The following is a 56048-nucleotide window of genomic DNA, read 5'->3' on the forward strand; positions in this document are numbered from 1 at the left end:
TTGTTTTTCTTGGTTGAGTTCGTCTGAGCTATCTACGTCATAGTAAAGCAAGAATTTAACTGCATCTGCACCTTCTTCTTTAATACGTTTTGCAGACCAAACATCCAAGCAGTCTGGCAAACGTTTTGTACTTGTTGTATCATAACCTGTTTTTTCATAAGCAAGAAGAAGACCAGCTTTTTCGTCAAGAGCTTTAGTCGCTGGAAGTCCATACTCAGGGTCAAGAAGCATTGATGAAGCGTATTTAGTCAATTCATCTGCTACTAAAACTTTAAGTTCTTCCATTTGAGCTACAGTTGGTTCTTCTGTTTGGTGTTGAGCCATGAGGCGCTTCAAAGCACCACGTTGGTCAAATGCAAGAGCTGAGATGATTCCATTTTCATCAGAAAGTTTTTCTAAGCGTGCACGTTTTTGTTCTGTTAAAGCCATTTTATACCTCTTTTACTATTAATTGTTCATATAGAGCTTGATAGTTAGCCATGTTGACATGACCAGTCATTTTTTCTTGAGCATTGAGCATACCAAGGACATTTGCCTTGATGAGTAATTCTGCATCCGATTCTTTATGAAGAAGACCTGAAGAAATCCCTGCTACAGTAGAATCTCCAGATCCGACAGGATTTACCACCTGAATTCTAGGAATATCTACCTTGTAGAAAGTGTCACCATGTTTGGCAAAAGCACCGTTGGCACCAAGTGAAACGATAATCCATTCAATCCCTGCAAACAAAGGTTCTTGAAGGACTTCTTTTAATTCATCCAAATCCTCGGAAACTTCTCTACCTAGAAGCTGGGACAATTCCTCATTATTTGGTTTGATGACTGTTGGTTTATGTGGTGATTCAAGAACCGCTTGAAGTGCTGCACCAGAGCAGTCCAAGACTACAGGCTTGCCAGCTTGATTAGCAAGTTCTACCAAGCTCGCATAGTAATCAACTGGAAGACCTGCTGGTAAACTACCTGAGATAGCTACTACTTCAACTGAGCCCAAGAGTTTTTTGAAATGTTCCAAAAAGTCTTGACCTTCTTGTTCAAGAACTTCAGGTCCTTTTTCAAGAACTTCTGTTTGATTGTCTCCATGGAGAATAGCGATACAGTTACGAGTTTCTCCCTGAATTGAGAAGAAATCTTTTTTTACTTGATCATCGATATGTTCAACCAAAAACTCACCAAGTTTGCCACCCACTAAACCAGTAGCAAGAACAGGATCTCCAAATTCTGAAAGTACTCGGGTAACATTGAGTCCCTTACCACCAGCCGTTTTGGTTACATCCACCACACGATTGACAGTATCAATCTTCAACTCATCCAAGGGATAGGAAATATCAATGGATGGGTTCATTGTGACTGTTAAAATCATAGGTCACCTCTTAGTCGTGGTATTCTCCGCGATCCCATTTTTCAAGGAATTCAGTGAAGAAGTTTGCGTCTGTTTGTTGAGCATTGTGACTTTCAACATGTTCAATTTTCGCAATCAATTTTTTATTTTCTTCAGATGGTTTGTATTCAGCATGGATGAAAGCCTCGATGATGTCACACATGAGCAATTCACCAGTAATCTTACCACCAAAACCGATAACGTTAGCGTTCAATTGTTCTTTAGCATAAAGGGCTGTTGTCATATCACGAACCAAGGCAGAACGAACACCTGGGACTTTATTTACAGCGTTGTTTATACCAACACCAGTACCACAGATACATACTCCAAGATCAGCTTGACCGCTAGTTACAGCTTCCCCTACTTTTTTACCAAAGATTGGGTAGTGAGTACGTGTATGGTCATATGTACCAAAGTCAATAACTTCATATCCTTTTGATTTCAAAAATTCTGAAACCGCCATTTTTTCATCTGTTACGATGTGGTCACATCCAATTGCAATTCTCATTTTTAACTTACCTTTCTTACTGTAATCTAATTAGCACATTTTGTTCAACATATCGACACGAATTTGGTGACGTCCACCATCGTATTTACCGTTAACAAATCCTTTAGCGATGTTTTTAGCCAATTCATCACCAACAAGTTGTGCACCCATAGTGATCATACGTGAGTTGTTGTGGCCACGAGTCATATAAGCTGAACGTTCGTCAGATACTTCTGCAGCAACCATTCCTTTGATCTTAGTTGCGACCATAAATGGACCAGCTCCATAAGCATCAATCACGATACCAAGGTTTTGTTCTTCTTTGTTTACTTCTGCAGCAACAGCAAGAGTCACATCAACAAAGTCTTGACCTTCAGCCGTAACATCCACAACGTGGAAGTTTTCTTTTTCCAAGAAGTCTTTCACAACTTCTTTCAATCTCAAACCTGCAGCATCTGCACCGATAACAATAGCCATATTGTTTCTCCTTTTTATTTTTCTAGGCTAGTAAAACCTTTTATAGTTAGCAGTTTACCTACAAAAGCTTTCTAGCAGTTTGTTGACAAATTAGATTGAATGAGATGAATGACACCTTATTCAAGTTTAGGAAAGCAGTTTCCTAGAAATAATCCTTCTCTACGAAAGAGAATATAACAATTGATTATTTGTTTGTTGCAAACATCATTTGTTGCTTACGAACATAATATACTCCTATTTTCTGAAAAAGTCAACAGTTAATGTTTGTTTTTGTGTTTTATTTTTGAATCTAAAAAATTTCGATGTCAAAACCAATTTGATCCACTTGACCAGGTTCTAGGAGACGAACATTCTTCTTATCTTCTAGACGATCTCCTTCTTCAAGGGATGTTGACAAGCCAGACCATGGTTCAAAAGCAATGAAAGGACCTTTATTCAAAGTTGACCAGATAATGAGATTTGAGAACTCTGCAAAGTGCACTTTCAATCCCTTATCATGTTTACGAGAACGAAGGGCAATTGTTCTAGATTGCAATTCATCTAAGGTGACTGCATCTGTGCTGAAAAGATCATAACTAAGATCTATTTCTTTTTGTCCCTCTAGCCATGGACTTCTATCTTGAAAATCAAGCATCCCCGTTTCTGGGAAAGGACGTGGAACAGAGCAAGTCTCTTCTTTCTCAAACTCTAAATAGTAATCTTCATAGACTTCATCATCCAGTAGAGGACAATTAAATCCTGGATGTCCACCAATAAAGTAAGGCATGACCTTGCTAGTTTCTTTATTAAAGATTTTGTATTGAGTTCGTACTGTCTTGCCAGTAAGGATATAAGTAATCTCTAGGCGAAAATGATAAGGATAGTTTTGATAGCTATTCTCATCGTCCTCAATTGCAAAAGTTACACTCTTGTCTGTCTGTTCAACTAATTCAAATTCTTTCTTACGAACCAAACCATGACGAGGAATATTTCCTTTGATTTCTTGTCCCTTCTCATCTATATAGAGAGCTGTATCCTCTCTTAAAGAACCACAAATGGGGAAGAGAACAGGAGCTTGTCCACTCCAATAAGTGGCATCCCCTTGCCACAAATACTCCAGTCCCTCAGCATCTTTTATAGAAGAAAGGGCCCCACCAAAACTGTTAAATTGAACTCTTAATTGTTCTGATTTTAATTCAATTACCATTATTTTCTCCGATTTCTTGATAGTTTATAAAAAACTAGGCTGTCACTCCTAGAAGGTATGACAACCTAGTTTCAACAATTTACACTCTGCGAAAATCAAATTCAAACTTCGTCAGCGTCGCTTTGCCGTACTTTAGTACAGCCTACAGCTAACTTCCTAGTTTGCTCTTTGATTTTCATTGAGCTTACATTTTATAGGAGCGCATTATTTTGCTTTTGCTGCGTACTCTTCGTTACGTTTGATCATTTGTTTTCTGTACCAAGCAAAGATACCGATATAGAATACAAGGAAGACTGCAGCACCAAGGATTGCTTTGATATCACCTGTTGTAGTGTTACCAATTGTCCAACCAAGAAGTTTTTCAATTGGTCCTTCAAGAGTTGAGTGAGTAATCAATTGAGTTTGACTCACACCTGCTGGGAAGGCACCTACACCTTTAGCAAGTTCTGTCGCAAATGGTGCAATAAGTGTACCTGAAAGAAGGAAGAGTGGCAACAAGAGTGTTCCGAAGATAATCATACGGAGCAATTTACCACGTGTTACAACCAAGAGAGCTGGAGTAACACCCATAGCGATGATACCTGCAAGTGGCAAGATACCATTTCCGACTTTTGAAAGAAGTACTGCTTCAATCAACATGATTGGTGCAAGTACGTTTGCACAAGCCCAGATTTCAGCACGACCAGCGATGAATGGCCAGTCAAGACCGATGTTGAATTTACGTCCTTGAAGACGTTTAGTAGCAACGTTTGTAATACCTTGTGATAGTGGTTCTACGGCTGCGATGAACCATGAACCGATAAGTGAGAAGAGTTCCAAAGATACACCAGCAGTCAAACCAAGAGACAACCATCCTTTGATAACAAGACGCCATTTATCTGCATCTTCAACACCTGCAATTGGATGTGGAGTTCCCATAATACCGATAACGATACCAAGGATGAAACCGATAAAGAATTTAGATCCCCAGAAACCGATTTTCTTGTTCAATTTAGCAGCGTCAAAGTCATATTTATCAAGTCCTGGGAAGAATTTTTCAAAAATTTTATCCAAAACCATGATAACTGGGTTCATCATGTAGTTCATGTGAGTTGATGTCATTGGTGATGAACTTGGAGCGTTAAGAAGGTCATCAAATGTAGGTTTCATCAAGTCAGAGTTGATAATTTTCAACACACCAACAAGGACGATAGCTGCTGTAGCAATCAAGAGTGAGACCCCTTGGCTCACACCATTGTTGTCAGCATACCATTTAATCAAAAGACCTGTGATAGACAAGTGCCAGATATCAAAGATATCAACGTCAAGTGTATCAGTTTTCTTCATAGCAAGCATCACTACGTTGACAATCAACATGATGAGCAAGAAGTAAAGTGTCCAAGCAGATCCCCAAGTGATTGTGGCAAGTGGCGCCCAACCAACGTCAGTGATACTCAATTGGATACCTGTGTTTTCAACGAATTTTGCAAGTGATGCTGAGAAAGCACCATTTAGCATACCGATGATGGCACCGATACCTGTAAGAGCGATGGCAAGTTTGATACCACCTTCAAGCGCTTTGGAGAATTTCACTCCAAAAAGTAAAGCCAATACTGTCAAAATGATTAACATGATGACAGGTCCACCCATATCTAAGATGGGCTTGAAAAACTTGCCGATTAGGTCAAAGATTGCATCCATAACAGTTCCTCCCTTTTTATGTTATATGAATGTTAACTAAATAAAGTATTTATTAGCTTAATCCGTGTTCTTTAATAGCTGCTTCAATATTGTCAAATACTGGAGCACTCATCGCTGGGATACGGAATAAGATTGGTCCAGCTTCAATAACTGGGATACCTGGGTCAAAACCAAGATCTGTAGCAGCAATTGGTGTGAAGATGTCATAACCTTTGATAAGGTCTTCATTAACGTCTTTGACCATTACCGCATCACAGTGAACATCAAAACCACGGTTTGAAAGTTCTTCTTCAAGAGCACTTTTAATTTGGTGGCTTGAGTTAACACCTGCACCGCAGGCAGCAAGAATTTTAATCATATGGATTTCCTCCGATTTAATATTTTTAATAGACAAGATTATGCAGTTGCTTCAGCTATATAAGCATAGATAGCTTCTGGTTCAGAAATTTTAGCCAAATCTTCCAAATGGCCATTTCCTGTAAAGAAATCCATCAACTGAGCAAGAATGTTGGTTTGACTTGAACTTGAGTTATTAATGATAAAGAAGAGCAAGGATACTTCTACTTCCTTATCTGGCGCAATCATATTATGGAAAGTCACTGGTTTCTCTAATCGAACGACCACAACTTTTTCGGCAAGATTATGAACAATATCTGTATGAGGAATAGCCACATTCGGCAAATCCTTACCCAAAAATTCCATATCTAAGCCAGTTGGAAATGACTTTTCACGCGTGATCAAGGCTTCACGATAGGTTGGAGTTACGATTTCTCGTTCTTCCAATAAAGTTGCAACCTGATCAAAAAGATGTTCTTGATTATCCGCTTCTAAGCAAAACACAAGGTTTTTGTCAAAGAAATGATCTAATCCCATAAGGTTTTCCCTTCTTTCCATTAACTTTATGCTATAAGTATAACACTATATGAAATCGTTGTCAATAATTTTCTGTTCTTTTTTGTCTCTTTTTTTATATTTTTGTTGTTTTTATAGTTCGACTTATTGAAACAAACATATAAACAAACACAGCAACATTTTTTGTTTTGGAATCAAAAAAAGCAGACCATTTAAGCCTGCTTTACTATTGATTCTTACATGATTTTGCTATTAACAAGAAAAGCAATTATGATAACTTATTCTTCATCCATACTCAAGACGCTGAGGAAGGCTTCTTGTGGTACTTCTACTGATCCGATGGCTTTCATGCGCTTCTTACCAGCTTTTTGTTTTTCAAGGAGTTTGCGTTTACGAGAAACGTCACCACCATAACATTTAGCAAGTACGTTCTTACGAAGGGCCTTGATATCAGTACGAGCCACAATCTTGTGTCCAATAGCTGCTTGAATTGGCACCTCAAATTGTTGACGAGGGATAATTTTCTTGAGCTTATCAACGATGAGTTTTCCACGTTCATACGCAAAATCCTTATGAACGATGAAGCTAAGGGCATCAACCTTGTCTCCATTGAGAAGGATGTCCATTTTGACCAGCTTAGATGGACGGTACTCTGACAATTCGTAGTCAAAGCTTGCATAACCACGTGTCGAAGACTTAAGCTTGTCAAAGAAGTCAAAGACGATTTCAGCAAGCGGAATTTGATAGATAACATTGACACGGTTATCATCGATATAATCCATAGTCACAAAGTCCCCACGCTTGCGCTGAGCCAATTCCATCACTGCTCCAACAAACTCTTGCGGTACCATGATTTGCGCCTTAACATAAGGCTCTTCAATGGTCGCAATCTTAGTTGGGTCTGGAAACTCAGATGGGTTAGAGACATCCATAGACTCACCGTCGGTCAAATTAACCTTATAGATAACGGATGGCGCTGTCATGATGAGGTCGATGTTGAACTCGCGTTCCAAACGCTCTTGGATAACATCCATATGGAGAAGTCCAAGGAAACCACAACGGAAACCAAATCCAAGTGCCTGAGATGTTTCTGGTTCAAACTGCAAGCTGGCATCGTTGAGCTGCAATTTTTCAAGGGCTTCACGGAGGTCATTGTACTTGTTTGACTCTATTGGATATAGACCCGCAAATACCATAGGATTCATCTGCTTGTAACCATGTAATGGCTCTGTCGCAGGATTGGTTGCCAAGGTAACGGTATCACCCACACGAGTGTCCTGAACCGTCTTGATAGAAGCCGCAATATAACCAACGTCACCAGTCGCAAGGAAATCACGACCAACTGCTTTGGGTGTAAAAATACCAACTTCTGTCACATCAAAGGTCTTGCCATTGCTCATAAGCTGAATCTTATCGCCAGGTTTGACCACCCCATCCATGACACGCACTTGGAGAATAACCCCGCGGTAAGCATCATAAACTGAGTCGAAAATCAAGGCCTTAAGTGGCGCCGTCACATCACCCGTTGGTGCTGGCACTTTTTCTACGATTTGCTCGAGAATTTCTTCAATACCGATACCAGCCTTGGCAGAAGCCAATACTGCTTCACTGGCATCCAAACCAATGACATCCTCAATCTCTGTACGCACGCGCTCTGGATCTGCAGCTGGCAGGTCAATTTTGTTAATGACTGGCATGATTTCCAAATCATTGTCCAAGGCCAAATAAACGTTGGCAAGGGTTTGAGCCTCAATTCCTTGGGCAGCATCAACCACCAAAATAGCTCCTTCACAGGCGGCTAGTGAACGCGAAACTTCATAGGTAAAGTCAACGTGTCCTGGCGTGTCAATCAAGTGAAAAATATAAGTTTCCCCATCTTTTGCAGTATAATTCAGTTCGATGGCATTGAGTTTAATGGTAATCCCACGTTCCCGCTCCAGATCCATGCTGTCCAAAAGTTGAGCTTGCATTTCACGGCTTGAAACGGTCTCAGTTTTTTCCAAAATGCGGTCTGCTAGAGTCGATTTTCCATGGTCAATATGGGCGATAATAGAGAAGTTACGGATCTTCTCCTGTCGTTTTTTCAATTCTTCTAAGTTCATGATTCTCTTCCTTTCAGGGTATCTATTTATTATAAATTGTTTTTGGCATTTTGACAAGACCATACCCTGCTAGGAGTACTAATCTTCAGCGACAAAGCCGTCATTTTCGATAAAGTGATGTTCTGTCATCCCTTGTTCTGTAAAGACAATCCCGTGAAGGACACCACCATAAACAGCTCCTCCATCCATTCCAATCTTGCCATCTTCTGTAGTCCAAAGCTCTGCTGTACCACGCTCTTGCTTTAACAAACCATAAACAGGTGTGTGACCAAAGACAATGATTTTTCCAGTATGATTTTCGGCTTCGTGGAATGGTTTTCTGAGCCAGACCTTTTTATAATCTGTGGTTTCATGCCAGTCGTCCAAGGTCAAATCAATACCTGCGTGAACAAAGATATACTTGTCTGTCTCTACCACAAACGGCATTTGACGAATGAATTCAACCAAATCTGCCGCTTCAGTGACAACACGATTAGCATCCTCAATCCCGTCAACTGGTGCATCCAAGGGACGACCTAGGATAGAGTTAATAGTTGTATCTCCTCCATTACGACGATAGTGATCATAGCTTTCTTCAGGGTCATCGAGCCAAGTCAGAAACATATACTCATGATTTCCTGATAGACAAATAGCCCCTTGATTGTCCACCAAGTCCTTAACCATTTCAAGAACACGGCGACTATCCTCACCGCGGTCAATCAAATCTCCTAGAAAGAGCAACTGGGTCTGACCATCCCATGTTTTGAGAAGGTCTTCTAGCATCCCAGCTTTTCCGTGAACATCTCCAATTACATAATAGTCTGTCATCTTATTTCTCCCTGTTTCTCAACAATTCTCTGGCTTGCGTCAGAGCTGCTTCTGTCACATCATCACCTGCCAACATCTTGGCAACTTCCTCCACTCGCTCTTCAACCGTCAAGAGACGAACAGTCGAAACTGTTGAATGGTCATTGCTAATCTTCTCAATAAAGAATTGATAATCCGCAATCGCAATCACTTGTGGCAAATGGGAAATAGCAAGAACCTGACCATGCTGGCCTATCTTGTGAATCTTCTGTGCAATGGCCTGAGCTACACGGCCTGAAACTCCCGTATCCACTTCATCAAAGACAATACTTGTCTTGCCCTCTTTACGAGAAAAGGCAGACTTAATGGCTAGCATGAGGCGAGACAATTCCCCACCAGACGCAACCTTAACCAAGGGTTTAAAGTCCTCGCCAGGGTTGGTTGAAATGTAAAACTCAACCATTTCATTTCCCTCACGACTGAATTTGCTCTTACTAAAACGAACCTGAAACTGAGCTTTTTCCATATATAGGTCTTGCAGTTCTTGTTTAATCTCAGCTTCGAGCTGCTGAGCCAAATCATGACGAGCCGATGCAAGCTGACCAGCCAAATCAACAAGGTTAACTTCCAATTTCTTGAGCTCTGCTTCCATGTCCTCAGACGAAAGGTTATTACCTGTCAAAAGATTGTATTCATCTGTAATTTTGGCAAAATAAAGCAAGACATCATCTACAGTCCCACCATACTTACGAGTAATGGTATGAAGGAGGTTCAAACGATTCTCGACTTGCATGAGGCGATTACCATCAAAATCTAAATCCTCAATGATTGCTTCCAAACGTTTGCTAATATCTTCTAAGACATAGTAGGTCTCAGACAGAGAGCTCGAAATTTCACGGTATTCAGGGTCATATTCTTCGACACTTTCCATGTTATTCATGGCTGAACGAACATTGGCCAGACTTGAAAACTCTTCATTGTCCAACATACTGTAAGCATTGGTCAGGGTATCCGCAATATTTTTATGGTTGAGGAGTTTATCTCGCTCTTGGTTGAGAGCCAAGTCTTCACCTGCTTGCAAGTTTGCTGCCTCAATCTCTGCCATTTGAAATTCCAACATTTCAATACGAGCCTTGTGTTCCTGTTGGTTTTTCTTGACTTCCAGAACCTGCTTGCGCATTTTTCGATAGGCATCAAAACTCGTCTGATAGGTTTCTTTCAAGTCCCAAAAAGCTACATCGCCAAATTCATCCAACATCTGGATGTGCAGTTGAGGACGCATTAACTCCTCTTGGTCATGCTGACCATGAATATCTACAAGATGTTGGCCAATAGCACGCAAAACAGACAGATTGACCATCTGACCATTTACACGGCTGATACTACGTCCATTTTGCAAAATTTCCCGACGGATGATAATTTCATCCCCAAATTCCAAACCTTGCTCATCAAAAATTTCCTGTAAAAGGCGACTATTTTCAACGGAGAATAGCCCCTCAATCTCTGCCTTAGGCGCACCATGACGAATAACATCTGTCGTCGCACGAGCTCCCAACATCATATTCATGGCATCAATGATAATCGACTTCCCTGCACCCGTTTCACCAGTCAGGACAGTCATTCCCTTTTCAAAATTGAGGGAAATAGCCTCAATAATGGCAAAGTTTTTTATCGAAATTTCAAGTAACATACAGACCTACCAATTTTTTACTTGTTCAAAGATTTCCACAGCTAGACTTTCACTTCTGGCAATGACTAAAATCGAGCTATCATCAGCCAAACAGCTAAAAATCTTGTCCGCAAAAGTCTCGGTTAACTGAGCTTTTACAAAAGCCGTATTTCCTGGAATCACTTGGAGATTGATCATCTTGTCCATCAATTCTGCCGATTCGATATTGTCTTCAGCCAGTTGCAAACTTTTTACGATTGATTTTGGTAATTCATAGACATAGGTGTTATCTCTCAAAGGAATTTTGACAATACCTAATTCTTTTATATCTCGGGATACCGTTGCCTGAGTGGCACTGATACCTGCCTCTTTCAAGTGTTCTACAATTTCTTCTTGCGTGCCGATTTGATAATCTGTCACAAATCGTCTAATTTTTTCAAGTCTCTCTTTTTTATTCATTTTTAAATTGACTATGCGCCCTCTCTATTACTTCCTCAATCTCAGCAAGAACCTGATTGCTTGCTGACTCTTCTTTTTTTAAATACGCTAAAAATTCAATATTTCCATGTCCACCTTGGATGGGGGAAAAGTCCAAACCAAGGACTGAAAAACCTTCCTCTACTGCCATAGTTGTGACAGATTCAAGGACATTCTGGTGAACCTTGGCGTCGCGAATGATTCCATTTTTCCCAATCTGCTCACGTCCTGCCTCAAACTGGGGCTTAACCAAAGCCACGACCTGACCTTGATCAGCCAAAACACGGTGCAAGGCTGGAAGAATCAGATTGAGGGAAATGAAACTCACATCAATACTGGCAAAGCTCGGTTCCTGCTCGAAATCAGTCTTTTCAGCATAGCGGAAATTGAACTGCTCCATGCTGACAACTCGTGGGTCTTGGCGTAATTTCCAAGCCAATTGATTGGTACCGACATCGACTGCAAAGACCAACTCAGCACCATTTTGCAACATGACATCGGTAAAACCACCAGTAGAAGCCCCAATATCAATTGTGGTCGCGCCATCCACTGACAAATCAAAGACCTGCAAAGCCTTTTCCAGTTTCAAGCCACCACGGCTGACATACTTGAGTTTCTCCCCCTTGAGTTTCAGCTCAGTGTCATCTGGAATTTTCTCTCCTGGTTTATCAAAACGTTCTCCATTAAGGACTGCTACGACTAGACCAGCCATGACACCGCGCTTGGCCTGTTCGCGCGTTTCAAACAAGCCCTGTTTATAAGCTAGTACATCCACTCTTTCCTTAGCCATTGATTCTCAAACTTTCTACTACTTTTACAATCGATTCTGTTTTAAAGGGAACCTGCTGGGCAATTTCTTCTAATTTGGCATTAGCTTGATCCAGAGTTTGGTTACAAAAGACAATAGCCTCTTCCAAGCCCAACAAGGCTGGATAGGTTGACTTTTCTGCCTGCAGGTCCTTTTGTGGTGTCTTACCGATTTCCTCAAAACTAGCAGTCACATCCAGCACATCATCTCGAACTTGAAAAGCAAGCCCAATCAATTCACCAACAGTTTTCAGTTTTGCTTGTATTTCAGGTGTCAATTTGGCTATGATGGCTGCCGCTTGGAAGGGATAGGATAGTAATTTTCCAGTTTTATTAGCATGAATAGTCTGGAGTTCTTCCAAGGACAAGTGCTGGTGTTCGCCCTCCATGTCCAAAACCTGTCCTGCAACCATGCCCAGACTACCTGAAGCAAGAGATAAGTTGGAAATCAAGTCCACCTTGATCTGACTTGGCAAATCTGCCTGCGCTATCAAGGCGTAAGGATCTAGGAACAAGGCATCTCCAGCCAAAATCGCCATTGCTTCTCCAAATTTCTTGTGGTTGGTCAAGCGTCCCCGACGGTAATCGTCATCATCCATAGCTGGAAGATCATCATGAATCAAGCTCCCTGTATGAATCATTTCCAAGGCCGCAGCCACCTGCGCGTGAGCAGGTTTGATGGCAATATGCAAGGCTTCCAAAACTTCTAACAAGAGAAAAGGTCGAATACGCTTGCCACCAGCATGAATGGAATAGAGAACAGACTCTCGCAAGCTAGAGGCAAACTGCTGGTCTCCATAAAAGTCTTCCAAAGCCGACTCGACAAGAGCTAATTTTTCTTGCTTCTTCATTCAAAATCACTTTCTGTTCCGTCTTCTTGCATGACCTTGACCAAGGTCTTTTCAGCCTTGTCCAGCGTAGCTTGGAGCTCTTTTGACAAAAACATGCCCTTTTGAAAGGCAGCAATCGCATCTTCCAGAGCAATTTCACCATTTTCCAAACTTTGGACAATGGTCTCCAATTCTGCTAGATTTTCCTCAAATTTCTTTTGTTTTGACATCTTTAACCTCTAATTCTACTTGACCATCTCGCATCAAAAGCGTCACTTGGTCTTTTTTCTTCAAACTCTCAACCGAATCTACTACTGATTCTTCTTTTTTAACAATAGCATAACCACGCGCCACGATTCGACTGGTATCCAACATCAGCAAGGCCTCTGAAAGTCGCTTGACCTCAGCAACCTTGGCATCATAAACCAGCGCCATTTGGCTACGGAGGAGCTTATTCAACTGTGCAAGCCGATCCTGATAACGTTGGATTTTAGTAACAGGCGATAATTGTACTAATTGATGCGTCCTTGCTTGGACTAGCTGTTTGTTATCGGAAATCTGTGTTCGCAAACTTTGTTTTAATCGCAGTTGCAGTTGATCCAAGCGTTGCAAATAGCCATCATACAAGCGCTCTGGCTGTCTAAAGATAACAGACTGACTGCATTTTTTCAAAGCTTCTTGTTTCTTAGATAGGACATTTCGGACTGCCGTTGCCATCCGTTTTTCCTGATTTTGCAAATGAGCTAATAGATCCAACTTGGTCACAGGGGTTGCCAGTTCAGCAGCTGCCGTTGGTGTTGCAGCTCGACGATCCGCCACAAAATCTGCCAAGGTCACATCTGTCTCATGCCCCACACTAGAGATAACTGGCAAACGAGATTCAAAAATAGCTCGTACCACAATTTCTTCGTTAAAGGCCCAGAGATCCTCTATGGAACCTCCACCACGACCAATAATCAGTAAGTCCAAATCGTCTCTTTGATTAGCACGCGCAATATTTCGAGCAATTTCCTCCGCAGCCCCTTCACCTTGAACCTTGGTCGGATAGAGGAGAATGTCGACACCTGGAAATCGCCTGCTGACGGTCGTGATAATATCTCGAATAACAGCTCCACTACGGCTAGTTACCACACCAATTCTCTTAGAAAATTTGGGCAGAGCTTGCTTGAAGCGTTCTTGAAACAGGCCTTCTTCTGCCAATTTTTTCTTGAGTTGTTCAAACTGAATCGCAAGCGCCCCAACCCCATCAGGCTCTGCCTTTTCAATGATAACGGAGTAGCTTCCACTTGGCTCATAGACCTGCACGCGCCCAATCACATTGATTTTCATCCCTTCTTCTAGGTCGAAGCCTAATTTCTGATAAATTCCAGACCAGATGGTCGCTTGAATGACTGCGTGGTCATCCTTTAGGGAGAAATATTGGTGAGTAGGTCGTTTACGAAAGTTGGAAACTTGACCAGTTAAATATACCCGTTCCAAGTACGGGTCTTTATCGAATTTCATTTTCAGATATTTGGTCAAAGTTGTTACCGATAAATACTTTTCCATCTCCACCTACTATTCATTTTCTTGCTCTTTCATGGGTATTATTATACCAAAAATATGCCTAAAAATCTTCATTTATGTACCATTATGAGGGAAAAATAGAAATATGCCTAAAAATCTTCATTTATGTACCATTATGAGGGAAAAATAGAAAAAGGAGGCAAGGCCTCCACATCTGTTTATTTGCTGTTTCGAGCTTCTTCCAAAATCTTTGCAATCTTGGTCGTCAACAGGTCAATAGCCACTGTATTGCTGACTCCTTCAGGAATGACAATATCCGCATAACGCTTGGTTGGCTCGATAAACTGATGGTACATGGGCTTGACCACACCTAAATACTGGTCAATAACGCTATCAAGACTACGGCCACGCTCCTCCATATCGCGCTTGATACGACGAATAATGCGCACATCATCATCCGTATCCACAAAAATCTTGATATCCATCAAATCGCGCAGACGCTTGTCCTCCAAGACCAAAATCCCCTCAACGATAAAGACATCTTGAGGCTCCTGACGATAAGTCTTGCTACTTCGTGTATGCTCTGTATAGTCATAAGTCGGAATGTCCACTGGACGCCCTGCCAACAATTCCTTCATCTGCTCGATCATCAAGTCTGTATCAAAGGCAAAAGGATGGTCGTAGTTGGTTTTGACACGCTCTTCAAAGGTCAAATGAGACTGATCCTTGTAGTATGAATCATGCTCAATCATGGAAATCTTTTCATCAGGAAAATGCGATAAAATGGCTCTTGAAACACTGGTCTTACCTCCACCAGAACCACCTGTCACTCCGATAATGATTGGTCTATTTTGCATGCTATCCTCCGTTTTTTTATCCGTCGTCTATTCTATCACATTTTTTACAAAATTTATAGTCTGATTTGGATAGTTTAGGGGAAACAATTCCAATTCCTACACTTCAATTATACTAGCTAAAAACCTTCCTTGGCTTGTAGAGATTGTCCCGTTTTTCTAGAATGGCTAGCAATTTATCGCCTTCAAAAGCAGCTAATTCTTGTTCTGTTTGTTCTAGCTCGATAAAACGACCAAAACGCACTTCTGTAGCCTCTTCTGGACTTAGGAAAACTTTGATAAGGTCACCTGTTCCAATCTCTAGAGGATGGAGAAAGTCCAGCTGACCAGCCTCTACTCTTTCAGCAATTTCTTCTAAGGTAAGAGCGTCTTCTAATTGTAAACCCGCTGCACTTGTTCGAGTCAGATGTGACATATGAGCCGCATAACCCAGCTTCTCTCCCAAGTCAACCGACAAGGTACGGATGTAAGTTCCCTTACTGCATTTCACACGAAAAGTAAAGCGCGCAAGATGACCATCATAAGAAATCGGACTTGTCCGTTCAAATTGATAAATGGTTACCTGACGTTCTGGACGCTCCACTTCCTGACCAGCACGCGCATACTCATAGAGCTTGCGACCATTGACCTTAACTGCTGAGTACATAGGTGGAATCTGAGTAATAGGCCCAGTCAAACTAACGATTGCTTCATCGACAAGCTTTTCATCCAAGGGCGATAGAACAGGTGTCTCTGCGACCACTTCCCCACTGGCATCCTCAGTCGTCGTGGAATAGCCAAGAGTGATTTCCCCCTCATAGACCTTGCCCTCGTCCTGCATAAACTCGACCATGCGTGTCGCCTTGCCAACCGCAATGGGCAAAACGCCCACTACATTCGGATCCAAGGTCCCACCATGACCAATTTTCTTGGTTCCCAAAATCTTGCGCAGTTTAAAAACCGCATCATGCGAGGTCATCCCCGCTTCTTTTTTTAAGTTGATAATACCGTTCATTTTTGCTTTCTACTCCCCCTTCAGCGCTTCAAACTTAGCTTTCATGGTTGGATTTTTCCGAGTTAGTTTTTTTACTGAAACGTCTTCCAGCTTATTGTTAGCTAGACGGAGTTGGTTTTCCGATGTTGTCAGGAATTTCTTAACTTCTTCCATGCGTTTAATGGCCTTATCGATTTCATCGATTGCCTTACCAAAGTTGGTAGAAGCTGAATTATAGTTCTTGGCAAAAGCTAGCTTGAAGGCATCCAAGTCTTCCTCAAAATGAGTGATGTCAATATTTTGCTCCCGAACCAAGGCCAGCTCTTGTTTGTATTTAAGGGAATTAAGAGCCGCATTTCGTAAGAGCCCAATCAACTGGATAAAGAACTGAGGACGGACCACATACATCTTTTCATACTCGTGGCTGACGTCAACAATCCCTGTGTTAAAGTAGTCATTATCGGCCTCAAGCATGGTCACCAAAACCGCATACTCACAGTTCTTCTCCCGACGATCCTTGTCTAATTCCTTATAAAAATCTGCATTCTTGTGCTTCTTATCTGTTCCATCCGCTTCATTTTTCATCTCAAACATAATGGAAATGATTTCGACCCCATTTTCATCACATTCACGGAAAATAAAGTCGCCTTTAGAACCACGCGCAGAGACCTTGTTATCCTTCTCAAAGTAGGCATTTGGAAAGGCAAAACTTCGTACCTTGTTAAACTCACTCTCTGCATAGTGTTCCAGACTTTCCCCAATGGCTTTTGTAGATTGTTGGGCTTTGAAATTCTTATAAAACTCGACCTGTTCACTGGCTGCCTTGAGCTGGGCTTCGTAGTTTTGCTTAACAGAAGCAAGAGAAAGCTCGTTTTCTTTTTCTTGTAAAAGAAGCTGGTTTTTAACCTGGTCTCGTTCTTTTTCTAGGTCAGAGAGGGTCTTTTGTAGTTGATTTTCATGTTCCAAACGCAAGGTGGCCAATTGGTTTTCCAAGGCCTGTACTTCCTTGTCCTTAGCCAAGAGAGCCTGATGGCTTGTCTGTTCTACCTCTTTCTTAACCAATTCTTTTTCTGTATCAAAGTTTTGGATTTGACTCTGCAATTGCGCGATTTCTTGGTCTTTTTGAGCTAGTTTTGACTGTTGCTCATTCATAGCCTTTTGCTCAGCCAAAGCCAGTTCCTGCTTCATGCGATTATGCAGTTCCTTATCAAACTCTGTCGTTCTCACTTGGGACAGAAGTTCGGCATACTGGCTTTCATTCACTGTAAAGACTTCCCCACAGTTAGGACATTTGATTTCGTTCATATCGTTCCTCTTTCTAAACTTCTTTAACCATTATATCATGCCTGAGGGAAAATCAAAAACAGTGAGTCGAAACCCGCTGTTTATCTTCTTTTTCTTTAAATTTTTTCCAAGGCCAAGCGCAAGTCTTCAATCAAATCATCTACATTTTCAAGTCCAATAGACAAGCGGATTTGGTTTGGTGTGACACCTGCTGCTTCCAGATCTTTTTCTGACAATTGACCGTGAGTGGTTGTAGCTGGATGAACTACAAGCGATTTAGCATCTGCTACGTTTGCTAGGTCAGAAAAGATTTCTAAATTATCAATTACCTTGCGAGCTTCTGCCTCCCCACCTTTGACATGGAAGGTAAAGATTGATCCCACACCTTTTGGCAAGTATTTCTCAGCCAAGGCATGATAAGGACTATCAGCCAATTTTGGATAGTTAACTTTTTCTACCTTAGGATGGTTGACAAGGAAATCAACAATTTTCTCAGCATTTTGCACATGACGTTCGACACGAAGAGAAAGGGTTTCAAGTCCTTGGAGCAAGAGAAAGGCATTAAATGGTGACAAGGCCGCACCTGTATCACGAAGCAATTGAACACGGACAGCGATAATAAAGGCTGCTGCACCCACATCCCGAGTATAGCTCAAATTGTGGTAACTTGGGTCTTCCTCAACAAATTGAGAGAATTTACCTGAAGCTGCCCAGTCAAAACGACCACTATCGACAATCACTCCTCCAATAGTCGTACCATGCCCACCGATAAACTTAGTCGCAGAGTGAATGGCAATATCTACACCGTGAGAAAAGACATTAATCAAGTAAGGTGTGGCAAAGGTATTATCCGAAACAAGTGGAATCTGGTGTTTATGCGCAATCTCAGCCAATTTTTCCAAGTCAGGAATGTTGATCAAGGGATTCCCCAAGGTTTCAATCAAGACAAGCTTGGTATTATCATTGATTGCTGCTTCTACTTCCTCCAAATTATCCACGTCCACAAAGGTTGTTGTGATCCCATAACGAGGAAGGGTTTCTTTCAAGAGATTGAAGGTTCCACCGTAAATAGTTGATGCTGCTACAACATGGTCACCAGCATGGGCAAGTGCCAAAATCGTATAAGTCACTGCTGCCATACCTGATGCTGTTGCAAGAGCTCCTACACCACCTTCAAGTGCTGCAATTCGTTCTTCAAAGGCAGCTGTTGTAGGATTGGTGATACGAGTATAGATATTACCTGGTTTTCTCAAGGCAAACAAATCGGCACCTTCCTGCGTGTCATCAAAAACAAAGGATGTTGTCTGATAAATCGGCACTGCACGAGACTTAGTTGCTGGATCCACAACTTGACCAGCGTGTAGTTGCAAAGTTTCAAATTTTAAATCACGAGTCATAAAACGACCTCCAAATAGTTTGATTAAGGATATTGTAACACCTTATGTTATAGTTTACCAATATCAGTTTTCTATATTTTGATATAATAAATAGCTATTACCTTATTTTGAAAATGAAAAAAACACGAATCAATCGTGCTCATTTTCTTAATCTACATAAGTATCTTCATTTTTATTGAGGAAGGCATATGGAAGACCCATCAAGAGGCCTCCTCCGATAAAGTTTCCAATGAAGGTTACACCCCAGTGGCGAAGCATATTTCCAACACCGAAGTTAGCAATTGAATCAGCAGCAACACTGAATTTTACAATCGCGAAAGAAGCAAAGTTCGCAGCAATGTGCTCATTTGTTAAGAATACAAACATGTAAATTGCTGATAAAACAAGCCAAAGTTTGGCACCACCATCTTTGACCAAAACAAATGAAAGAATCGCAATATTTACGAAAATATTTGCCAAAATCGCCTCAAGTAAGACTAATTCATTTGAGCGGCCTAACTTCATCTCAACAACCCCTGAGATGAAACTATCGTGTGTCAGATGTGCATAAGCTGCTGAGTGGGCAAAGCCCCAACCTGCTATTAAAGCTCCGATAAGGTTGAACAAGGTACAGTAAAGTAAAATCTCAGCTGTTTTTCTCCAAGAGATTTTTTTCAAGAAACTACCAGCAGTCAAGAACATCATGTTTGATGTTACCAACTCGGCATTCAAGAAAACAATGTAGGCCAATCCCCAAGCAAAGACAAATGGGAAGAGGAAGCGTCCACTACCTGGTGCAATTTTATTAATCAAGTCAGCCCCAACTGCACCAGCAGCTGTACTGAAGGTTAAAAAAGCACCTGCAAACATAGAACGAATCGCATACTTAAATTTGCTCTGACTATAAAGACTTTCTTTCTTCTTACAAGCAAATTCAATCTTTGAGATAAATTCTGAAGAAACCATAATAAACTCCTAAAACTTTTATTTGTGATAATTATAACATAAAATCGATATAAAGAAAAGCCTTACATGACTGTATTTTTCCCCAATTTAAAAATTCAGCAATCGTTTACATTGTTTTAATAACAAGCTTTTAGAATTTTTAATTGTCCGAATCTAGAGATTGAGTAGAATCATTTTTGTTCTATTTATTACTAAATAGAACAAAAATGATTTCTCCGCACCTCTACTCTGATTCTTCTTAATCAACATATGTATCTTCATTCTTATTGAGGAAGGCATACGGTAAACCAATCAGAAGACCTCCACCTATAAAGTTAGCAATAAAGGTTACACCCCAATGTCGAAGGATATTTGGAAGATCAAAGTGAGGTACTTGATCAGCAATCATGCTAAATTTCATAATACTAAAGGAAGCAAAATTGGCAGCGATGTGCTCATTGGACAAGAAAACAAACATGGAAATAGCTGATAAAATGATCCATAGTTTGGCAGTACCATCTTTGACTAGTATAGATGAAAGAATGGCAATATTTACAAATACATTGGCAAGAATTCCCTCAAGCAGGACTAAATCACTTGGACGCGCCAATTTCTTGGCTACAAGCTTAGGAAGGAAACTATCATGGGTCAAATGGGAAAAGGCTGACGAGTTAGCAAAGGCCCATCCAGCTACCAAGGCACCAATGAGATTAAACAAAGTACAATAGAGTAAAATAATCATTGCCTTTTTCCAATCAATCTTTTTCAAGAACACTCCGGCTGTTAAGTACATCATATTGGAAGTTATCAATTCTGCATTTAGAAAGACGATATAGGCCAACCCCCAAGCAAAAACAAACGGGAAAAGGAAATAGCCACTATTTGGAACAATATTATTTAATAAATCCGCACCAATAGCCCCAGCAGCTGTACTAAAAGTTAAAAAAGCACCTGCAAACATGGAACGAATAGCATACTTGGACTTACTTTGATTGAAAAGACTTTCTTTCTTGTGGCAATAATAATCTATCTTCGAAATAAACTCTGAAGAACTCATAAACATCTCCTATTTTTTAATATTTATTATTATAACATAAAATATTTTAATAGGTAATCATTTTCTTAAATTTATAACATTTGTATTGATTTATACTCTTCGAAAATTAAATTCAAACCACGCCAGCTCTATATGCAATCTCAAAACAGTATTTTGAGCAACCTGCGACTAGCTTCCTAGTTTGCTCTTTGATTTTCATTGAATATTAGCATTACATAGTTTGCTTATAAAGCCATAAAAAGAACCAGTAAAACTAAATGTTTACTGATTCTTTAAAAATTAATAACGTTGTTTATACGGTTGATTGAAAGCTGTTAGAATTTCTTCAGGTGTTTGTGAATAGTCTTTTGTATCTTTCAAATCACCTTTGACAATAATCCGCTCTGTCGCATCATAGTCTACACATGTTACAAGTGTGATTTCATCAACACCACTACGGTCATCAATCTCATCAACACGATCTGGAGTTACATGCTTCACTTCATGAATTACATAGGTATAGACCTTATCCTTATCAGTTAGATAAATTTTCATACCATTTTTAGCACGTGATAATGGAGAAAATAGCATCTGACTAGCATTTTCTGCTGTAAAAATGTGATGACTAGCTAGTGAATAGTTTCCTTTCCCCATCACCTGATCACGCTTCATTGTACCAGCTCCATAGAAGAGATTAACATTATCAAGCCCCTTAAAAATTGGCAAGTTGATTTCTACTTCAGGAATAGCAATTCCACCAATAACTGGCAATTTTTGCGAATTCCATTGTGAGGATAAGACAGCTTCTGACGAAATGGCTTTTACTGAGTCAAAGTCAAAATTACCTTCTGTATCTTGATTTTCTTCCAGTTTTTCTTTTGATACTTGGCTAACTTGATACTTGTTAGTATTCCAAACCATGAACATATCACGAATTTTTGAATTAAAGATTAATGCCAGTGACAAGAGGATTAAGAATCCTGCCAAGACATTGATTAGTAAATTTTTACGATTTGTTTTCTTTTTGTTCTTTTTGTTCTTTTTATGAGACATTATGCTTCACCTTCTATTTCGTTTTCTGTCCCAACTTCTTCTTTTTCTGACGCTGCTACTGTTGTAAAGGTTACAATTTTGGCATCCTGATCCAGGCGCATCACCTTAACTCCCATAGTTGATCGACCTGTTTGTGAAATATTGGCAACGTTTGTTCGAATCATGACACCTGTATCAGTGATAATCATCAAATCTTCATCGCCTTTAACTGTCAAAAGACCTGATAGAGGACCATTTTTCTCAGCTACATTAGCCGTCTTCATCCCTTTACCACCACGACCTTTTGTTGGATATTCGGTCGCAACTGTACGCTTACCATATCCTTTTTCTGTGATGATAAGAACCTCGTCCTGGTCTGTAATCACACTAGCACCAACAACTGTGTCCCCTTCACGAAGGTTAACACCTTTCACACCAGTAGCGATACGACTCATGCCGCGAACGACTGATTGATTAAAACGAACTGCATAACCAAACTTGGTACCAATGATAATATCCGTATCTTCTTCCGTCAGCAGTACATTAATCAACTCATCTTCATCTTTGAGATTCAGTGCTTTAAGTCCATTCTGACGAATATTAGCAAATTCCTTAACGCTGGTTCTCTTCACAATACCTTGACGGGTTGTGAAGAAGAGATAGGCGTCATCGCTACGTTCAGATTCAACATTGATGATGGTCTGAATACTTTCACCTTCATCCAATTTCAAAAGATTGACTATTGGTAATCCCTTGGCAGTACGTCCATACTCAGGAATTTCATAGCCTTTCAGGCGATAGACACGACCTTTATTTGTGAAGAAGAGCAGATGATCATGGGTGCTGGTTGACACTAACTCACGGACAAAATCGTCATCCTTAACTCCTGTTCCTTGAACACCGCGACCTCCACGTTTTTGAGCAGTAAATTCACCCTGATCTAGACGTTTAATGTATCCTTTGTTAGAAAGAGTGATCAAAACATCCGATTCTTCAATCAAGTCCTCATCTTCAAGACTCAAGACTTCACCGACCATCAATTCCGTACGACGTTGGTCGCCAAACTTACGCTTGACTTCATCTAATTCATCTTTAATGATTTGCGAAACACGTTCCGACTTAGCAAGAATATCTGCTAAATCCGCAATCAGAGCCAAGAGGTCATCATATTCAGACTGAATCTTATCGCGTTCCAAACCTGTCAAACGACGAAGACGCATATCAAGGATGGCCTGACTTTGACGTTCAGAAAGTTTAAACTTGCTCATCAACTCAGCTTGTGCTTCAGCATCCGTTTCACTAGCACGGATGATACGAATCACTTCGTCAATATGGTCTAGTGCGATTAAGAGACCTTCTAAAATATGAGCACGCGCTTCTGCTTTTTCCTTATCAAAACGTGTACGACGAACAACCACTTCTTTTTGGTGCTCAATATAAGCATCCAAAATCTGACGAAGAGATAAAATCTTCGGTACCCCATTTTGTATTGCAAGCATATTGAAACCAAAGTTGGTTTGCATCTGGGTCATCTTGAAGAGATTGTTGAGGATAACATTGGCAGAAGCATCGCGTTTAACTTCAATGACGAATCGAACTCCTTCACGGTTTGACTCATCACGAACTGCTGTAATACCCTCAATTCGTTTTTCCTGAACCAAACGAACAATATGCTCATGCACCTTTGTTTTATTGACCATGTAAGGAAATTCTGTTACAACGATGCGCTCACGACCAGCCTTAGTTTCTTCGATTTCAGTACGAGAACGAAGAACAATCGAACCTTTACCTGTTTCGTAAGCCTTATGGATACCTGATTTTCCCATAACAAGGGCACCAGTTGGAAAATCTGGCCCAGGCAAGACCTCCATCAAATCCTTAGTGGTCACTTCAGGATTGTCCATGACCAACTTCACTGCATCAATGGTTTCACCCAAGTTGTGAGGTGGAATATTGGTAGCCATCCCAACGGCAATACCAGTTGCTCCATTAACTAAAAGATTTGGAAAACGCGCTGGCAAGACCAAGGGTTCACGTTCATTGGCATCATAGTTATCAACGAAATCAACCGTATTTTTATTGATATCACGAAGCATTTCCAGAGCAATTTTGCTCATGCGTGCCTCAGTGTATCGTTGCGCGGCAGCACCGTCTCCATCCATAGAACCAAAGTTTCCATGCCCATCTACAAGCATGTAACGGTAGCTCCACCATTGAGCCATACGAACCATGGCTTCATAGATAGAGGAATCTCCGTGTGGGTGGTATTTACCCATGACATCCCCTGTAATACGAGCAGATTTTTTATGAGGTTTGTCTGGGGTAACACCTAATTCATTCATTCCGTAGAGAATCCGACGGTGGACGGGTTTCAAGCCATCTCGAACATCAGGAAGAGCCCGCGCTACGATAACACTCATGGCGTAGTCGATAAAGCTCGTCTTCATCTCCTTTGTCAGATTGACATTCACTAAATTTCTATCCTGCATTAATAAATGCCTCATTTCACTATTAGTAATTAACTATATTATACCACAATGTCTGCCATATTTCAGGTATCTAGAACTATTAAAACGTTTACATCAAGAACTACAAGGCATATCCGTGACAAAGCATTTTAAAAGTGATAGAATTGAAATAACTGGGGAAACCCCTGAATAAAATTAAGGAGATGTTTAGACAAATGACACTAACTAAACAACACAAAAAAGTTATCCTTGTTGGTGATGGTGCTGTAGGTTCATCTTACGCCTTCGCTCTTGTTACTCAAGGAATCGCACAAGAACTTGGTATTATTGAAATTCCTCAATTGTTTGAAAAAGCAGTTGGTGATGCTGAAGACCTTAGCCACGCGCTTGCATTTACTTCACCAAAGAAAATCTACGCTGCTAAATACGAAGACTGTGCGGACGCTGACCTTGTTGTTATCACTGCTGGTGCTCCTCAAAAACCAGGTGAAACTCGTCTTGACCTTGTAGGTAAAAACCTTGCTATCAACAAATCAATCGTTGAACAAGTTGTTGCTTCAGGTTTCAATGGTATCTTCCTTGTTGCTGCTAACCCAGTAGATGTCTTGACTTATTCAACTTGGAAATTCTCTGGATTCCCTAAAGAACGCGTTATCGGTTCAGGTACTTCACTTGACTCAGCTCGTTTCCGTCAAGCACTTGCTGAAAAAATCGGTGTTGATGCTCGTTCAGTCCATGCCTACATCATGGGTGAGCACGGTGACTCAGAATTTGCTGTTTGGTCACATGCTAACGTTGCTGGTGTTAAATTGGAACAATGGTTGCAAGCAAACCGTGACTTAGATGAAGCTGACCTTGTGGAACTCTTCATTTCTGTTCGTGACGCTGCTTACTCAATCATTAACAAAAAAGGTGCAACATACTACGGTATCGCTGTAGCCCTTGCTCGTATCACAAAAGCAATCCTTGATGATGAAAATGCAGTACTTCCACTTTCTGTATTCCAAGAAGGTCAATATGGTGTTGAGAACGTCTTTATCGGTCAACCAGCTATCGTTGGTGCACACGGTATCGTTCGTCCAGTAAACATTCCATTGAACGACGCAGAAACTCAAAAAATGCAAGCATCTGCAAAAGAATTGCAAGCTATCATTGATGAGGCATGGAAAAATCCTGAATTCCAAGCAGCTTCAAAAAACTAATTTAGCTATAGACAACTCCTTGAATCATCAGGGAGTTGTTTTTTCTGTATTTAAACTTAATATCTGTTTTACATTTGCTTCTACAAGACAGCATAGTTTGTGTAAGCCATAAAAATATTAAAACAACAACTGTAATCTACACTCACATTACAAATGACATGAAACAAGCACTGATTGATTCACTTGATACTGTCTCATTAAATCGAAAGTAAAAAGTTTTGCCCCCTTTTTGCCCTCAACACAAAAAGAGCCCATCATACAGGCTAAAAAGCTTGATATGATAGGCTCTTTTTATTTTAATTAACGTACTGTACGAATACGCATTGTGTTTGTACGTACAGCTTCTCCAACTGGTACACCAGCTACGATAACGATATCGTCACCAGATTGTACAAGACCTGCTTCAACTGCTTTACGTTCAGCAATTTCGAACATATCGTCAGTTGAAGATGGAGCATCTGTCAACATTGGGATAACACCCCAGTTCAACATCAATCCACGTTCTGTCAATTCGTCAAATGTCAACGCCAAGATGTCAGCATTTGGACGGTATTTAGAAATCAAACGTGCAGTGTGTCCAGTCTTAGTAAGAGTTACAACCAATTTAATGTCCATTGAGTTAGTAGCATCTTTAACAGCTGAAGCCATTACTTCTGTCTTAGAGTTACGTTCGAATGAATCTGAGTTCAAACGTCCGTATTCGTTAAGAAGAGTTTGAGCGTTCTTGTCGATTGTTGCCATTGTAGTTACTGACTCAAGTGGGTATTTACCGTTTGCAGACTCACCTGAAAGCATTGTAGCGTCAGTTCCATCGATAACAGCGTTAAATACGTCTGATACTTCTGAACGAGTTGCACGTGGTTTTTCAGTCATTGTTTCAAGCATGTTTGTTGCAGTGATAACAACTTTACCTGCAGCATTGACTTTCTTGATAATCATTTTTTGGTAAACTGGAACCATTTCGTATGGTACTTCGATACCCATGTCACCACGAGCGATCATGATACCATCAGCAACTTCGATGATTTCATCCAAGTTGTCGATACCTTGTTGGTTTTCGATTTTAGCGAACAATTGAACGTGTCCGTTTCCAGTTTCTTTACAGATTGCACGAACTTCGTTTACGTCTTTTGCAGTACGTACGAATGAAATAGCGATGAAGTTGATACCTTGTTCAAGACCAAAGCGAATGTCATCGTTATCACGTTCAGCAAGGGCTGGGAAAGGAATTTTAGTGTTAGGGATGTTCACACCTTTTTGTTTAGCGATGATACCATCGTTTTCAACTTCAACTTCAAATTCACGAGCTACGTCGTCTTTAGCAACAACACGAAGACCAAGTTTACCATCATCAACCAAAACTTGACGGCCAACTTCAACATCATCATAAATATCAAGAGCACCAGCAACGTTCAATGCAATCACATCACGAGTTGATTTGATTCCTTGTTTAGTTGCAACACGGATTTTCTCACCAGTTTTGTATGAGTACTCTTTTGCATCTCCTTCAAACAATTCTGTACGGATTTCTGGTCCTTTTGTGTCAAGAAGGAAACCAACTTTTTTACCTGCAAGTTTTTCAGCAAGTTTAACAGTCGCCATACGGTCACCTTGTTCTTGGTGGTCACCGTGTGAGAAGTTGAAACGGAATGTGTTAGCACCAGCTTCAATCAATTTAGCAATGTTTTTAGCTGAAGCTTCAACATCAAGTTTTTCACCCCAGTATCCGTCATCACCGAATTTTTTACCACCACGGATTTCTACCGCAGGTCCCAAAGTTGCAACGATTTTTACACGTTTGTTCATGATTTTTATGACTCCTTTATATATATGACCTTTTTTGGTCTTATTAACTAAATTATAAATTATGACAAGCTCTTATTCAAGCTAGATAGTTCAAGGTCAGCCTTGTGTGGATTGTTAACCACAATCTTACCATCAGCAGTCAAGCTGAACAATGCTCCTTCTTCTGCAGTACCAAGAATTGGGTTTTCAACCATTTTCTCATTACGGATACCAACCGCAACACCACCGATACCTTCTTTAAGAAGTTTAACGGCATGAGCACCCATACGTGACGCCAAAACACGGTCACGCGCAGTTGGAGAACCACCACGTTGAATATGACCAAGTTCTGTCACACGAAGGTCGCTTGTATCTCCAGCTTCTTTAAGTTTTTGACCAAATTCAGCCGCTGACATCACACCCTCAGCCAAGACGATGATATTGTGTTTTTTACCACACTCATAACCAGCTTTGATGCTTGCTACGATATCTTCCATCTTGAAGCCTTCTTCAGGGATGATGATTTCATCAGCACCAGTTGCAATACCAGCCCAAAGAGCGATATCACCAGCGTTACGTCCCATAACTTCGATAACAAAAGTACGACGGTGACTTGATGATGTATCACGAATCTTATCGATAGCGTCCATAGCAGTCGTAACCGCTGTGTCAAAACCTATTGTGAAGTCTGTACCAACGATATCGTTATCGATTGTACCTGGAAGACCGATAGCTGGGAAGCCATGTTCAGTCAAACGCATAGCACCGTGGTAAGATCCGTCACCACCGATAACAACTACACCTTCAATCCCGTGTTTTTTCAATTGCTCAATCCCTTTAAGTTGCCCTTCAAGTTGAGCGAACTCTGGATAGCGAGCTGAGTGAAGGAAAGTACCACCACGAGAAATGATGTCTCCTACTGAAGCGGCATCTAATGGATGAATTTCACCAGCAACCATACCAGCATATCCATCATAGATACCAAATACTTCCATTCCTTCTGAAATTGCTTGACGAACAACTGCACGGATGGCAGCATTCATACCAGGGGCGTCTCCACCACTAGTCAAAACAGCAATACGTTTCATATTGGTTTATGCTCCTTTTTCTTTTAACATTCTTATTGATTATACCACATTTGATTTTAAAATTCTTCTATTTTCCGTATTTTTAGCGATAAATCGTTTTCATAACCATTCCATTCAATTTCGCTTCTAATTCATCAGATTTAGTTACAAAATGACGAGGAGATACAATCGTTCTCTGTTCCTCTTCATACCTGATGATGACTGGAATTGTGCCTTTATATTGCTCTAAAATACGTGAAATCTCCTGATCAGATTCATGATTTTTCACTTGAATCCAAAAGCGTTCAGCCACTGCTTCTCTTATTTCTTGTGCAATCATTTGCAGACGGCCATCACGGGACTGGACTTTCCCTCTGATATAGTAGAAGGCTCCTTCTCTTACTTCCTGCCCAATCTGTCGATATAAATCTGAAAAGAGAGTGACATCCAATTTTTTCTTACTGTCATCTACCTGTAAAAAGGCCATATTTTCACCCTTTTTGGTGCGAATGGTTTTAATTTTTTGAATTTCTACCAAGATAATGGAGTGACTATTTTCTGACAAATTTCCGATTGGTGTAATCGGATAAATAGCCTTACTTGCAATAGCTTGTAGGGGATGTTTGCTAACTCCTACTCCTAAAAGCTCTTGTTCCATATAGAATTTTTCTTGTTCCGTCCAATCTTCCGATTCCTGCCAACTATATATCGTATCACCGAACAAGCTTCCTAACTCTTTCACAAATTCAAATAGATTAGCTAAATTATTGAATACTTTTTGACGATTTTTCTCAAATGAATCGAAAAGACCAACTTTTACTAATGGTTCTAGCAGAGGAAGTTTCAGATAATTCTCAGGTAATTTAGCTATAAAATCTTCAATGCTAGAATAAGGTCTATTTTCAATAATCCAGAGAGCCAAATCATTGCTGACCCCTTTAATTGATTTCAGACCTAGATAGATGGACTTGTTAGCAATTTTATCGTGATAGGGGATGGTATTGATAGATAACGGTGCTACTTCAAAGCCTGCTTCAAGAGCATCTGTTAGATAATCACTGTTGGCAGAATTTAACATGACCTGATAAAAGATGGATGGATAATGTGTTTTGAAATAGGCCAACTGGAAAGCCAAGGCTGAGTATGCATAGGCATGAGATCTATTAAATCCATAACCTGCAAACTTTTCCATGACATCAAAAACCTGCTCTGCCTTTTTCGCAGTATGACCAGCTTCTAATGAACCTTGAATAAAGGAAGCCCTCATCTCATGCATGGCAGAGGCATCCTTTTTCCCCATAGCCCGACGCAAAATATCGGCCTTCCCAAGACTAAATCCAGCAAAACGCTGAGCAACCTGCATAACCTGCTCCTGATAGAGCATGATGCCGTAGGTTGGAGCCAAAATATCCTCCAGCACTGGATCCAGAACTGTCACTTCTTCCTGCCCATGCTTTCTTGCCACAAAATTATTGATGTAGTCACTTGCACCTGGTCGATTTAGAGAAGTAGTTGCTACGACATCTTCAAAACAGACTGGTTGAACACGCTTGAGTAGGCGAATGGCACCAGGTTGTTCAAATTGAAAGATACCTTTTGTATTTCCAGAGGCAAATAAAGCTAGAGTGTCGTTGTCTTCTAAATCGATTTCTTCAATTTTAAGGTGAATACCTTCTGTTTCAGCAAGCAATTCTTGCATCTTCTGGACAAAGGTCAAATTTCGTAATCCCAGAAAATCCATCTTCAAAAGTCCACTGGCTTCAACTCCATGAGCATCATACTGAGTCAGTGGGATTTCGTCACCATGCTTTAGAGGGATGTAATTGGTCAAGTCTTGGTCACTAATGACAACACCAGCCGCATGGACAGAGGTTTGTCTTGGATAGCCCTCAATCTTACAGGCAATTTCAAAAGCTTTTTGGTATTCTAACTTACTATTGATTTGCTGACGAAACTGTAGATTTCCCTCATAGGCTGACTTGAGATTATCACGAAAACTGATTTTCTTGGTAATTGCGGACAATTCATATTCTGGCACACCAAAGCGCTTCAAAACATCACGTAAAGCTTGCTTGGCTCCAAAGGTAGAAAACGTAACGATTTGAGCAGCATGTTTACTGCCATATTTATTGCCAACATATCTGATAAAATCTGGACGATAAATATCTGGGATATCAATATCAATATCAGGCATAGTATAGCGTTCACGATTGAGGAAACGTTCAAAAATGAGATTCTTCTGAACTGGGTCAATCCCTGTAATGTCTAAGGCATAAGAAACCAAGCTACCAACTGCAGAACCTCGTCCCATTCCCATATAATACCCATTCGAGCGTCCAAAACGCAATAAATCCCAAACAACCAAGAAATAATCATCAAAGCCCATATCATGAATAACAGCCAATTCTTGGTTTAGACGGTCTTGATATTCTTTACCAGTCAATCCCTTCTGAGCAAGCCCAAGCTCAGCGCGTTCTCTCAACTCTTCTACTGCTGGTCTAGCTGGGTTAAAACGAGGCAGTTTCAAACTAGTATCCAAATCGTAAGAAATACCTGAAATAAGCTTTTCTAAATTGTCTAAGGCTTGAGGAAAACGTTCTTGGAATAGTTTCTCTAAAGAACTTGCAGATAAAAGCACATCTTGTCGTGAGCGCAAGGGAACTTCTCTAAGTGGTAGATTTTCTTTAATCGCTGTTAACACTTGCAAAACTTCTCTATCCCTGCTTTCAAAGGCATTGACCCGATAAAGGGGCAAGATTGGATGATGAAATTCGCTTGCCAGTGTTTCTGGATAAACTCCAATATAGTAATCATATCCTATATTTAGCGACTCAATCGCTTCAAAATAAGGCACAATGACCGCGATATCCTCCAGGTACTGGGACAGGACTGACCAAGTTTTCTCCCCCTGCATCTTAGCTGTTGAAAGCTTCATCAACTGCTGATAGCCCACACTAGATAGAGCTAAAAAACGCAGATTCAAATCCTTATCATCTATAAGTACATTCATTTCAAGCCCTAATAGAGGATGAATGCCGTATTTTTTTGTAACCTCTAGAAATTCAAAAGCACCATAAAGATTATCAATATCCATCATAGCCAGATGAGTGTAGCCATAGTCTTTAGCTGCTCTCACATACTTGTCTATCGAAATAACGCTCTCCATAAAACTATAAACTGTTTTTGTATCTAGTTGTGCGATCAATTTACACTTCTCCTCTATCGTTCTCACTATATTATACCATTTTCAAAAAGAGAAAGACAAAAGCATTGAATCCTGTCTATATTTTATCCTTAAAGTAAGATTTTTTGAATGAAAAATTAAAAATACATTTAAAGAATCAAATACTCCGGTAATTTTTTTACTTTTTTATCCCAAAAAGTGAATATATCTTTTAAAAGAGAAAGATACGTTCAGTTAACTTGTTTGCTATAATAACTTATTTCGGCTATAGAATAGTACCTGTTTTTCCATATAAATTGTATTCATTATTCTTTAATTAATTTCTTTATCATTTAATGATTCCCTTTATCCTATTTTTTTGATATAATAACCTTAATTATTTTTTATTTTATAAGGAGGTTATATGCGCTTTAATCAATTCAGCTATTTATCACTTCCAAGAAATACTATTTTATATGAATTAAAAAAGTATGGATTTGATTTCCCATCTGAGATGGCAGATAAAAAGATGTTAAAGATTTTTTTAAGTCGTTTCTTTTTTACTTATCAAGACATCAATTATCCATTCTCCATCTTAGCAGTTGATAAAGAAACTGACTTACTGACTTTTTTTCAGTCAGATAAAGAGTTGACTGCAGATATTTTCTATACTGTAGCCTTTCAACTCCTAGGTTTTTCTTATTTGGTTGACTTCGAAGACAGTGAAGTTTTCCGTAAAGAAACTGGTTTTCCCATCGTATATGGTGACTTGATTGAAAATCTCTATCAGTTACTCAATACTCGAACCAAAAAAGGAAATCTCCTGATTGATCAACTGGTAAGTGATGGTCTCATCCCTGAAGATAATACCTACCACTACTTTAACGGCAAGAGTTTAGCAACTTTTTCTAGCCATGATGTGATTCGAGAAGTCGTTTACGTTGAGTCTCGTGTCGATACCGACCAAAAAGGGCTACCAGACCTAGTCAAGGTTAGCATTATTCGTCCTCGTTTTAATGGACAAATACCTGCTATCATGACGACCAGTCCCTATCATCAGGGAACAAATGATAAAGCCAGCGACAAAGCTCTTTACAAGATGGAGGGAGATATCGAGGTTAAACCTGCTCACAAGATCGAGCTAGAGGAACCTCAACTAAATCTCGTCCAACCTAAAGGTCAAGCTGAGCTTGTGTCAGAAGCTGAGGAAAAGTTGACACACATCAACGCTAGCTATAGTCTCAACGACTACTTCCTTCCACGAGGGTTTGCTAATCTCTATGTCTCAGGTGTTGGTACCAAAGACTCTACTGGTTTCATGACTAACGGGGACTACCAGCAAATCGAGGCCTATAAAAATGTCATCGATTGGCTCAATGGTCGTTGCCGTGCCTTTACTGATCACACGCGCCAGCGTCAAGTCAAGGCTGACTGGTCAAACGGAAAAGTAGCCACAACTGGACTTTCCTATCTAGGTACCATGTCAAACGGTCTTGCCACTACTGGTGTAGATGGTTTAGAAGTAATCATTGCCGAGGCGGGTATTTCCTCATGGTACAACTACTACCGTGAAAACGGTTTAGTAACTAGTCCAGGTGGTTATCCTGGTGAGGATTTTGACTCGCTTGCTGAGTTAACCTACTCTCGTAATCTCTTAGCTGGTGACTATATCCGTGGTAATGAGGCTCACCAAGCTGACTTAGAAAAAGTAAAAGAACAACTGGATCGCAAGACTGGCGACTACAATCAGTTTTGGCATGACCGCAATTATCTGCTAAATGCCCATAAAGTAAAGGCAGAGGTTGTCTTTACTCATGGTTCTCAGGATTGGAATGTCAAACCACTTCATGTTTACCAGATGTTCCATGCTCTTCCATCTCACATCAATAAGCATCTCTTTTTCCATAATGGCGCCCATGTTTATATGAACAACTGGCAGTCCATTGACTTCCGTGAATCTATGAACGCCTTATTGACTAAGAAATTATTGGGGCTAGATACAGATTTTCAACTTCCGACTGTTATCTGGCAGGATAATACTGCTCCTCAGACTTGGTTATCTCTTGATAACTTTGGTGAGCAAGAAAACTTTGAAACCTTCTCACTCGGTCAAGAAGAGCAGGTTATTCAAAACCAGTATTCAGATAAGGATTTTGAGCGTTATGGTAAGACATACCAGACCTTCAATACGGAACTCTATCAAGGGAAAGCCAATCAAATTACTATTGACCTTCCTGTGACCAAAGATCTCCACCTGAACGGTCGTGCACAGCTCAATCTTCGTATCAAGTCCAGTACAAACAAGGGGCTCTTATCAGCTCAACTGCTGGAACTTGGGCAAAAGAAATACCTACAGCCTTATCCAGCTGTTTTAAGTGCTAGAACCATTGACAACGGTCGCTATCACATGCTGGAAAATCTCTGTGAATTGCCATTTAGTGCAACTACACAACGAGTCATTACAAAAGGCTACCTCAATTTACAAAATAGAAATGATTTACTGTTAGTAGAGGATATCAAGGCAGGTGAATGGATGGATGTCCAGTTTGAACTGCAACCAACTATTTATAAGCTAAAAGAAGGTGACACTCTCCGTTTAGTCCTCTATACTACTGACTTTGAAATCACCATACGTGACAACACCGCTTACCACCTGACTGTTGATCTTGAACAGTCTACTCTTACCCTACCTTGTCAAAAGATATAATATCAGACTTTCAGTGTTGAAATTTTCCAAGGAAAGCTTAATTACGTGACCATTTGCCTTCCTATAATCAATAACCTCCACTTGAACAGTCGAAAAAAACTACAACTTGGTATCAAATCCAGTCCAAATAAAGGCTATTAGAAGCCCTACTACTGGAGCTTGAACAAAAGATACCGCCCCATAACCAACATGTGTGACCCTCTATCATACACGCTACCACACCACATGCTAGTCAATCTCTGTGAATTGCCATTTGGCATAAATTCACAACAAGTCGTGACAAAAGGCTACCCTAATTGAATGATTTACTGTTAGTAGAGGACACTAATGTCAATAAACGGATAGAGAGCCAATTCATCTCCACCCAACTAGTGACAAGTTAAAAGAGGGAGATGCCCTCCATCTAGTTCTTTATACTACTGACTTTGAAATCATCATACGTGACAATACCGCTTACCACCCGACTGACGATATCGATCAGTCCACGCTTTCTGTACTTTGTACAAGGAGTAAATTTTATGAATAAATCTGAACACCGCCACCAACTCATACGAGCACTTGTAACCAAAAACAAGATTCATACTCAAGCTGAGTTACAAGCTCTTCTTGCTGATAATGATATTCAAGTTACACAAGCTACACTTTCGAGAGATATTAAAAGTATGAACCTCTCAAAAGTACGTGAAGAAGATAATTCTTACTACGTGCTAAATACTGGTTCAATTTCAAAATGGGAAAAACGCTTGGAGACTTATATGGAGGATGCTCTTGTACTGATGCATCCTGTTCAACATCAAGTACTTTTGAAAACTCTTCCTGGTTTGGCTCAATCCTTTGGTTCTATCATTGATGCTTTGAGTTTTCCTGACGCTATCGCTACGCTCTGTGGGGACGATGTCTGTCTGGTCATCTGTGAAGATGCAGAGGCTGCACAAAGTTGTTTTGAAGAATTGAAAAAATTCACACCACCATTCTTTTTTGGTGAATAAAAAAAAACTCCGTGTCTGATGTTAAGGCACGGAGTTTTTTATCTTCTTTACTGAGATGGATTTTCTTTTTTGGTTCGTGCCAATCTCAGGGCACGATTTGGATTGAGACGATTAAATAGTTCTTCCAATTTCTTTTCATTCCAAACATCTGCGGCGGAAACGAAATTGCCATCCGCATCTCGGAAAGATATCGGTTTATCTCCCATGCTAGTCTCCTAGTCTACAAATTCAAATTCAAATTTACCAATGCGGACCAAATCCCCATCCTTAGCACCACGCGCACGAAGGGCTTCATCAACCCCCATACCACGTAATTGACGAGCAAATTTCATGACTGATTCGTCACGATCAAAGTTGGTCATATTGAAGAGTTTCATGAGTTTTTCACCAGAAAGTACCCATGTTGCATCATCGTCACGACTAATTTCAAAGGCTTTTTCTTCCTCGTCAAAGCCGTAGTAGGCTTCTTCTTCCATATCGGAATCATCATAAAGCAAGAATTCTGGTGTCTTGTCTAACAATTCAGCTGTAGCATCCAAGAGCGTTGCCAGACCTTGCTTAGTCAAACCAGATATTGGGAAAATAGCTGGTAACTCTTCAAATTCATCGTAGTTTTCAGCCAATTTTTTCTTGAATTCTTCAAGATTTTCCTGACTCTCAGGCATATCCATTTTGTTAGCTACAATAATCTGTGGACGCTCCATGAGGCGAAGATTGTATGACTCCAACTCTTTATTGATGGCAAGATAATCCTCATAAGGGTCACGGCCTTCGCTAGCTGACATATCAATGATATGGAGGATGACACGTGTACGCTCAATGTGACGGAGGAACTGGGTTCCCAAGCCAACACCTTGACTAGCACCTTCGATCAAACCTGGTAAATCGGCTACTGCAAAGGAGTCACCCGATTGGGTACGAACCATACCTAGGTTTGGCACAATGGTCGTAAAGTGGTAGGCACCGATTTTAGGTTTAGCTGAAGTGATAACACTTAAAAGGGTTGATTTTCCTACAGATGGGAAACCTACTAAACCAACATCTGCCAAGATTTTTAGTTCCAATTGTAACTCACGTTCCTGACCTGGCTCTCCATTTTCAGAGATTTCAGGTGCAGGATTTTTTGGTGTCGCAAAACGGATATTTCCACGACCACCACGACCACCGTGGGCAACGATAAATTCTTGACCGTGTTCAATCAGATCTGTTAAGACCTTGCCAGTCTCTGCATCACGCACAGTCGTACCTTGTGGTACTCGAACTCTAAGATCCTCAGCACCACGTCCATGCATTCCTTTGGTCATTCCTTTCTCACCAGAATCAGCCTTGAAATGGCGATTGTAGCGGAAATCCATCAAGGTACGTAAACCTTCGTCTACAACGAAGACCACATTGCCTCCACGACCACCGTCACCACCCCAAGGACCGCCATTAGGGACATATTTTTCACGGCGAAAGGCAACCATGCCATCGCCACCATTACCAGCCTTGACCTTAATCTTGGCTGTATCTAAAAACATACTCATTATTTCTTCTCACTTTAAAAAAGGGCTGGGAAATCCCAGTCACAAAATTTTCTTAAATCTATTTTATAGATTACTGAGGGCACCAATTGCAGTTGCAAAAATACCCAAAATACTTACTACTAACATGATAATTACAATAAACAAGGTTAATTTCTCAAACATAGTTTTTTTACGTTTTCCATTATCTCCAAATGCCATTTTTCTCTCCTTCGTTACATTCTATTTTCTATTATCTTAGCATGAATTGAGCTAGTTTTCAATAGTCACTTGCTACTGGTGCAATAATCCATAAAATGATATAGGCTACAATTCCAGCTCCATAACCAAAAGCAAGAACACCCCATATTACACGAACAATAGTTGGATCCATATCAAAATAATTAGCCACTCCAGCACAAACACCTGCAATCTTTTTATCATGACCACTTCTCATTAATTGTTTTTTCATAGCTGTTCCTCTTTCTATTCTTCACTGTCTTTCCAATAATCTCTGATGCTGATTAACTGTGTTTTTGAAGCTTTCAGCATGCGTCTAGAGCCTTTTACGGGTACAGCAACCACCTGTTGTGGTAAATACAAAACTGTCTTAAAGATACGCTGACTGACCGTATCATCTTTGGCTAAATCTTTCTCGAAATTATTTGAAATAATGGCATCCAGATAAAATTCATGAACCCGTTTTCCAAAATTCTCAGCTGAAATCTCATACAATTTTTCTGATAAGGTATGCTCATCCATATCTGGCGTTGCAATAAGGGCTTCTAAAATAGCTCCAGCTAGATCATGTTCACCGTAATACAAGGTTCCAAACATTTTATCACTGATAAGATTGTCCAGATAAGGATTTCCGTGAGCAATGACAGGCGTCCCACTAGCTAAGCTTTCCAAGTAGGTCAAACCTTGGGTTTCACTTGTCGATGCCGAAATGAAGAAATCTGCCGCCTTATAGTAAAGAGCCGTCTCACTAGGAGCAATCATCCCTGTAAAGACAACAGAGTCTTGAATCTCTAGTCTCTGGGCTTGCTCTTTGAGATCATCCAGATAAGGCCCGTCCCCAGCAACTACCAGTTTAACCTTGTCTTCCTCTTTCAGAACTTCAGCAAAGGCTACTAAAACTGCTTGAATATTTTTTTCATAGGAAATTCTGGAAAGACTCAGCAAGATCTTTTCATCGTCTTGAATCCCTAATTTACTACGCAGTTCTTTTAAATTTTCTTGCTTGATTTCTGGACGCTCAAACTTGGCTAATTCAATCCCAGTTGGAATGACCCGTTTTTCAACCTTAACCTTATAGTCAGATAGCAAGTTACGGACAATCTCACTCGGACAAATAACCCCATCCACATCATGCAAGAAACCTCTAACCAGATACTTGACCATACTAGGACGAATCAACATCCCCTTGGCAATATAGTGTACATAATCTTCGTACTGGGTGTGATAGGTATGGATAACGGGAATTTTCAGTTCATGCGCAATCCAAATCCCCAACAAGCCTAGAGAAAATTCTGTCTGAGTATGGATAATATCTAGCTGATACTGCTTGGCAATTTCAAGCGCCTTGCTAAAACCTCGATAGGCAAAGCGGCGATCCTTAAAAGCAAAGAAGGGAACACTTGGAATGCGGATGATTTGCCAATCTTCATAGCGATTGACATCCTTATCTGTCGTTGTAAAGATAAAAACAGCATGTCCCTGCTTTTCAAGTTCTGTTTTCAAGGTTCGAATACTGGTCGCAACACCAGAAACCTGAGGAAAATAGGTATCTGTAAATAAACCAATTCGCATAGATTACCTCACTTTTTATTTTCTCCCTAAAGCAGCCTGTTTCTCATAAAAGTCCAACCAAATTTGTAACAGATGCTCTTCTGAATACTCTCTGGAAATATTCTTAGCTTTTTCTTTGAGGTCTTTTAAGGCAGCAGGATTTGCTTGATATTCTAAAATAGCCTCTTTCATCTCTTCTCTATCTGCTGTCGCCCGATAATTTCCCTCTAAAATCACCTTATAGAGATCCAAATCACGTAGCATAATAGGAGCTTCACAACTAGCAGCCTCTAAAATGGTCATAGGAAAGAGCTCATTATAACTAGGCAGCAAGAAAAGATCCGCTAGGGCATACAATTCGCGCATCCGCTCTGGCGACACAATGCCTGGAAACATCAAATTTTTGGGAGGATTGTCCATAATTTTCTTGTAGCGTTCATAACCATCTGTCATGCCACCAAAAGAGAAACCACCCGCCCAGATAAAGGTAATCTGAGGCAATTCCTCAGCCAGACGGATAAAATCATCAATCCCTTTGCGTTTCTGGACTTGACCAGCACCTACTACGATAAACTGATTGTCACTAACACCAAGTTCTGCTCTCAGTCTCGCTACCTCTTCTTGTGGAAGGGGATGCCATTTTTCCTTATTGACAAAATTAGGAATATAGGTCACTTTTTCACGTGGAATACCAGCTGCCACCAAATCCTCAATAAACATAGGATTAACCACAACCAAATGCTCCATCCGGTTGTAAAAAGAAAATACATAGCGTTTAACAATTCCCTTTAAGAAAAATGGAATTTTCAAACTCCCCTCAAGTGTATCTGGCAAGAAATGCACATAGCCAATTTTCCTCCCTGAGCGTTTCTTTTGGAATGTAGATAAATAATAGGGGAAATCAATCGTATGAAAGTGAGTCACATCTGCCTCTATTGGAAGATTTTCTGTAACAATCAATTGATCCTTGGCATCACGGTGAAGAAGACGAACTAATTCACGATAGGCACCTGAGACTCCCTGCCCTGCTACTTTCTCACTTGAACTCAACATATTGATGCGTAATTTCTTTTTTTCCATAACTACTATTATATCATTTTCTTTGAATAAAATCAGCAAAAGAAAGGAGAGACTAGAGGAAAAGAAAGGGAAATTTCCTCGCTTTTCCAATGGTCTCTCACATCCTTTTATTTGTTTACTTAATGCCTAGGGCAATGCGGGCATAGCGACTCATTTTTTCAACGGTCCAGGCTGGATACCAGACTAATTTGACCTCAGTATCCGTTACTTCTGGTACCTCTGTCATAGCATCATAAATCTGGTCCGTCAAAAGGTCTGCTAGGGGACACCCCATGGTTGTTAAAGTCATATCAATCTCTGTTTGACCTGTGTCGCCGTCAAAACGAATCTCATAAATCAAACCAAGATTGACAATATCGATTCCCAACTCAGGGTCGATGACTTCTTCCAAGGCTGTTAAAATTCGTGTTTTGATGTTTTCAATTTGCTCTTCTGTATAAGCCATATTCATCCTCACTCTTAGTCTTCAATAAAATCACGAAGCGGTTTGCTGCGACTTGGTTGGCGTAGTTTTCTCAAAGCCTTGGCTTCAATCTGACGGATACGCTCGCGAGTCACGTTAAAGACTTTCCCCACATCTTCAAGGGTGCGCATTTTTCCATCATCTAGTCCAAAACGTAGACGCAGAACATTTTCTTCACGGTCTGTAAGAGTATCCAAGACCTCATCCAACTGCTCACGCAAAACGATACGAGTTGTATAGTCCACTGGATTTTCAATCACTTCATCTTCGATAAAGTCTCCAAGGTGGCTATCATCCTCTTCACCGATTGGAGTTTCAAGGGATACCGGTTCTTGAGCAATCTTCAAGATTTCACGAACCTTGTCAGGTGTCATATCCATACGTTCAGCGATTTGTTCTGGCGTTGGATCTTGTTCTAATTCTTGAAGGAGATTACGCTGTTCGCGAACCAATTTATTGATGGTTTCAACCATATGAACTGGGATACGAATGGTACGAGCTTGATCCGCAATAGCACGAGTGATGGCTTGACGAATCCACCAAGTTGCGTAAGTTGAGAACTTGAATCCTTTAGAATAGTCAAACTTGTCAACCGCCTTCATCAAGCCCATATTTCCTTCTTGAATCAAATCAAGGAACTGCATACCACGACCAACATAGCGTTTGGCTATAGAAACAACCAAACGAAGGTTGGCTTCCGCAAGACGTTGTTTAGCTTCGATATCGCCAGCTTCAACTGCTAGTGCTAAGTCTTTTTCCTCTTCATTGGTCAAAAGAGGAACGACCCCAATTTCTTTCAAGTACATACGGACAGGGTCATTGACCTTAGCCGAAGTTGAACCAATCAAGTCCTCATCGCTGAGTTCTGGTTCTTCTTCAGCACTAAGAACACGTGCACTTGGATTTCCTTCGTTATCTGTGATCGAAATCCCTGCATCTTGAATCCGTTGCAAGAGATCTTCAATCCCATCAGCGTCCAAGGTAAAAGGAAGGACAAGACTAGCATTGATTTCATCGTCTGTTGCTGTCCCTTTTTGCTTATGATTACGGATAAATTCTGCTACTTGTACGTCAAATGTTGTTACTTCTTTTTGTTTTGTTGCCATTATTACTCCATTCTTCTCTTTTGGGAAATTAAACGTTCTAATTCTTCTAAGGCTGTGTCTGTATCTCCTACATGGCTAGCTTCCTGCACCTTCTTTTTGATTCTCATATTGTCCTGATTCAAGAGAGCCCTGTTTCGAGTCATTTCTACTTCACTAAGTTCCTGCGGCGACATCTCAGCAGGCAAATCCTGAGCTAAGACTTGATACCAGGCTCTTTCAACTTCCTCTGCCTGTTCTGCTAAAACTTCTGGAGGAAGATTTCCATACTGGCCAAGCAAGTCATATAAGACCTGAAATTCAGGTGTAGCAAATGCAAAGTCTTCCCGCAAACGGTAATCGTTCAAAACAAGAGGAGATTCCATCATCCGATAGAGTAGATGGGCTTCTGCTCTCATAATAGCTGATAACTGCTTGGTGACAGGCATAGTGATTTGCGTCGGTCTGGAAATTCCTTCCATGCGATTCTGCCTTTGAGCCTGACGACTCTCATTAACAATCTGCTCAATCTGGGCATAATCAAAGGATGCCAGACTGTCAGCTAAAATATGAATATAGCTGTTTTGAGCAGTGATAGACTTTTCTTGAACAATCAAAGGAGCTATTTTTTCAATAAACTCAATCTGGGCCTGCAGATTTTCACTGTTTTCAGGCTTGTACTGGTGAATGTAAAACTCAATCGGACTAATACGAGTTTTCGTTAATAGATAGGCCAAGTCTTCTGGACCATTTTTTTGTAAATACTCATCTGGATCCAAGTTATCAGGCATGCTGACGATTTGCACAGGTATATCACAAATTTCATCCAGCGCTTTCAATGTAGCGGCTTTCCCAGCCTTATCGCCATCGTAAACAAGCACCAACTTCTTGGTTAACCTTTTCAGATGCTCAACATGCTCTCGACTTAAGGCTGTTCCCATAGATGCGACAGCATTTTCGATTCCAGCCCGATAGGCTGCAATGACATCCATGAACCCTTCCATCAGGTAAATCTCACTGGCTTTTCCAGAAGATTTTTTTGCCCTATCCATATGATATAATTCGTAACTTTTGTTAAAAATTGCAGTTGATCGGCTATTTTTATACTTAGAAGTTTGTGAATCCGTTTTCTGCCAGATACGACCTGAGAAGGCAAGCACCTTTCCCTGATCATTTGTTAGGGGAAACATGATGCGATTGTGAAAGGTGTCTACAAATTGATTAGCATCTGAGAGATAAAACAGTCCTGAATCCAGTAAATCCTCTTCACGATACTGATCAGACAAACGTTGATAGAGATAGTTTCGTTCTGGAGGTGCTAAACCAATCCGAAAATGTTTGAGCACTTCATCTGTCAAACCACGCTGATAAAGGTAATTTCTCGCCTCTTCACCCATGGTTGTTGTCATGAGAATAGCATGATAAAATTTGGCTGCATCTTCGTGCATGTCATAAAGAGCTTGGTGAGGCGAAATTGGCTTCTGTTCACTATAAAGCGTTTTTTCAATCTCAATCCCAACACGCTGACCTAAGATTTGAACAGCCTCCATAAAGGGAACCCCTTGGTACTCCTCTATGAACTTAAAGACATCACCTGAGCGACCACAACCGAAACAGTGGTAAAACTGCTTGTCCTCTACAACGTTGAAAGAAGGTGTTTTTTCACCATGAAAAGGACAGAGCCCTAGATAGTTCCGTCCTGCCTTTTGTAAAGAAATCACATCTCCTATGACTTCCACAATGTTGGCATTGTTTTTGATTTCTTCAATGACTTGTTTGTCAACCATACACAATACCTCCATGTTATCATAGTTTACTTTATATAGTATAGCTTATTTCTGAAAAAAAGTAAACCATTTCATACACTTTCCGTGATTCTCTTTGCTTCATTTTTTAAAATTTCAAGAGAAGATAAAAAAAACTCAGAAACACTTCCATGCTTCTAAGTTTTTCTTCTCTATTTTTTAATGAAAATAAAGTTCATCTATTCAAATAATTGATAGTAGTCTGAGATTTTCATTTTTGCCTTTTCTTCTTGGTTCAAATCTTGGATAATCCGTCCTTCTTTCATGACAATTAAGCGATTGCCATATTTGAGAGCATCTTCCATATGATGAGTAATCATAAGGGCTGTCAGCTGATCTTTCTTGACAAATTCATCTGTCAATTCCATCAAGGCCACACTGGTCTTTGGATCAAGGGCAGCAGTATGCTCATCTAACAAGAGTAATTCAGGTCGCTTCAAGGTTGCCATTAAGAGACTCAAAGCCTGTCTTTGCCCACCTGATAAGAACTCAATCGGTGTATTCAAGTGTTTCTCAAGACCATTTCCTACTTTTTCAATGGTTGCCTGAAATTCATCCTTATAATTAGTCAAGCGTCGTGGAAAGAGACCACGCTTTTCACCACGAAACTTGGCAATCAAGAGATTCTCTGCCACTGTCATACGAGGAGCAGTCCCCATCTTTGGATCTTGGAAAACACGAGACAGATACTTAGCGCGCTTCTCTGGTGAAAACTTGGTAACATCTTCACCTAAAATACGGATGGTTCCACTGGTTAATGACAAGCTTCCTGCAATAGTGTTAAAGAGGGTTGATTTGCCAGCACCATTTCCACCTAAAATCGTGATAAAGTCCTGTTCAAAAATTTCTAAGGAAACATCATTTAAAATAATCTTTTCTTCATCAAAGCCATTTTTAACAACTTTGGTTGCATTTTTTAATTCTACAATTGCTGTCATTTGCTTAACTTGGCTCCTTTCAAGATTGTTTGCTTAAATGTTGGAATCATAAGGCAAACTGCTAAGATCAAGGCACTGTACAAACGAAGGTAACTTGTATTAAAACCAAGCGCGATGACAGCCCACACTAAGAATTGATAGGCGATAGAACCCACAACGATGGCAACCAGACGCTCTGCCAGGCTCAAACTCTTGAAAATAACTTCCCCAATAATCAAACTTGCAAGCCCCACAACGATAACCCCGATTCCTCGAGATACATCAGCATAACCTTCTTGCTGGGCAATGAGAGCACCTGCAAGGGCAATCACACCATTTGATAAGACCAAGCCCATGAGCTCCATGCGTCCAGTATGAATCCCGAAACTTCTAGCCATATCAGGATTGTCACCTGTAGCAATATAGGCCTGTCCGAGTTTAGTGTCCAAGAAAAAGAGCATGAGAGCAATGACAAGACTGACAAAGATAAGACCTGTCAAGAGTTGATTCAAATCCGAATCAAAAGGCAAAACATCCTGAATTTGCTTGGTTCCAAGCAATCCTAAATTTGCACGTCCCATAATCAAGAGCATGATAGAGTGACAAGAAGTCATCACCAAAATCCCTGAGAGCAAGGTTGGAATCTTCCCTTTTGTATAAAGAAGTCCTGCTGCCATTCCAGCCAAACAACCTGCTCCAACAGCAATAAGTGTCGCTAAAAAGGGATTTACACCTTTGGTTATCAGAGTGACAGCAACAGCTCCCCCAAGAGGGAAGGAACCTTCTGTCGTCATATCTGGAAAGTTTAAAATCCTAAATGTCATAAAGATTCCCAGACCAAGAATAGCCCAAACAAATCCTTGAGAAATAATAGATAATATCATCTGTTTCTTAACCTTTTTCTATACGATTTCTTTTGTAAAAAATTGGAGGAGATGTCCCCAACTCCTCCATTGTAGATTATTCAATCACTTGTCCTGCTTCTTTTAGAACAGACTCAGGAATAGTAATACCTAACTCTTGTGCCAATTTTTTGTTGATCACTGACTTACCTGTTGAAAAGACATTGACTGGAGTATCAGCTGGTTTTGCACCTTTCAAAACTTGTGCAATCATTTTACCAGTTGCCACACCAAGGTCATGTTGGTCAACTACAACTGATGCCAAACCGCCCGCTTCTACCATGGCAGTTGCACTTGGGTAAATTGGTTTTTTAGCTGATTGGTTGCTTGATACAACAGTTGAGAAGGCTGAAGCAATAGTGTTATCAATTGGAACCCAGATGGCATCGACCTTGCTAGTCATAACATTAACCGTTGAAGCAATTTCATTTGTTGAAGGAACCGCAAATGTTTCCACTGTCAAACCTGCTTTTTCAGCATAAGCCTTAAATTCTTCGACCTGTGTTTTTGAATTGTCTTCGCTGCTTGAGTAAAGAGCTCCGATTGTTTTCACATTTGGTGTAAGAGCCTTAATGAGTTCAACTTGTTGTTGAGCTGGATTGTGGTCAGACACCCCTGTAATGTTGCCGCCTGGTTTTTTCAAATCTTTGACCAAGTTAGCTCCGATTGGGTCTGTAATAGCGGCCATGATAACAGGTAGGTCTTTTGTGGCGCTTGCCAAACCTTGAGCAGCTGGTGTTGCAATACCAACCACAAGGTCATTGCCATTTGCAACCAATTGTTTACTCATTGTCGCAACCTTACTTTGGTCACCTTCTGAGTTCATAAAGTCGATTTTAACTTGATCATCTTTATAGCCTTCTTCTGCAAGTCCATCTTGAATCCCTTTATAAATCAAGTCAAGAGATGGATGGCTTACAAACTGAAGAACACCAACTTTAGCTACTTTCTTTTCATTCTTAGCTTCTGGTTTATTCATTGAAGAGTAAATCAAGCTTCCTGCGACTAAGACTGCTAATGCAGCGATAATTCCAATTAAACGTTTATTTTTCATTCTATTTCTCCTTTTTTATTCCTTTAAAATACTTCACTTATCTAATACTCTTCGAAAATCTCTTCAAACCACGTCAGCTTCACCTTGCCGTAGCTATGGTTACTGACTTCGTCAGTTCTATCCACAACCTCAAAGCAGTGCTTTGAGCAACCTGCTGCTAGCTTCCTAGTTTGTACTTTGATTTTCATTGAGTATAAACAAGCGACGCCATCGTTTTCTTTCCATACTAACCTCCATCAAAAACGTCCTCACACAAAAAACTTGTGTGAGGACGTCGATGCGCGGTACCACCTCAATTATAGGGAATTTCCCTATCGCTCTGTCTCGCAATAACGAGATGCACTGTAAGGTGTGCTCACCGAATTTTTATGATTTCAAATTCTAAATAACATTCAGCCCAATTTTCATCATCACCACTTATCTGTTTTCAGCTACCACAGACTCTCTAAAAAGTTTGAATGATTACTTTTCTGAATGTTTAAATTATATCATTTTTCAATTACTTGTCAAGACTCTTTTGGTATTTTTTTGAAATATTCAAAAACTTCCCCTATAGAAAAGAGGAAGTTTGAAAGGTATCAACCCGAATTACGCAATCCTGTCGCAATTCCGTTGATGGTTGTATGAATTAATTTTTCTTGATCGCTTGATAATTCTCCTCGGCGTTGACGTTTAATCAACTCCAACTGGATATAGTTGAGGATATTAAAGTAAGGCATACGATAATCCAAACTTGCTTTTAGATATGGATTTTCAGCTAATAATTCGTCATACCCTTCAATCTCTAGGATAACATTTTTAGTTAATTGCCATTCGTCTAAAATAGTATCATAAATAGCCTTCACTTGATCATCTTCACATAACTTAGCATATTCAAAAGCAATATTCATGTTCGATTTTGACAAGACCATATCTACATTTGAAAGGAGAGACTGGAAGAAAGGCCAATTTTGGTACATATCTCGTAAGATAGCGATATTCTCTGGATTTTTATCGATGAATTCTTTGAAACTGGAACCGACCCCATACCAGCCAGGGAACATGACACGGCTTTGTGACCATGAGAAGACCCAAGGAATGGCACGCAAACCACCGATTTCTGTAATGGTCTTACGGGCAGCTGGACGCGAACCGATATTAAAGCTGGAAATAGCCTTGATTGGACTTGACTCAAAGAAATAATCATAAAAATGGTCATTTCCAAAGACTAAATCTCGATAAATATCATAACTACGGTCCACTACTTGGTCCATAATGGCTTCATAGCGATTTGAGGTATTAGTATCACTCTTCCACTGAGTAATCATGCGGTTAATAGCTGCTGAAACTAACATTTCAAGGTTATAATAGGCAGCATCTTTATTACCGTATTTATTCCCAATCACTTCACCCTGCTCCGTCAAGCGGATACGATCCTTGATAGACTTGAGCGGTTGAGATGTGATAGCTTCATAAGTTGGTCCACCACCACGACCGACAGTACCACCACGGCCATGGAAGAAGGTAACCTTAACACCAAATTCATCTCCAATAGCAGTCAATTGTTGTTGAGCCTTGTAGAGAGTCCAACATGATGATAAGTAACCACCATCTTTATTACTATCAGAATAGCCAAGCATGATTTCTTGGTAGTTATTACGTGAAGCAATCCATTTCTTAGCGAGAGGAAGAGAAAGGTATTCTCTCATAGTTTCTTCTGAGTGGTCCAAGTCCTCAATTGTTTCAAAGAGAGGAACGATTTGGACACGGGCTCTTTCTTTATCAACTAACCCTACTTCTTTTAGCAAGATAGCCAATTCCAACATGTCTGATACGCTGGTTGCATGTGAAATGATAGTCTGACGAATAACATCATCTCCCAACTTATCTTTCAACTTACGAGCAGCCTTAAAGATGGCCAATTCTTTTTCAAGTAACTCTGATTTTTCAACATGAGTAGCAGAAAGAATACGTGGATCTTCCTCCAATTCTTTCAAAAGAAGCTGGCATTTTTCTTCTTCACTTAGTTCACTATAATGCGAATGAATTCCTGCTGATTTCAAGAGTTCAGCTACACAGGCTTCATGAACACTAGAATCTTGACGCATGTCAATAGATGCCAAATAGAAACCAAAAATTTCAACTGCCTGAATCAGCTCAACAAAATCACCAGAAATCAGTGCTTCACCCTTATTTTCCAAGAGGGAATCACGAATGGTAATTAAGTCCTTATAAAAATCATTAGCTGTCTCATAGCGAGCTCCAACTTCCTTATCCTCAATCAAATAAGCTTTTGTCGCTTGGATTTTTGATTGAATATCAAACAAGGCGCGGCGGTAAAGCTCTTTTTCACGGTAAATCGAGTTATCCTTGGATTGACGAGCCATTTCTCTGACTTGCTTGCTGACATTGACGATACTGGTTGAGAGGGAGAATTCACGATAAAGTTGGTAAATCTTTTCATCATAGTAGTTCATGATGACTTCACACTGGGTCATGGCAGATTGTTTCAAGGTATCTGCGGTCACAAATGGATTCCCATCACGGTCTCCACCAATCCACATTCCCATGGTAATCGGTTTAGGATGTTTCAACTCCAAGCCATGTTTTTTAGCCAGGCGCTTGTACTCAGCAGTCAAATGAGGAACTGCCTTCAGGAATGAACTATTGTAGTATTCCATAACATTCGTGATTTCATTGGTTACTTTCAATTTCTTTTCACGAATCATATCTGTCTGCATGATAATCTCAATGTAACGACGGAGATCATTATGCCATTTTTCCTTATTAATCAAGCCTAATTTCACATCACGGTACTTACGCAAGAGGGTGTGGATATGGTTAGTCAAATCCAGCATACTCTTACGTTGCACTTGTGTTGGATGGGCTGTCAAAACAGGGACAACATTCAAGTGTTCTAAAATTTCAACCGCATTTTCTTTTTCTGCAACCATTTTAATCGTTGCTGATAATTTCCCAAGATAATCTTGATCGATATTATTTTGGTGGTTGATTTCATAAGCCAAATCCACGTCTTCTGAAATATTAATCAAAAGAGGCAAGATAGAGAAGTAGCGTGAAATATAAGCCATTTCATCATTTGTCAGACTAGTAACTAATTGGTTCAAACCTTGATAATCTTCTTGAGTTGACAATTTCTTCAACTGCATGATTTTTTCAAAAGTCTCTGGAGCAAGCATATTTTTAGTGATATCTTCTAACAATTCTGTTAAAATCAATACTTCTTCTTGCACGACAGCTTTATTACTATAGTTTTCTAATTTTTGAAGAGACATAGGTAATCCTTTCCACTATCAGCTCTACATATAGTGTGATGAGTGAGCTTCTAACTCCTCATATAATTGGGCACGTTTTTCACTTGCATCAATATTTAAGACAAAGGCGATGGCTACAGATAAGACCAAGAGACTGTTCCCTCCTTGCGATAGGAAAGGGAAGGTTACTCCTGTCGAGGGAATAATACCAGAAATTCCACCGATATTGACAAAGACCTGTACCAACATCATCCCCCCAACCCCAATCGCCATCATGGAATTAAAGGGATTCTTAGCACGAATTCCTACTAGGATAATTCGCAAAATAAGGAAAAAGACAAGTGCCAAAATCAAGCTGGCTCCCACAAAGCCAAATTCTTCAATGACAATTGAAAATACAAAGTCTGTATGGGCTTCTGGTAGATAGCCACGTTTTTCGATTGAATTTCCTAAGCCTAGACCAAACCACCCACCATTGACCATGGCAAAGTAGGAATTTGCAAGTTGGTGGCCTGCTCCTGCCAAATCAGCAAAGGGATTAAAGTAGGCGCTAAAACGCTTGGCCACATATCCAAATACTGGAACTTTTGAAAACTTATCAACCCCTATCATATCAATAGCTGTTAAGGAAAGGGCTGAAACTCCAAACAATACACCGATAAAGGCTATGAACCAACGATGAGCAATCCCACTAACTGTGTACATAATCAAGGCAACCAAAGCTAGGATAGTAGCATTCCCCAAATCTGGGAAAATAGCCAAACTTCCTATCATGACTAGTAGGACAAAGCGCCAATCATTAAAAGCACGAGGAATCCATTGATTTTGAGTTAAAACTTGGAAATCGTAAATACCAATTTCATCCTGTTGTTTTGAAAAACGTTGAGCCAAGTACCAGACGATGATGATCTTCAAATACTCCGCTGGCTGAATGGTCAAAGGTCCTACTGAAATCCAACCATAGGCTCCATTGACCGGCGTACCAATTAAGCGAGCCAGAGCCAAAAGAATCAGCTCAACAAACATAACAATAAATAAAAGTCGTTCTTTTCTTAAAAAATTCAGTTTCAGCTTATATATCAAGGCAATCAATATTAAACTAAATACCCAAAACATTCCCTGACTTCGAACCAATTGGAGGGCACTTTTACCTTCTTCGATAAGAATGGCACTGGTTGTAGAATAAACTACAATCAAGCCCAAAATAGATAAAAGTAAGTAAGGAACTAGAATAGAATAGTTTAATAGGTGCCTCTTACTAATCTTCATAGTATCACCAATCTAATGAGAATAAAAGAAATTATTCCCAAATTCCGTTTATTTTCTAGTTTTGATTGCTATTATACCATTTTTTCCGAAAGAAAAAAACTCTTATCCTTAAGATAGAAGATTTTCTCGTAAGAAAAAGAGCACTTGGCTCTTTTCTGTTTTATTCTTTTGATGAACTACTTGAGCTTGAATCTCCACCACCGATATATTGAGTGAAAATATTTTGGAAGGCTTGGTCTTTAACCTTGATATTAGCTGCTTGCAATTCTTTTCCGATAATGCTTTGAACAAATGTTGCGTCGTTTTGTTTTTGAGTTAAGATAACAGTTTTTAATTTTTCTTTATAATCATCGATATTAGATGATTTTTCTGTTTTCTTAGTAAGTTTTACAATGTAATATTGGCTACTATAGGCTTGTGTGCCAGTGGCTTTAATCACATCAGAAACACCATTTACATCTAGAGCAAAAGCAGCTTTTTTAACTTGTTCTGGTACTTCTGTTGAAGCAGAATCAAAGGTGATTTCTCCACCATTCGCTTTGGTTTTCTCATCAGTTGAGTTATCTTTTGCTAATTGAGCGAAGTCTGCTCCACTTGCCTTAGCTTTTTCAAGGACTTCTTTCGCTTTGTCCTCATTATCAAGACGGATGATTTGAGCCGTTACATCTGGAGTGTACTCATCAAAGGCTTTCTTATAAGCATCATCTGTCAATTCAGCTTCTGCTGCCTTCTTAACTGCCAACTCAACCAATTTACTTGTACGAATTTGAGCTTTACGTGTTTCAAGGGTCATGCCTGCTTGTGACAAGACACGTTGGTAGTTCTCACCATATTGTTTTTCTTCTTCGGCAATAGTGTCATTGACTTCTTTGTCATCTACCTCTGAACCGTATTGTTTCTCAAATACTTTTTGAATGGTCAAGTTTAACAAGACTTGTTGAGCTGAAGGATTGCTTTTCACTTGCTCATAAAACTGATGTTCAGTGATAACATCTCCTTTCATGCTAATAAGGTCTGCTCCTTCTGAACCTTTGGAACAAGCTGCTAAAGTTGCTACTGATAATAGTGTAATGGCACCTGCCAATAGTTTTTTCTTCATGTCTACTCCTTTGAGATAAGTGTTACCCTATCTATTTTACTATATTTTCTTAAATTTTTCTGAAAATTATTCGCTGTCAGGCAATTGAACATCTGCTAGATTTTTACGAAGCATGAGAATACCGTCTCCCAGAGGGACTAATGTTGCGGTGAGTCCTGGATTATCTAAAGTTGCATCAAATAGTCTTTGAAGGCCTCTGTATATAGTTCGCTGACCACGACGAACTTCCATAATGTCCTTGGCAACATCACCACCTTGGAAAATATCATCCAAGACAACCACACCTCCAACGTCCAAGTGTTTGAGGATTTCTGGCAGAAAGACGATATATTTAGACTTGGCAGAATCCATAAAGACAAAATCATAGGACTCTGTCAGTGTAGATAAGATATCTACCGCATCTCCTTCTAGGAGCGTAATTTGCTTGCGACTGTCAAACTGGGCAAAATTTTCCTTGGCAAAACCAATCATTTCTGGATTGCGGTCAATGGTTGTAATCTTGGCATTTGGTGCATGTTCTGCCATCAAGAGGGCTGAAAAACCGATAGCCGTCCCAATTTCCAAAATGTTTTTAGGTTGTATGGTTTCCATGAGAAAACGGAAGTAAGCAACCGTTTCATGGGGAATGATAGGAATGTTTTCCTTGCGAGCAAAATCTTCCAATTCTTTCAAAGAGCCTATGACTTGCTTTTGACGCTGGCGCATCAAGTCTACAATTTCTTCCTTGACAACAGGACGACGCATGTTATGGTTAGCATTTTTACTATACGAATCAACCATCTTATGCCAATCCCAATTTTTCAACAAGGGCTTCAAACTCATTTAAACGGCGTTCAAAGACTGCAAAGGCATCGTTGAGATAGTCTTCCTTCTCCATATCAACGCCAGCTTTTCTCATGACATTAAGTGGATAGTCAGACTTACCTGCCTTGAGGTAGTCGATATAGCGGTCACGGTCTTCTTGACTACCATGGACAATCTTTTCAGCCAGAGCTGAAGCTGCTGCAAAGCCTGTTGAATATTGATATACATAGTAGTTATAGTAGAAGTGTGGAATGCGAGCCCACTCGTATTGGATTTCAGGATTGTCTTCCTTACTCAAACCATAATACTCTTGGTTCAAGTCTGCGTAGAGTTTATTTAGGAAATCGCTTGTCAAGACTTCCCCGTTTTGGTCTGCTTGATGAATCGCGTGTTCAAACTCAGCAAATTGAGTTTGGCGGAAAACTGTTCCACGGAAACCATCTAGGAAGTTATTGAGAATCGCAAAGCGCGTTGCGTCGTCTTCCACTTCTTCCAATAATTTCTCCGTCAAGATATTTTCATTGGTCGTTGAGGCAATCTCAGCCAAGAAGATAGAATAATCTCCGTAAACATAAGGCTGCGTTTCACGAGTATAGCTTGAATGCATACTATGACCTGTTTCATGAACAAGGGTAAAGAGATTGTCTAGATTGTCCTGCCAGTTCAGGAGCATGAAGGCATTGGTATCATAAGAACCACCAGAATAGGCCCCCGAACGCTTGCCTTGATTTTCGTAAACATCAATCCAACGCTCGCTGAAGGCACGTTTAACACGGCTCAAGTAATCCTCACCCAAAACTGCCAAGGCATCTTCTGCTTTTTTCAAGGCTTCTTCATAAGTAAAACTGTATTCAACAGATGAAAGCGGTGTGTAGACATCGTACATCTTGAGGTCTGAAATCCCCAAAATCTTTGAACGAAGCTCAAGGTAACGATGCAAGAGTGGCAAATGCTTGCGAACTGCTGCTACCAAATTATCATAAACACTTTCTGGAACAAAATTTGCTGCGAGAGCTGCATGACGAGCACTCTTGTAGTTGCGAACTTTTGCACGATAGTTTTGAACTTTAACATTTGTTTGCAAGGTTTTAGCATAAGTATGTTGGAATTGCTCATAAGTTGCATAAAGGGCTTGATAGGCACCACGACGCACCTCACGGTTTTTAGACTCCATCAAGCGCATATAAACGCCATGTGATAATTGTACTTCGTTACCATCTTCATCTTTAACAAATGGAAAGACAATATCTGCATTATCTAAAATAGCGAAGGTTTCACTTGCCGAACCAAAGATTTCCCCAGCTCCAGCCAATAATTCTTCTTCACGTTGTGAAAGAACGTGATCCTTGCCTTGCAAAAGCTTGTCAAAATAGTGTTGATAAAGCTGCAATTTTGGTTGAGCTCCTAAAAAGTCAGCATACTGCTTTTCACTGATTTCCATAAATTCAGGTTCATAGAACGAAAAGGCTTGGTCTAGCTGGCTGTAGAGTGTCATGGCCTTGGCATAATACTCTTGGTACTTGGCTTCACGTGTATCCTGGTCATTTTTCATATGAGCATAAACGTAAAGCTTCTCCATCTGGCGTTCCATTTCAAGAGAAAATTCAGTGATTTCTAGAAGGCTATCCGCACTATCTAGGAGATGGCCTTCATATTGGGCTACTGTCTCCAATTGTTCTGTTAAATCTTTTAAGGCTTCTTCCCAAGCCTGGTCAGTGGGGTAGATCGTTGATAGATCCCATGTATCTTTTTCATTTATTTCATTTCTTTGTAATACCATTAGATTCCTCCATCCTTTCTATTCTACCATATTTTTCAAGAAATATTGCTGATAAAAGGCTGGTGGATAGAGCTTTTGCCAATCATTTTGAGAATTTTCTTGGTAATAGGTGTAAAAGTGCTGATAATAGCTATTCAAGTCTTGTTCAATCTGGGAAAATTTGCCCACTATTGGTCGAATTTGTGGATACCATTCTTTGAGCCCATAAGTCAGAAGATTTTCTCCCTTTTGATAGGCTTCTGCTTGTTCTTTCATCCAAAAGGGATTTTGATAATAAAGCTGTTGTCGGATATAGCGACAGATGTCCTTGTCCTCAGAAACTGTAAAATGAGATATTTTTTGTTTCTTATAGGGAAGACGTAATATATCCAGTAGACTATCTTGACCATAGGGAAATTCTTTAATCTGATAATGGAGTTTGCCTCGAAGATCCTGGTGTATGAGATATTTAAGCCTTAAAAGCTGTTTTTCCTTGTCTACTTCCCAAACATAAAAGCCCATATTTTGACTGAAATAAAGAAAACCTTGTTGCAGACGGGTCAAACGCTCCTTGAGCCACAGTTTTTCTCCCAGCAACCACAGTACTTGGTATCCCTGACTACGATAGCCCTCACTACGTTCTTTAAGAATTTTTTGTGGAAAGGTACTACACTGAACCTCTAAAGCTAGATTGCCATTTACAAATACATCTGCAATCTGTTTAAGCTCTGGAAGCGGGTATTCTAATTGCACCTCTGCCTCTGTTTTCAACCAGTTATAGAGGACTTCCTTATTTGTCAAGTGTTCTGGACTTTCATTTTCAAAGGAATAATCACAGTCTTTTAAGGATTTATGAGCAAAATGGGTCCGTACACTTGGTCCTTGACGCAAACGGAGCTGACCTCCACAAGCTGGGCAGGTATATTCTTCCTTCTCAAGCTTATCCTCTAACACATTTACCAACTGTCCCCTAGCATCTCTCGCAACAAACATGATTTCCCTCCTTTTCTATATTATTCGTAAAAATTAATAATCGTATTTTTAATTATAGAAGAAAAGTATAGTAAATTGAAATAAAATATAAACAAATTGATTGGGGAATTATAGTATATTGAAATAAGATGTGAACAAAGAGATTAGGAAAGTCAAATTATAATCAATGAAAATCAAAGAGCAAACTAGGAAGCTAGCCGTAGGCTTTACTTGAGTACGGTAAGGCGACGCTGACGTGGTTTGAAGAGATTTTCGAAGAGTATTAATTTCTAACAATGCTTCAGAAGTCATGTCCTACTATTCCAGTTTCAATACCCTATATAATTGACAAATAACCAAAATCTCCTAGCAATCAATGGACTACTAGGAGAGTTTTTTTAAGGAATTCTATATAAGCTATAAAATCAAATACAAATTTTACTAAAAGATTAGATTAACTCATATATAAATTATGCTTCTTCGTCTTCTTTACGACGACGGCCTGCAAGAGCAAGTCCAAGTACTGCACTTGCTGCAGCTGCTACCATAGCTACTGTAGAGTCTGCTGTACCAGTATTTGGAAGTTGTCGATCTTTATTTATTGTAGTTTCAGATACTGGAGTTCCATCTGACATTTCATTAGCACTGCCGTCCTTATGTGGCTGAGCTGGCATTTCTTCTGAAATACCATTCACACTACCGGCTGGGACTTCTGCTGTTGGTGGCGTAACTACCTTGCCGTCACCAGCTGTACTGCTTGTGCCTACTGGTTCTGTATAAGCTGGGACTTCTGCTGTTGGTGGAACAATAACATGGCCTTCACCATCTGTACTACTTGTGCCTACTGGTTCTGTATAAGCTGGAACTTCTACAGTTGGTGGAATAATAACATTTCCTTCACCATCTGCACTACTTGTGCCTACTGGTTCTGTATAAGCTGGGACTTCTACAGTTGGTGGTGTAATACCGTTTCCTGCGCTATTCGTACTGCTTGTACCTACTGGATTTACTGCTTCAATTGCTTTAACTCCTGTAGTTTGAGCGCCGTCCACTCCTGCTTGATCCTTCGCTTCATTGATAGCATTTACGGCTGCGATGGCGGCTTGCGCTACTTCAGCTTTCGCTGCTGCTTTTTCATCGTCTGACAATTTAGCGTTCTTATCAATTGAGGCAATCT

At 40.1% G+C, this 56048-nt stretch carries 49 protein-coding genes and 1 other annotated feature (1 of these 50 only partly in view); of the genes, 3 read left to right on the top strand and 46 right to left on the bottom strand.

The features are described 5' to 3' along the window. From lacD to gyrA, 24 genes are all read right to left on the bottom strand, one after another. Nucleotides 1-429, bottom strand: partial view of a tagatose-bisphosphate aldolase gene (lacD, locus tag GEZ84_RS06225; protein WP_153223898.1) — the beginning only. It extends 552 nt beyond the left edge of the window; the window shows 429 of its 981 coding nt (coding positions 1-429); its start codon is at nt 427-429; its stop codon lies off the left edge, out of view. A gap of 1 nt (nt 430) precedes the next feature. Further along, the gene (locus GEZ84_RS06230) at nt 431-1360 is read right to left on the bottom strand and encodes a tagatose-6-phosphate kinase (RefSeq protein WP_153223899.1); all 930 of its coding nucleotides are present in this window, start codon (nt 1358-1360) and stop codon (nt 431-433) included. Nucleotides 1361-1370: 10 nt separating this feature from the next. Continuing rightward, nucleotides 1371-1886 carry a galactose-6-phosphate isomerase subunit LacB gene (gene lacB / locus GEZ84_RS06235; RefSeq protein ID WP_001216913.1) on the bottom strand — a complete coding sequence of 172 codons (516 nt, stop codon included), beginning with the start codon at nt 1884-1886 and terminating at the stop codon, nt 1371-1373. Nucleotides 1887-1916: 30 nt separating this feature from the next. After that, nucleotides 1917-2342: a galactose-6-phosphate isomerase subunit LacA gene (gene lacA, locus GEZ84_RS06240; RefSeq protein WP_001018896.1), complete on the bottom strand. Its 426-nt coding sequence runs from the start codon at nt 2340-2342 to the stop codon at nt 1917-1919. 289 nt (nt 2343-2631) lie between these two features. Next, on the bottom strand, nt 2632-3528 hold the full coding sequence (locus GEZ84_RS06245; RefSeq protein ID WP_153223900.1) for an aldose 1-epimerase family protein: 897 nt from the start codon (nt 3526-3528) through the stop codon (nt 2632-2634). Between the two features lie 204 nt (nt 3529-3732). Continuing rightward, nucleotides 3733-5208 (bottom strand): PTS galactitol transporter subunit IIC, encoded by a 1476-nt coding sequence (locus GEZ84_RS06250; RefSeq protein ID WP_153223901.1) that lies wholly within the window; start codon nt 5206-5208, stop codon nt 3733-3735. Nucleotides 5209-5260: 52 nt separating this feature from the next. After that, nucleotides 5261-5566: a PTS sugar transporter subunit IIB gene (locus GEZ84_RS06255; protein ID WP_000590547.1), complete on the bottom strand. Its 306-nt coding sequence runs from the start codon at nt 5564-5566 to the stop codon at nt 5261-5263. 38 nt (nt 5567-5604) lie between these two features. Further along, nucleotides 5605-6081, bottom strand: a complete 477-nt coding sequence (locus GEZ84_RS06260) for a PTS sugar transporter subunit IIA (RefSeq protein WP_194252038.1) — start codon at nt 6079-6081, stop codon at nt 5605-5607. A 257-nt stretch (nt 6082-6338) separates the two neighbouring features. Then, complete coding sequence (gene lepA, locus GEZ84_RS06265) at nt 6339-8162, bottom strand: translation elongation factor 4 (RefSeq protein WP_001047210.1); 1824 nt, start codon at nt 8160-8162, stop codon at nt 6339-6341. Nucleotides 8163-8240: 78 nt separating this feature from the next. Then, nucleotides 8241-8969, bottom strand: coding sequence for a metallophosphoesterase family protein (locus GEZ84_RS06270; RefSeq protein WP_153223903.1), 729 nt, complete (start codon nt 8967-8969; stop codon nt 8241-8243). Nucleotide 8970: 1 nt separating this feature from the next. Beyond that, nucleotides 8971-10638: a DNA repair protein RecN gene (gene recN, locus GEZ84_RS06275; RefSeq protein ID WP_153223904.1), complete on the bottom strand. Its 1668-nt coding sequence runs from the start codon at nt 10636-10638 to the stop codon at nt 8971-8973. Nucleotides 10639-10644: 6 nt separating this feature from the next. Continuing rightward, nucleotides 10645-11076, bottom strand: coding sequence for an arginine repressor (locus GEZ84_RS06280; protein ID WP_001034396.1), 432 nt, complete (start codon nt 11074-11076; stop codon nt 10645-10647). Beyond that, complete coding sequence (locus GEZ84_RS06285; protein ID WP_153223905.1) at nt 11069-11884, bottom strand: TlyA family RNA methyltransferase; 816 nt, start codon at nt 11882-11884, stop codon at nt 11069-11071. The genes GEZ84_RS06280 and GEZ84_RS06285 overlap by 8 nt, the downstream gene beginning before the upstream one ends. Beyond that, on the bottom strand, nt 11877-12752 hold the full coding sequence (locus GEZ84_RS06290; protein WP_153223906.1) for a polyprenyl synthetase family protein: 876 nt from the start codon (nt 12750-12752) through the stop codon (nt 11877-11879). Before GEZ84_RS06290 ends, GEZ84_RS06285 begins: the two co-directional genes overlap by 8 nt. Further along, entirely contained in the window at nt 12749-12961 is a 213-nt protein-coding gene (locus GEZ84_RS06295; protein ID WP_033585378.1) for an exodeoxyribonuclease VII small subunit, read from the bottom strand. Before GEZ84_RS06295 ends, GEZ84_RS06290 begins: the two co-directional genes overlap by 4 nt. Continuing rightward, nucleotides 12939-14279 (bottom strand): exodeoxyribonuclease VII large subunit, encoded by a 1341-nt coding sequence (gene xseA, locus GEZ84_RS06300; protein ID WP_153223907.1) that lies wholly within the window; start codon nt 14277-14279, stop codon nt 12939-12941. The genes GEZ84_RS06295 and xseA overlap by 23 nt, the downstream gene beginning before the upstream one ends. Before the next feature lie 176 nt (nt 14280-14455). After that, a complete protein-coding gene (udk, locus tag GEZ84_RS06305) occupies nt 14456-15094 on the bottom strand; it encodes a uridine kinase (RefSeq protein ID WP_042901050.1) in 639 nt (212 codons plus the stop codon). Between the two features lie 112 nt (nt 15095-15206). Beyond that, complete coding sequence (gene truB / locus GEZ84_RS06310; protein WP_153223908.1) at nt 15207-16085, bottom strand: tRNA pseudouridine(55) synthase TruB; 879 nt, start codon at nt 16083-16085, stop codon at nt 15207-15209. Nucleotides 16086-16094: 9 nt separating this feature from the next. Further along, nucleotides 16095-17369, bottom strand: a complete 1275-nt coding sequence (locus GEZ84_RS06315; RefSeq protein ID WP_153223909.1) for a DUF2130 domain-containing protein — start codon at nt 17367-17369, stop codon at nt 16095-16097. Between the two features lie 95 nt (nt 17370-17464). Continuing rightward, nucleotides 17465-18745 carry an O-acetylhomoserine aminocarboxypropyltransferase/cysteine synthase family protein gene (locus GEZ84_RS06320; RefSeq protein ID WP_153223910.1) on the bottom strand — a complete coding sequence of 427 codons (1281 nt, stop codon included), beginning with the start codon at nt 18743-18745 and terminating at the stop codon, nt 17465-17467. A gap of 147 nt (nt 18746-18892) precedes the next feature. Continuing rightward, nucleotides 18893-19690, bottom strand: a complete 798-nt coding sequence (locus GEZ84_RS06325) for a formate/nitrite transporter family protein (protein WP_020900680.1) — start codon at nt 19688-19690, stop codon at nt 18893-18895. 238 nt (nt 19691-19928) lie between these two features. Then, nucleotides 19929-20726 (bottom strand): formate/nitrite transporter family protein, encoded by a 798-nt coding sequence (locus GEZ84_RS06330; protein WP_153223911.1) that lies wholly within the window; start codon nt 20724-20726, stop codon nt 19929-19931. 279 nt (nt 20727-21005) lie between these two features. Beyond that, a complete protein-coding gene (locus tag GEZ84_RS06335) occupies nt 21006-21758 on the bottom strand; it encodes a class A sortase (RefSeq protein WP_153223912.1) in 753 nt (250 codons plus the stop codon). After that, entirely contained in the window at nt 21758-24226 is a 2469-nt protein-coding gene (gyrA, locus tag GEZ84_RS06340) for a DNA gyrase subunit A (RefSeq protein ID WP_153223913.1), read from the bottom strand. Before gyrA ends, GEZ84_RS06335 begins: the two co-directional genes overlap by 1 nt. 194 nt (nt 24227-24420) lie before the next feature. Here gyrA and GEZ84_RS06345 point away from each other — a divergent pair, with 194 nt between their 5' ends. Next, nucleotides 24421-25407 (top strand): L-lactate dehydrogenase, encoded by a 987-nt coding sequence (locus GEZ84_RS06345; RefSeq protein WP_049539154.1) that lies wholly within the window; start codon nt 24421-24423, stop codon nt 25405-25407. Nucleotides 25408-25707: 300 nt separating this feature from the next. Here GEZ84_RS06345 and pyk read toward each other — a convergent pair whose 3' ends face one another. From pyk to GEZ84_RS06360, 3 genes are all read right to left on the bottom strand, one after another. Further along, the gene (pyk, locus tag GEZ84_RS06350; protein WP_001042787.1) at nt 25708-27213 is read right to left on the bottom strand and encodes a pyruvate kinase; all 1506 of its coding nucleotides are present in this window, start codon (nt 27211-27213) and stop codon (nt 25708-25710) included. A 59-nt stretch (nt 27214-27272) separates the two neighbouring features. Next, nucleotides 27273-28280, bottom strand: a complete 1008-nt coding sequence (gene pfkA / locus GEZ84_RS06355) for a 6-phosphofructokinase (RefSeq protein ID WP_020900675.1) — start codon at nt 28278-28280, stop codon at nt 27273-27275. 82 nt (nt 28281-28362) lie between these two features. Continuing rightward, on the bottom strand, nt 28363-31464 hold the full coding sequence (locus GEZ84_RS06360; protein ID WP_153223914.1) for a DNA polymerase III subunit alpha: 3102 nt from the start codon (nt 31462-31464) through the stop codon (nt 28363-28365). A 382-nt stretch (nt 31465-31846) separates the two neighbouring features. Between GEZ84_RS06360 and GEZ84_RS06365 the strand changes: the two genes are divergently transcribed. Continuing rightward, nucleotides 31847-34129, top strand: coding sequence for a Xaa-Pro dipeptidyl-peptidase (locus GEZ84_RS06365; RefSeq protein WP_153223915.1), 2283 nt, complete (start codon nt 31847-31849; stop codon nt 34127-34129). Between the two features lie 518 nt (nt 34130-34647). Continuing rightward, a complete protein-coding gene (locus tag GEZ84_RS06370; RefSeq protein ID WP_153223916.1) occupies nt 34648-35118 on the top strand; it encodes an arginine repressor in 471 nt (156 codons plus the stop codon). 47 nt (nt 35119-35165) lie between these two features. Here GEZ84_RS06370 and GEZ84_RS06375 read toward each other — a convergent pair whose 3' ends face one another. From GEZ84_RS06375 to GEZ84_RS06470, 19 genes are all read right to left on the bottom strand, one after another. Next, complete coding sequence (locus GEZ84_RS06375) at nt 35166-35324, bottom strand: hypothetical protein (protein WP_001808548.1); 159 nt, start codon at nt 35322-35324, stop codon at nt 35166-35168. A gap of 9 nt (nt 35325-35333) precedes the next feature. Next, nucleotides 35334-36644: a GTPase ObgE gene (gene obgE / locus GEZ84_RS06380; RefSeq protein WP_153223917.1), complete on the bottom strand. Its 1311-nt coding sequence runs from the start codon at nt 36642-36644 to the stop codon at nt 35334-35336. 63 nt (nt 36645-36707) lie between these two features. Continuing rightward, nucleotides 36708-36842: a DUF4044 domain-containing protein gene (locus GEZ84_RS06385; RefSeq protein ID WP_153223918.1), complete on the bottom strand. Its 135-nt coding sequence runs from the start codon at nt 36840-36842 to the stop codon at nt 36708-36710. A gap of 58 nt (nt 36843-36900) precedes the next feature. Further along, entirely contained in the window at nt 36901-37077 is a 177-nt protein-coding gene (locus GEZ84_RS06390) for a PspC domain-containing protein (protein ID WP_153223929.1), read from the bottom strand. 29 nt (nt 37078-37106) lie between these two features. Continuing rightward, a complete protein-coding gene (locus GEZ84_RS06395; RefSeq protein ID WP_153223919.1) occupies nt 37107-38432 on the bottom strand; it encodes a glycosyltransferase family 4 protein in 1326 nt (441 codons plus the stop codon). Nucleotides 38433-38447: 15 nt separating this feature from the next. After that, nucleotides 38448-39491, bottom strand: a complete 1044-nt coding sequence (cpoA, locus tag GEZ84_RS06400; protein ID WP_228113023.1) for an alpha-galactosylglucosyldiacylglycerol synthase — start codon at nt 39489-39491, stop codon at nt 38448-38450. Nucleotides 39492-39606: 115 nt separating this feature from the next. Continuing rightward, entirely contained in the window at nt 39607-39936 is a 330-nt protein-coding gene (locus GEZ84_RS06405; RefSeq protein WP_000331929.1) for a metal-sulfur cluster assembly factor, read from the bottom strand. 14 nt (nt 39937-39950) lie between these two features. Next, complete coding sequence (gene rpoD / locus GEZ84_RS06410; protein ID WP_153223920.1) at nt 39951-41060, bottom strand: RNA polymerase sigma factor RpoD; 1110 nt, start codon at nt 41058-41060, stop codon at nt 39951-39953. 2 nt (nt 41061-41062) lie between these two features. Beyond that, the gene (gene dnaG / locus GEZ84_RS06415; protein ID WP_228113024.1) at nt 41063-42823 is read right to left on the bottom strand and encodes a DNA primase; all 1761 of its coding nucleotides are present in this window, start codon (nt 42821-42823) and stop codon (nt 41063-41065) included. 197 nt (nt 42824-43020) lie between these two features. Next, nucleotides 43021-43779, bottom strand: coding sequence for an ABC transporter ATP-binding protein (locus GEZ84_RS06420; RefSeq protein ID WP_153223921.1), 759 nt, complete (start codon nt 43777-43779; stop codon nt 43021-43023). Continuing rightward, nucleotides 43776-44642 carry an ABC transporter permease gene (locus tag GEZ84_RS06425; protein ID WP_153223922.1) on the bottom strand — a complete coding sequence of 289 codons (867 nt, stop codon included), beginning with the start codon at nt 44640-44642 and terminating at the stop codon, nt 43776-43778. Before GEZ84_RS06425 ends, GEZ84_RS06420 begins: the two co-directional genes overlap by 4 nt. Before the next feature lie 76 nt (nt 44643-44718). Then, nucleotides 44719-45714: a tryptophan ABC transporter substrate-binding protein gene (trpX, locus tag GEZ84_RS06430; protein WP_000792150.1), complete on the bottom strand. Its 996-nt coding sequence runs from the start codon at nt 45712-45714 to the stop codon at nt 44719-44721. 264 nt (nt 45715-45978) lie between these two features. Next, nucleotides 45979-46196 (bottom strand) — a binding site (T-box leader). Nucleotides 46197-46292: 96 nt separating this feature from the next. Further along, nucleotides 46293-48989 carry a phosphoenolpyruvate carboxylase gene (ppc, locus tag GEZ84_RS06440; protein ID WP_153223923.1) on the bottom strand — a complete coding sequence of 899 codons (2697 nt, stop codon included), beginning with the start codon at nt 48987-48989 and terminating at the stop codon, nt 46293-46295. Nucleotides 48990-49013: 24 nt separating this feature from the next. After that, complete coding sequence (gene ftsW, locus GEZ84_RS06445; protein WP_153223924.1) at nt 49014-50237, bottom strand: cell division peptidoglycan polymerase FtsW; 1224 nt, start codon at nt 50235-50237, stop codon at nt 49014-49016. A 160-nt stretch (nt 50238-50397) separates the two neighbouring features. Further along, entirely contained in the window at nt 50398-51336 is a 939-nt protein-coding gene (prsA, locus tag GEZ84_RS06450; RefSeq protein ID WP_042901074.1) for a peptidylprolyl isomerase PrsA, read from the bottom strand. 66 nt (nt 51337-51402) lie between these two features. Beyond that, a complete protein-coding gene (locus tag GEZ84_RS06455; protein WP_153223925.1) occupies nt 51403-52116 on the bottom strand; it encodes an O-methyltransferase in 714 nt (237 codons plus the stop codon). 1 nt (nt 52117) lies between these two features. Continuing rightward, nucleotides 52118-53920: an oligoendopeptidase F gene (gene pepF / locus GEZ84_RS06460; RefSeq protein WP_153223926.1), complete on the bottom strand. Its 1803-nt coding sequence runs from the start codon at nt 53918-53920 to the stop codon at nt 52118-52120. 18 nt (nt 53921-53938) lie between these two features. Continuing rightward, the gene (locus GEZ84_RS06465) at nt 53939-54892 is read right to left on the bottom strand and encodes a competence protein CoiA (protein ID WP_153223927.1); all 954 of its coding nucleotides are present in this window, start codon (nt 54890-54892) and stop codon (nt 53939-53941) included. Between the two features lie 449 nt (nt 54893-55341). Beyond that, a partial coding sequence (locus GEZ84_RS06470) for a DUF1542 domain-containing protein (protein ID WP_153223928.1) occupies nt 55342-56048 on the bottom strand: 707 nt, incomplete at its 5' end.

Source organism: Streptococcus mitis (genome assembly GCF_009496155.1).
Lineage (GTDB): Bacteria > Bacillota > Bacilli > Lactobacillales > Streptococcaceae > Streptococcus > Streptococcus mitis_BQ.

What these genes read in the sequence shown, in the direction of transcription:
- GEZ84_RS06315 (WP_153223909.1), bottom strand. Translation starts at nt 17,369, where the DNA reads ATGAACGAAATCAAATGTCCTAACTGTGGGGAAGTCTTTACAGTGAAT.
- GEZ84_RS06465 (WP_153223927.1), bottom strand. Translation starts at nt 54,892, where the DNA reads ATGTTTGTTGCGAGAGATGCTAGGGGACAGTTGGTAAATGTGTTAGAG.
- pyk (WP_001042787.1), bottom strand. Translation starts at nt 27,213, where the DNA reads ATGAACAAACGTGTAAAAATCGTTGCAACTTTGGGACCTGCGGTAGAA.
- GEZ84_RS06425 (WP_153223922.1), bottom strand. Translation starts at nt 44,642, where the DNA reads ATGATATTATCTATTATTTCTCAAGGATTTGTTTGGGCTATTCTTGGT.
- GEZ84_RS06370 (WP_153223916.1), top strand. Translation starts at nt 34,648, where the DNA reads ATGAATAAATCTGAACACCGCCACCAACTCATACGAGCACTTGTAACC.
- lepA (WP_001047210.1), bottom strand. Translation starts at nt 8,162, where the DNA reads ATGAACTTAGAAGAATTGAAAAAACGACAGGAGAAGATCCGTAACTTC.
- xseA (WP_153223907.1), bottom strand. Translation starts at nt 14,279, where the DNA reads ATGGAAAAGTATTTATCGGTAACAACTTTGACCAAATATCTGAAAATG.
- GEZ84_RS06295 (WP_033585378.1), bottom strand. Translation starts at nt 12,961, where the DNA reads ATGTCAAAACAAAAGAAATTTGAGGAAAATCTAGCAGAATTGGAGACC.
- GEZ84_RS06395 (WP_153223919.1), bottom strand. Translation starts at nt 38,432, where the DNA reads ATGCGAATTGGTTTATTTACAGATACCTATTTTCCTCAGGTTTCTGGT.
- trpX (WP_000792150.1), bottom strand. Translation starts at nt 45,714, where the DNA reads ATGAAAAATAAACGTTTAATTGGAATTATCGCTGCATTAGCAGTCTTA.
- GEZ84_RS06385 (WP_153223918.1), bottom strand. Translation starts at nt 36,842, where the DNA reads ATGGCATTTGGAGATAATGGAAAACGTAAAAAAACTATGTTTGAGAAA.
- GEZ84_RS06405 (WP_000331929.1), bottom strand. Translation starts at nt 39,936, where the DNA reads ATGGCTTATACAGAAGAGCAAATTGAAAACATCAAAACACGAATTTTA.
- cpoA (WP_228113023.1), bottom strand. Translation starts at nt 39,491, where the DNA reads ATGGAAAAAAAGAAATTACGCATCAATATGTTGAGTTCAAGTGAGAAA.
- rpoD (WP_153223920.1), bottom strand. Translation starts at nt 41,060, where the DNA reads ATGGCAACAAAACAAAAAGAAGTAACAACATTTGACGTACAAGTAGCA.
- recN (WP_153223904.1), bottom strand. Translation starts at nt 10,638, where the DNA reads ATGTTACTTGAAATTTCGATAAAAAACTTTGCCATTATTGAGGCTATT.
- GEZ84_RS06330 (WP_153223911.1), bottom strand. Translation starts at nt 20,726, where the DNA reads ATGAGTTCTTCAGAGTTTATTTCGAAGATAGATTATTATTGCCACAAG.
- GEZ84_RS06325 (WP_020900680.1), bottom strand. Translation starts at nt 19,690, where the DNA reads ATGGTTTCTTCAGAATTTATCTCAAAGATTGAATTTGCTTGTAAGAAG.
- GEZ84_RS06260 (WP_194252038.1), bottom strand. Translation starts at nt 6,081, where the DNA reads ATGGGATTAGATCATTTCTTTGACAAAAACCTTGTGTTTTGCTTAGAA.
- GEZ84_RS06420 (WP_153223921.1), bottom strand. Translation starts at nt 43,779, where the DNA reads ATGACAGCAATTGTAGAATTAAAAAATGCAACCAAAGTTGTTAAAAAT.
- gyrA (WP_153223913.1), bottom strand. Translation starts at nt 24,226, where the DNA reads ATGCAGGATAGAAATTTAGTGAATGTCAATCTGACAAAGGAGATGAAG.
- GEZ84_RS06345 (WP_049539154.1), top strand. Translation starts at nt 24,421, where the DNA reads ATGACACTAACTAAACAACACAAAAAAGTTATCCTTGTTGGTGATGGT.
- GEZ84_RS06280 (WP_001034396.1), bottom strand. Translation starts at nt 11,076, where the DNA reads ATGAATAAAAAAGAGAGACTTGAAAAAATTAGACGATTTGTGACAGAT.
- GEZ84_RS06230 (WP_153223899.1), bottom strand. Translation starts at nt 1,360, where the DNA reads ATGATTTTAACAGTCACAATGAACCCATCCATTGATATTTCCTATCCC.
- ftsW (WP_153223924.1), bottom strand. Translation starts at nt 50,237, where the DNA reads ATGAAGATTAGTAAGAGGCACCTATTAAACTATTCTATTCTAGTTCCT.
- GEZ84_RS06255 (WP_000590547.1), bottom strand. Translation starts at nt 5,566, where the DNA reads ATGATTAAAATTCTTGCTGCCTGCGGTGCAGGTGTTAACTCAAGCCAC.
- ppc (WP_153223923.1), bottom strand. Translation starts at nt 48,989, where the DNA reads ATGTCTCTTCAAAAATTAGAAAACTATAGTAATAAAGCTGTCGTGCAA.
- GEZ84_RS06365 (WP_153223915.1), top strand. Translation starts at nt 31,847, where the DNA reads ATGCGCTTTAATCAATTCAGCTATTTATCACTTCCAAGAAATACTATT.
- truB (WP_153223908.1), bottom strand. Translation starts at nt 16,085, where the DNA reads ATGAACGGTATTATCAACTTAAAAAAAGAAGCGGGGATGACCTCGCAT.
- GEZ84_RS06455 (WP_153223925.1), bottom strand. Translation starts at nt 52,116, where the DNA reads ATGGTTGATTCGTATAGTAAAAATGCTAACCATAACATGCGTCGTCCT.
- obgE (WP_153223917.1), bottom strand. Translation starts at nt 36,644, where the DNA reads ATGAGTATGTTTTTAGATACAGCCAAGATTAAGGTCAAGGCTGGTAAT.
- dnaG (WP_228113024.1), bottom strand. Translation starts at nt 42,823, where the DNA reads ATGGTTGACAAACAAGTCATTGAAGAAATCAAAAACAATGCCAACATT.
- prsA (WP_042901074.1), bottom strand. Translation starts at nt 51,336, where the DNA reads ATGAAGAAAAAACTATTGGCAGGTGCCATTACACTATTATCAGTAGCA.
- GEZ84_RS06390 (WP_153223929.1), bottom strand. Translation starts at nt 37,077, where the DNA reads ATGAGAAGTGGTCATGATAAAAAGATTGCAGGTGTTTGTGCTGGAGTG.
- GEZ84_RS06270 (WP_153223903.1), bottom strand. Translation starts at nt 8,969, where the DNA reads ATGACAGACTATTATGTAATTGGAGATGTTCACGGAAAAGCTGGGATG.
- GEZ84_RS06320 (WP_153223910.1), bottom strand. Translation starts at nt 18,745, where the DNA reads ATGACTCGTGATTTAAAATTTGAAACTTTGCAACTACACGCTGGTCAA.
- GEZ84_RS06285 (WP_153223905.1), bottom strand. Translation starts at nt 11,884, where the DNA reads ATGGCTAAGGAAAGAGTGGATGTACTAGCTTATAAACAGGGCTTGTTT.
- lacB (WP_001216913.1), bottom strand. Translation starts at nt 1,886, where the DNA reads ATGAGAATTGCAATTGGATGTGACCACATCGTAACAGATGAAAAAATG.
- pepF (WP_153223926.1), bottom strand. Translation starts at nt 53,920, where the DNA reads ATGGTATTACAAAGAAATGAAATAAATGAAAAAGATACATGGGATCTA.
- GEZ84_RS06245 (WP_153223900.1), bottom strand. Translation starts at nt 3,528, where the DNA reads ATGGTAATTGAATTAAAATCAGAACAATTAAGAGTTCAATTTAACAGT.
- GEZ84_RS06375 (WP_001808548.1), bottom strand. Translation starts at nt 35,324, where the DNA reads ATGGGAGATAAACCGATATCTTTCCGAGATGCGGATGGCAATTTCGTT.
- GEZ84_RS06290 (WP_153223906.1), bottom strand. Translation starts at nt 12,752, where the DNA reads ATGAAGAAGCAAGAAAAATTAGCTCTTGTCGAGTCGGCTTTGGAAGAC.
- GEZ84_RS06335 (WP_153223912.1), bottom strand. Translation starts at nt 21,758, where the DNA reads ATGTCTCATAAAAAGAACAAAAAGAACAAAAAGAAAACAAATCGTAAA.
- lacA (WP_001018896.1), bottom strand. Translation starts at nt 2,342, where the DNA reads ATGGCTATTGTTATCGGTGCAGATGCTGCAGGTTTGAGATTGAAAGAA.
- pfkA (WP_020900675.1), bottom strand. Translation starts at nt 28,280, where the DNA reads ATGAAACGTATTGCTGTTTTGACTAGTGGTGGAGACGCCCCTGGTATG.
- udk (WP_042901050.1), bottom strand. Translation starts at nt 15,094, where the DNA reads ATGCAAAATAGACCAATCATTATCGGAGTGACAGGTGGTTCTGGTGGA.
- GEZ84_RS06250 (WP_153223901.1), bottom strand. Translation starts at nt 5,208, where the DNA reads ATGGATGCAATCTTTGACCTAATCGGCAAGTTTTTCAAGCCCATCTTA.